The sequence below is a fragment of the Streptomyces sp. NBC_01176 genome (assembly GCF_045039825.1).
Classification (GTDB): domain Bacteria; phylum Actinomycetota; class Actinomycetes; order Streptomycetales; family Streptomycetaceae; genus Streptomyces.
Genome location: NZ_CP108600.1, coordinates 8,159,436 through 8,217,106, shown reverse-complemented (window position 1 = coordinate 8,217,106; position 57,671 = coordinate 8,159,436). Strand labels below are relative to the sequence as shown.

55 protein-coding genes (1 of these 55 only partly in view) are annotated in these 57,671 nt (G+C 69.3%); 48 read left to right on the top strand and 7 right to left on the bottom strand.

Annotation, left to right across the window (positions count from 1 at the left end; all coding sequences use genetic code 11):
* Window positions 1-9 precede the first annotated feature (9 nt).
* From OG199_RS35735 to OG199_RS35585, 31 genes are all read left to right on the top strand, one after another.
* On the top strand, window positions 10-471 hold the full coding sequence (locus OG199_RS35735; RefSeq protein WP_405832950.1) for a DUF6238 family protein: 462 nt from the start codon (window positions 10-12) through the stop codon (window positions 469-471).
* A gap of 22 nt (window positions 472-493) precedes the next feature.
* Window positions 494-2,008, top strand: coding sequence for a VirB4 family type IV secretion system protein (locus OG199_RS35730; RefSeq protein WP_277312382.1), 1,515 nt, complete (start codon window positions 494-496; stop codon window positions 2,006-2,008).
* A 14-nt stretch (window positions 2,009-2,022) separates the two neighbouring features.
* Window positions 2,023-2,592, top strand: coding sequence for a hypothetical protein (locus tag OG199_RS35725; RefSeq protein ID WP_405832948.1), 570 nt, complete (start codon window positions 2,023-2,025; stop codon window positions 2,590-2,592).
* Window positions 2,593-2,704: 112 nt separating this feature from the next.
* Entirely contained in the window at window positions 2,705-2,869 is a 165-nt protein-coding gene (locus OG199_RS35720; RefSeq protein WP_277312380.1) for a hypothetical protein, read from the top strand.
* Window positions 2,859-3,788 carry a hypothetical protein gene (locus OG199_RS35715; protein ID WP_405832946.1) on the top strand — a complete coding sequence of 310 codons (930 nt, stop codon included), beginning with the start codon at window positions 2,859-2,861 and terminating at the stop codon, window positions 3,786-3,788. Before OG199_RS35720 ends, OG199_RS35715 begins: the two co-directional genes overlap by 11 nt.
* Before the next feature lie 29 nt (window positions 3,789-3,817).
* Entirely contained in the window at window positions 3,818-4,579 is a 762-nt protein-coding gene (locus OG199_RS35710; protein ID WP_277312378.1) for a hypothetical protein, read from the top strand.
* 289 nt (window positions 4,580-4,868) lie between these two features.
* On the top strand, window positions 4,869-5,663 hold the full coding sequence (locus tag OG199_RS35705) for a hypothetical protein (protein ID WP_277312377.1): 795 nt from the start codon (window positions 4,869-4,871) through the stop codon (window positions 5,661-5,663).
* 143 nt (window positions 5,664-5,806) lie between these two features.
* Window positions 5,807-6,322, top strand: coding sequence for a hypothetical protein (locus tag OG199_RS35700; RefSeq protein ID WP_277312710.1), 516 nt, complete (start codon window positions 5,807-5,809; stop codon window positions 6,320-6,322).
* Window positions 6,323-6,368: 46 nt separating this feature from the next.
* Window positions 6,369-7,112 (top strand): glycosyltransferase family 2 protein, encoded by a 744-nt coding sequence (locus tag OG199_RS35695; RefSeq protein WP_277312709.1) that lies wholly within the window; start codon window positions 6,369-6,371, stop codon window positions 7,110-7,112.
* Complete coding sequence (locus OG199_RS35690) at window positions 7,105-8,211, top strand: hypothetical protein (RefSeq protein WP_277312376.1); 1,107 nt, start codon at window positions 7,105-7,107, stop codon at window positions 8,209-8,211. The genes OG199_RS35695 and OG199_RS35690 overlap by 8 nt, the downstream gene beginning before the upstream one ends.
* A gap of 38 nt (window positions 8,212-8,249) precedes the next feature.
* Complete coding sequence (locus OG199_RS35685) at window positions 8,250-8,711, top strand: hypothetical protein (RefSeq protein WP_277312375.1); 462 nt, start codon at window positions 8,250-8,252, stop codon at window positions 8,709-8,711.
* Window positions 8,708-9,898, top strand: a complete 1,191-nt coding sequence (locus OG199_RS35680) for a hypothetical protein (protein WP_277312374.1) — start codon at window positions 8,708-8,710, stop codon at window positions 9,896-9,898. The genes OG199_RS35685 and OG199_RS35680 overlap by 4 nt, the downstream gene beginning before the upstream one ends.
* A gap of 17 nt (window positions 9,899-9,915) precedes the next feature.
* Window positions 9,916-11,184: an MFS transporter gene (locus tag OG199_RS35675; RefSeq protein ID WP_326746023.1), complete on the top strand. Its 1,269-nt coding sequence runs from the start codon at window positions 9,916-9,918 to the stop codon at window positions 11,182-11,184.
* Window positions 11,185-11,232: 48 nt separating this feature from the next.
* Window positions 11,233-11,730, top strand: coding sequence for a hypothetical protein (locus tag OG199_RS35670; protein ID WP_277312372.1), 498 nt, complete (start codon window positions 11,233-11,235; stop codon window positions 11,728-11,730).
* 100 nt (window positions 11,731-11,830) lie between these two features.
* Window positions 11,831-12,256 (top strand): hypothetical protein, encoded by a 426-nt coding sequence (locus OG199_RS35665; protein WP_277312371.1) that lies wholly within the window; start codon window positions 11,831-11,833, stop codon window positions 12,254-12,256.
* Window positions 12,253-13,098 (top strand): relaxase/mobilization nuclease, encoded by an 846-nt coding sequence (locus tag OG199_RS35660; RefSeq protein ID WP_277312370.1) that lies wholly within the window; start codon window positions 12,253-12,255, stop codon window positions 13,096-13,098. Before OG199_RS35665 ends, OG199_RS35660 begins: the two co-directional genes overlap by 4 nt.
* A gap of 13 nt (window positions 13,099-13,111) precedes the next feature.
* Window positions 13,112-13,807, top strand: coding sequence for a hypothetical protein (locus tag OG199_RS35655; protein ID WP_326746020.1), 696 nt, complete (start codon window positions 13,112-13,114; stop codon window positions 13,805-13,807).
* A gap of 23 nt (window positions 13,808-13,830) precedes the next feature.
* Entirely contained in the window at window positions 13,831-14,589 is a 759-nt protein-coding gene (locus OG199_RS35650; RefSeq protein ID WP_277312368.1) for a hypothetical protein, read from the top strand.
* Window positions 14,590-14,674: 85 nt separating this feature from the next.
* The gene (locus tag OG199_RS35645; protein WP_277312367.1) at window positions 14,675-15,082 is read left to right on the top strand and encodes a hypothetical protein; all 408 of its coding nucleotides are present in this window, start codon (window positions 14,675-14,677) and stop codon (window positions 15,080-15,082) included.
* A 275-nt stretch (window positions 15,083-15,357) separates the two neighbouring features.
* The gene (locus OG199_RS35640; protein ID WP_277312366.1) at window positions 15,358-15,741 is read left to right on the top strand and encodes a hypothetical protein; all 384 of its coding nucleotides are present in this window, start codon (window positions 15,358-15,360) and stop codon (window positions 15,739-15,741) included.
* Entirely contained in the window at window positions 15,738-16,541 is an 804-nt protein-coding gene (locus OG199_RS35635; protein WP_405832941.1) for a DUF317 domain-containing protein, read from the top strand. Before OG199_RS35640 ends, OG199_RS35635 begins: the two co-directional genes overlap by 4 nt.
* 26 nt (window positions 16,542-16,567) lie before the next feature.
* Entirely contained in the window at window positions 16,568-16,924 is a 357-nt protein-coding gene (locus OG199_RS35630; RefSeq protein WP_405832940.1) for a hypothetical protein, read from the top strand.
* Window positions 16,915-17,736: a DUF317 domain-containing protein gene (locus OG199_RS35625; protein WP_277312365.1), complete on the top strand. Its 822-nt coding sequence runs from the start codon at window positions 16,915-16,917 to the stop codon at window positions 17,734-17,736. The genes OG199_RS35630 and OG199_RS35625 overlap by 10 nt, the downstream gene beginning before the upstream one ends.
* Window positions 17,621-18,322, top strand: coding sequence for a hypothetical protein (locus OG199_RS35620; RefSeq protein WP_277312364.1), 702 nt, complete (start codon window positions 17,621-17,623; stop codon window positions 18,320-18,322). The genes OG199_RS35625 and OG199_RS35620 overlap by 116 nt, the downstream gene beginning before the upstream one ends.
* Before the next feature lie 2 nt (window positions 18,323-18,324).
* Window positions 18,325-19,104 carry a DUF317 domain-containing protein gene (locus tag OG199_RS35615; protein WP_405832938.1) on the top strand — a complete coding sequence of 260 codons (780 nt, stop codon included), beginning with the start codon at window positions 18,325-18,327 and terminating at the stop codon, window positions 19,102-19,104.
* A 33-nt stretch (window positions 19,105-19,137) separates the two neighbouring features.
* Window positions 19,138-20,928, top strand: a complete 1,791-nt coding sequence (locus tag OG199_RS35610) for a type IV secretory system conjugative DNA transfer family protein (RefSeq protein WP_405832936.1) — start codon at window positions 19,138-19,140, stop codon at window positions 20,926-20,928.
* 397 nt (window positions 20,929-21,325) lie between these two features.
* Window positions 21,326-22,123: a tryptophan synthase subunit alpha gene (gene trpA, locus OG199_RS35605; RefSeq protein WP_405834771.1), complete on the top strand. Its 798-nt coding sequence runs from the start codon at window positions 21,326-21,328 to the stop codon at window positions 22,121-22,123.
* Window positions 22,116-22,640, top strand: a complete 525-nt coding sequence (locus OG199_RS35600; RefSeq protein WP_207317661.1) for a hypothetical protein — start codon at window positions 22,116-22,118, stop codon at window positions 22,638-22,640. Before trpA ends, OG199_RS35600 begins: the two co-directional genes overlap by 8 nt.
* Window positions 22,637-23,914, top strand: a complete 1,278-nt coding sequence (locus tag OG199_RS35595) for a DNA cytosine methyltransferase (RefSeq protein ID WP_405832934.1) — start codon at window positions 22,637-22,639, stop codon at window positions 23,912-23,914. The genes OG199_RS35600 and OG199_RS35595 overlap by 4 nt, the downstream gene beginning before the upstream one ends.
* Window positions 23,914-25,032, top strand: a complete 1,119-nt coding sequence (locus OG199_RS35590; RefSeq protein ID WP_207317659.1) for a DnaB-like helicase N-terminal domain-containing protein — start codon at window positions 23,914-23,916, stop codon at window positions 25,030-25,032. The genes OG199_RS35595 and OG199_RS35590 overlap by 1 nt, the downstream gene beginning before the upstream one ends.
* A 66-nt stretch (window positions 25,033-25,098) precedes the next feature.
* Window positions 25,099-26,466: a DUF317 domain-containing protein gene (locus OG199_RS35585; RefSeq protein WP_207317658.1), complete on the top strand. Its 1,368-nt coding sequence runs from the start codon at window positions 25,099-25,101 to the stop codon at window positions 26,464-26,466.
* A 177-nt stretch (window positions 26,467-26,643) separates the two neighbouring features.
* On the opposite strand, the gene OG199_RS35580 is transcribed toward OG199_RS35585, so the two are convergent.
* Entirely contained in the window at window positions 26,644-27,543 is a 900-nt protein-coding gene (locus OG199_RS35580) for a DUF5655 domain-containing protein (protein WP_405832931.1), read from the bottom strand.
* 619 nt (window positions 27,544-28,162) lie between these two features.
* Here OG199_RS35580 and OG199_RS35575 point away from each other — a divergent pair.
* Complete coding sequence (locus tag OG199_RS35575; RefSeq protein ID WP_242643927.1) at window positions 28,163-28,417, top strand: helix-turn-helix domain-containing protein; 255 nt, start codon at window positions 28,163-28,165, stop codon at window positions 28,415-28,417.
* A gap of 429 nt (window positions 28,418-28,846) precedes the next feature.
* Here the strand turns inward: OG199_RS35575 and OG199_RS35570 are convergent, their stop codons facing one another.
* The gene (locus OG199_RS35570; RefSeq protein ID WP_207315892.1) at window positions 28,847-29,116 is read right to left on the bottom strand and encodes a hypothetical protein; all 270 of its coding nucleotides are present in this window, start codon (window positions 29,114-29,116) and stop codon (window positions 28,847-28,849) included.
* Between the two features lie 10 nt (window positions 29,117-29,126).
* On the opposite strand from OG199_RS35570, the gene OG199_RS35565 reads away from it, so the two are divergent.
* Window positions 29,127-29,258, top strand: coding sequence for a hypothetical protein (locus OG199_RS35565; RefSeq protein WP_278186528.1), 132 nt, complete (start codon window positions 29,127-29,129; stop codon window positions 29,256-29,258).
* A gap of 46 nt (window positions 29,259-29,304) precedes the next feature.
* Here the strand turns inward: OG199_RS35565 and OG199_RS35560 are convergent, their stop codons facing one another.
* The 5 genes from OG199_RS35560 to OG199_RS35540 all read right to left on the bottom strand — a co-directional run bounded on the left by OG199_RS35560 (window position 29,305) and on the right by OG199_RS35540 (window position 33,095).
* Window positions 29,305-29,802, bottom strand: a complete 498-nt coding sequence (locus tag OG199_RS35560; RefSeq protein ID WP_207315883.1) for a hypothetical protein — start codon at window positions 29,800-29,802, stop codon at window positions 29,305-29,307.
* Window positions 29,803-29,975: 173 nt separating this feature from the next.
* Window positions 29,976-30,401, bottom strand: coding sequence for an NUDIX hydrolase (locus OG199_RS35555; protein ID WP_242643925.1), 426 nt, complete (start codon window positions 30,399-30,401; stop codon window positions 29,976-29,978).
* An 83-nt stretch (window positions 30,402-30,484) separates the two neighbouring features.
* Window positions 30,485-31,423, bottom strand: coding sequence for an FAD-dependent oxidoreductase (locus OG199_RS35550; RefSeq protein ID WP_207315884.1), 939 nt, complete (start codon window positions 31,421-31,423; stop codon window positions 30,485-30,487).
* A 4-nt stretch (window positions 31,424-31,427) separates the two neighbouring features.
* Window positions 31,428-31,997: an isochorismatase family cysteine hydrolase gene (locus OG199_RS35545; protein WP_207315885.1), complete on the bottom strand. Its 570-nt coding sequence runs from the start codon at window positions 31,995-31,997 to the stop codon at window positions 31,428-31,430.
* A gap of 24 nt (window positions 31,998-32,021) precedes the next feature.
* A complete protein-coding gene (locus tag OG199_RS35540) occupies window positions 32,022-33,095 on the bottom strand; it encodes a DNA-binding transcriptional regulator (protein ID WP_207315886.1) in 1,074 nt (357 codons plus the stop codon).
* Window positions 33,096-33,358: 263 nt separating this feature from the next.
* Here OG199_RS35540 and OG199_RS35535 point away from each other — a divergent pair, with 263 nt between their 5' ends.
* From OG199_RS35535 to OG199_RS35465, 15 genes are all read left to right on the top strand, one after another.
* Window positions 33,359-33,826, top strand: a complete 468-nt coding sequence (locus OG199_RS35535; RefSeq protein ID WP_207315887.1) for an NUDIX domain-containing protein — start codon at window positions 33,359-33,361, stop codon at window positions 33,824-33,826.
* 3 nt (window positions 33,827-33,829) lie between these two features.
* Window positions 33,830-34,477: a hypothetical protein gene (locus OG199_RS35530; protein ID WP_405832928.1), complete on the top strand. Its 648-nt coding sequence runs from the start codon at window positions 33,830-33,832 to the stop codon at window positions 34,475-34,477.
* Complete coding sequence (locus OG199_RS35525; protein WP_405832926.1) at window positions 34,474-36,183, top strand: DUF4254 domain-containing protein; 1,710 nt, start codon at window positions 34,474-34,476, stop codon at window positions 36,181-36,183. Before OG199_RS35530 ends, OG199_RS35525 begins: the two co-directional genes overlap by 4 nt.
* A 135-nt stretch (window positions 36,184-36,318) precedes the next feature.
* Window positions 36,319-36,894, top strand: a complete 576-nt coding sequence (locus OG199_RS35520; protein ID WP_390835291.1) for a phosphoribosyltransferase — start codon at window positions 36,319-36,321, stop codon at window positions 36,892-36,894.
* A complete protein-coding gene (locus OG199_RS35515) occupies window positions 36,891-38,048 on the top strand; it encodes a glycosyltransferase family 9 protein (RefSeq protein ID WP_405832924.1) in 1,158 nt (385 codons plus the stop codon). The genes OG199_RS35520 and OG199_RS35515 overlap by 4 nt, the downstream gene beginning before the upstream one ends.
* Window positions 38,045-39,181: a hypothetical protein gene (locus OG199_RS35510; protein ID WP_405832922.1), complete on the top strand. Its 1,137-nt coding sequence runs from the start codon at window positions 38,045-38,047 to the stop codon at window positions 39,179-39,181. Before OG199_RS35515 ends, OG199_RS35510 begins: the two co-directional genes overlap by 4 nt.
* Window positions 39,166-39,930, top strand: a complete 765-nt coding sequence (locus OG199_RS35505; RefSeq protein WP_207317734.1) for an SDR family NAD(P)-dependent oxidoreductase — start codon at window positions 39,166-39,168, stop codon at window positions 39,928-39,930. The genes OG199_RS35510 and OG199_RS35505 overlap by 16 nt, the downstream gene beginning before the upstream one ends.
* Complete coding sequence (locus OG199_RS35500; protein ID WP_207317733.1) at window positions 39,923-40,513, top strand: histidine phosphatase family protein; 591 nt, start codon at window positions 39,923-39,925, stop codon at window positions 40,511-40,513. Before OG199_RS35505 ends, OG199_RS35500 begins: the two co-directional genes overlap by 8 nt.
* A 257-nt stretch (window positions 40,514-40,770) precedes the next feature.
* Window positions 40,771-42,366 carry a TIGR02677 family protein gene (locus tag OG199_RS35495; protein WP_405832920.1) on the top strand — a complete coding sequence of 532 codons (1,596 nt, stop codon included), beginning with the start codon at window positions 40,771-40,773 and terminating at the stop codon, window positions 42,364-42,366.
* A 71-nt stretch (window positions 42,367-42,437) separates the two neighbouring features.
* On the top strand, window positions 42,438-43,787 hold the full coding sequence (locus tag OG199_RS35490) for a DUF2398 family protein (protein ID WP_242644471.1): 1,350 nt from the start codon (window positions 42,438-42,440) through the stop codon (window positions 43,785-43,787).
* Window positions 43,784-48,103, top strand: coding sequence for a TIGR02680 family protein (locus OG199_RS35485; protein ID WP_405832918.1), 4,320 nt, complete (start codon window positions 43,784-43,786; stop codon window positions 48,101-48,103). The genes OG199_RS35490 and OG199_RS35485 overlap by 4 nt, the downstream gene beginning before the upstream one ends.
* Window positions 48,100-49,380 (top strand): TIGR02679 family protein, encoded by a 1,281-nt coding sequence (locus OG199_RS35480; protein ID WP_207317730.1) that lies wholly within the window; start codon window positions 48,100-48,102, stop codon window positions 49,378-49,380. Before OG199_RS35485 ends, OG199_RS35480 begins: the two co-directional genes overlap by 4 nt.
* Window positions 49,381-49,667: 287 nt before the next feature.
* Complete coding sequence (locus OG199_RS35475; RefSeq protein WP_207317729.1) at window positions 49,668-50,804, top strand: serine/threonine-protein kinase; 1,137 nt, start codon at window positions 49,668-49,670, stop codon at window positions 50,802-50,804.
* A 95-nt stretch (window positions 50,805-50,899) separates the two neighbouring features.
* Entirely contained in the window at window positions 50,900-53,986 is a 3,087-nt protein-coding gene (locus OG199_RS35470) for an SNF2-related protein (RefSeq protein WP_405832916.1), read from the top strand.
* A protein-coding gene (locus tag OG199_RS35465) for a hypothetical protein (protein ID WP_405832914.1) crosses the window boundary here: on the top strand, window positions 53,983-57,671 show its 5' portion. Its footprint extends 1,807 nt past the window's final position; only the first 3,689 of its 5,496 coding nucleotides appear in the window; it begins with the start codon at window positions 53,983-53,985; its stop codon lies beyond the right edge, outside the window. The genes OG199_RS35470 and OG199_RS35465 overlap by 4 nt, the downstream gene beginning before the upstream one ends.

Here is a 57,671-nt window from a genome sequence, read left to right as displayed (position 1 = left end):
CCACAGCCCTTGACCTCTCGCACACCTCCGGACGACGCGCACCCCTACCTTCGCGCCGCCAGCGCCGGAGTACGCCACCACACCCGGGCCCTTGCACCGACGGACGCGCACCCACCCCTCCCGGCGGACCGCCTGCACCTCGACGTGCTGCACGCCCACCTCACCGCCCTGCACCAGCTCCTGGACCGGCTCGCCGACAACACCCGGCCACCTCACCCCGCCGCCGGCCGCCACCTCACCACCGCGCACACCCGCCTCTGGCAGGCCACCAGCGAGGTCCACTCCGCCTTCCACCTGCTGCCCAACAACACAGCAGCAGAAGCCGAGCCGAGCGCATGCCATCCAGAGCGGCTGCCCGAGGGACCGCCCGTACTCACAATCTGCCAGCGCCACCTCGCCGCCGGACACATCATCCGCCGCAAGACCACCCCCACCGACCTCCGCCCGCACACCACGGCCTGCGTGCGATGAGCCGCAGAAACGAGGGCCACCGATGAGCCACCGGCCCGCCCGTCGCGCACGCCGCGCGTCCGCCAGCCCGCTGTTCACCCCCCATGGCACCGACCGCGCCAGCCGCAAGGTCGCCCGTCGCCAGCTCGCCGAGGCCACCGCCAAGGCCCGCGCAGAAGCCAGCGCCCACCAGCCCGAGAGCACATCCGCCGAGCACGAGATGCCCGCCGCGCTCTACCCACCGAGCGGACGTCCCGGACCCGCCTCCGCGCGTAACAACCGGCTGAAGCTGCCCGCCCACCGCATGACGACGGCCGTGGCCGCCGGCGCGTACCCCTTCCTGGCCGAAGGCGGACTCGGCGCCGAGGGCATCTACATCGGGCGCGACGTCCACGCAGAAGCGTCCTTCGTCTTCGACCCGTTCGCCCTGTACGGCAAGGTCGAGGGATTCACCAACCCGAACCTCTTGCTCGCCGGGGTGATCGGCCAGGGCAAGAGCGCGCTCGCCAAGAGCTTCGCCCTGCGTTCGGTGGCCTTCGGATACCGCGTCTACGTGCCGTGCGACCCGAAGGGCGAGTGGACGCCGGTGGCGGAAGCCCTCGGCGGCCGGTCCGTCGCGCTCGGCCCCGGATTGCCCGGACGGCTGAACCCCCTGGACGCGGCCCCGCGCCCGGAGAGCGTCTCCGAGGCCGACTGGGTCGGCGAGATCCGCAAACGGCGCCTGCTCCTGCTCAGTTCCCTGGCCCGGACCGTCCTGGGCCGGGACCTGATGCCCATGGAGCACACCGCCCTGGACGTCGCCCTGGACGCCGTTGTCACCCGCGCCGTCGACACGGGCCGCACCCCGCTGCTCGGCGATGTCGCCGCCACCCTCAACAACCCGAGTGCGCTCGACGAGGCCGCCGGGATGATGTCGGGCCAACTCGGCGACGCCGCGCGCGACCTGGCCCACGCCATGCGACGCCTCGTCCACGGTGACCTGGCCGGCATGTTCGACGCCCCCTCCACCGTCGCCTTCGACCCGAACGCGCCGATGCTCACCATCGACCTCTCCCGGCTCGGCGGCTCCGGCGACGACACCGCCCTCGTCCTGGCGATGACCTGCGCCTCCGCCTGGATGGAATCCGCACTCTCCGATCCGAACGGCGGCCGGCGCTGGATCGTGTACGACGAGGCGTGGCGGTTGATGCGGCACGTCGGCCTGCTGCAGCGCATGCAGGCCCAGTGGAAGCTCTCCCGCGGCCTCGGCATCTCGAACCTCATGGTGATCCACCGGCTGTCCGACTTGCTCACCGCCGGCGACGCCGGATCGCAGGGCCGGGCTCTGGCCGAGGGCCTCCTCGCCGACTGCAGCACCCGGATCATCTACCGCCAGGAGACCGACCAGCTCCACGCCGCGGCCTCCCTGCTCGGCCTGACCTCCGTCGAGATGGATGCCATCGCGCACCTCAACCGAGGGCGTGGCCTGTGGAAAGTCGCCGGACGATCTTTCATCGTGCAGCACCTTCTGCACAGCCACGAGCTGGCGCTCTTCGACACCGACGCCCGCATGCACTGAACAGCAAGAGGCCGGTGAAACCCGACACCCAACGCGAATTGATACCGCGCGACGACGCTGTCCACCTTATCGGCGCGCTCAGCGCGATGAAGGGCAAACTGCTCGATGCCGCCCAGCAGTGGGAACTGCTGGACGAGAGCGGCCACGTCCCGGCCACGCCCTCCTACACCGCGCTGCTCCAGCACGCCGCCGACGCGCAGGACCTCTCCCGCGACGTCCTCCGGCTGACTGCCGACTGCGCCCGGAGCCCGCACAGCACGACCCGCGCCGGCAGTGCCGTCCTGGCCCATCTCGCCACGGCGGCCTCCATGTCGAGCGACGCAGCACCGCACTTCACCGAGACTGCGGAGAGCGCCCTGTCCCTGCCACGGTCCTCCCACCCGACCGACCGGCACTACCTCAAGAACCGCATGGTCATCGATCACGCGTCGGCGCGAGCGTTCTTGCGGCGCACGTCGGAATCTCTCCGCGACGCGGCCAAGGAACTCGACGACCACCTCGGCTTCCACCGCTTCCTCTCGACGCTCACCCCCCGGGAAACCCCGGCGCCCCCGCCGCCCAAGCCGAGCGGTCGCCACCGCTAGCCCACCTCGAAGAACCGTCACCAGTTCAAGGAGTCCCCTGAACCGCCCCGCTCATCTCAGCGAAGCCGACTGGGCCGAGTACCAGCGCTGCCAGGCCGAGCACGATGGCCTCATGGCGCAGGTCGCCGAACGCGAAGCCCAGATGGAACACGACCTGATCGCCTCCTACGACGAGTACGAATTCGACTTCACCCCGGTTCCGGAGCCTTGCCCGGCCCACCGGACACCACCGCCGCACCGCACGCCCGTCTCCCGCAGGAGGAGCCGTGGGCGCTGACGACGAAAACATCCGTGCCGGCGACCGCACGGCTCCACTCGCTCCGCTTCCCGACCATCGCAATGTGGCCACCCCGTGGTGGCAGGAGCTGTGGCGCCGCCACGCGCACATCACCACGCCACTGCGGCAGCGTGGGCTGGAGTGCGACATCGAGTTCGGCCTCAGCGCGTACATCGTGCCCGTATCGCTCCCCGACGAAAGCTACTTGATCATCAGTCCGCCGCAGGAGCCCTCCTCCGACCGCCCATTGGGGCATCCGGAGGGCTGGATCGCGACGCGTGAGCACCCGGACGACCAGGCGCTGTTCGAGGTCGTCTACGACTCGGCTCCCTCTGCTGACCCTGATGCTCCCCAGCGGCCCGAAGCTCGCCACGGCGGCAGCGCCGAGCCTCTGATCGAGGCGATCGACTATCGCCTCAGCCAGCTCGGGCTGCTGCCGAATCCCGCCACATCGACCGGAGACCGGAGCGCGCTCCCTGCTACGCCGATACTCCACGCGCCCGAGGCCCCGGACGTCCCCGACTCCGCCGGCCGCGCCTCCGTCTACGTCTACGGCGACGCGCTCCGCGCTCTGACCGACCGGCTCAACGGAGCCGAGTCGCATGCGGAGGCCGCTGCCTTCCTGCACCAGATCCTGGAGCCCTGCCACGGCCTGCTGGCACAGCTCGGGGAGTTCTTCGAAGCGGCCGGGGAGAAGGCCAAGGAAGCCGAGGAGGACGACGGCTTCGACCTGTCCTACGACCTCGCTGACGCCGCCGCCGTGATCCGCAACCTCGGAGAGGTGCTGCACGTGGCCGAGGACCGGATGCGGGCACTGACCCCGCTCCTGCCGGCCCTGCGGCTCACGTCCGCCCCGGTGCGTCCGCCGTCCCTTCCCCCGCGAGCCCTCCCGCCGGCACAGCCGCGGCACACGCGCTGACGCCGGACCACCTCCTCCTTCCAGGACACATGGCCTCACCCCGTACCGACCTGTCCGCCTTCGCTGCCGGTCTAGCCGACCATCTGCCCGGCACCTGGACCAGCGAGTATCAGCGCCACGCGCAGTACGCGGACCAGTTCCCCCGCACCGAGCAGCTCTGGGACGCCGGCCACGTCGACTACGTCGTCAGCCAGTACATCCTCACCCACGACGCCGTGCTCGACCAGCGGTTGTACGTGGCCGACCGGCCCCTCTACCCGCACCAGTTCGTCGTCGCCCCGCTCGCGCCCGACGGTCCGCACATCAAGCCCCACCACTTCGACGCGGTCGAGGAACCCAACGGCAGCGCCGTTCCCAAGGACCCTGCACGGGCCGCGGCACACGTCGCCCGGCGGGTGCTGCCCCGCTACGAACAGGCCCTGCAAGAGGTCCTCGACAACACGGTGGCCCAGCCCGACCCCCCGCACCGGCCCGGCCCGCCGCAGGTCGACCAGGTCCTCACCCTGACCCTGTACAGCGACGGAGCCCTCGGCGCGCCGTACGAGAGCGTGCCGGTCGATGCCCGCATGACGCTGTACGCCCACGGATTCCAGTACCACCCGCACCAATCGGCGTTCCTCCTGCCCACCGCGTACGGGGACAGCGGTCGTGCCCTTCGCATCCACAGCGTTGTCCAGCAGCTCACGGCCAAGGGCATCGGCGTGAACCTGCGCCACTCGGCGCCCACCACCAGCGCCGCCCTTCCGCCGGCGTCACCGAAGACCGCACCAACGACCAGCCGCACGCGCTGATCCCCTTCCGTAGATTCTTGGAGCCTCCATCCGCAACGCTCGCCCCACCCTGCCGCTGATCGTCGGCACTGCCTGCCTCGCTCTGGCCCTCAACGGCTGCGCCGACGAAGGCGGCACCGCCCACGCCCAGCAGACGCCCCGCGCCAGCACCGCCCCGAAGCCCGCCCCGGGTCTCAGCGCCGCCCAGGCCCGCGACGTCATCACGCACTACTCGGAGATCAACAACGAGGCCAACGCCGACCGTAACCGGCGCCTGCTCGACACGGTCGAGGACGGCCCGCTGTACGCGATGTCCGTCTCGGACTACACCGAGACCGAAGGTCTTCCCGCGGCCGACCGCAAGCCGTACAAGCCGTGGTCCTACGACTCCGCGAACGCCAAGCTGTACATCCCGCGCCTGGCTGCCGGGCAGGACCGCTGGTTCGCCGCCGCGCTCTCGGACCGGAAGGGCAAGGCCCCCTCGCGCCTGGGCGTGTTCGCCGAACGGCCCCAGCACAAGCGCTGGGAGCTGGTGTCCGTCGTCGACCTCGACGGCCAGAACCTGCCCGACATCGCCCTCGACCGGGACGCGTACGCCACGGCCGTCGCCGCGAACGGCGACAAGCAGCTGGCAGCCGGCGCCGACCTGCTGCGCACAGGCGTGATCGACAACTTCGCCACCGGAGGCGCGAACACCGGGACGAAGGTCTTCGCGCCGACCACGGCGAGCAAGCAGCAGATCGAGGTCCACGACAAGACCGGCACCCGCTACGGGAGACAGGGCACCACCGTCTTCGCCGGCACCGCCAACCGCTACAAGGACGCCTACGCCCTCAAGACCACCGACGGCGGCGCGTTGGTCCTCTTCTCCCACACGCACACCCAGACCGACGCCGTCGCGCACTCCGGCCTGCAGATCAACCCCGGCAAGGATGACCGAGCCTGGCTCCACGACGTGCCCCGCACCTCCATCACATACCCGTTCGTGTGCAACGACGCCGCCAGCGTCCCCGCGAAGGCCGAGCCGTCGCGCCTGATCGGCTACACCTGCGCCCGCACCGACGCCTCCGGCCCCCCGGTCGCCTCCTGGTCGGACCGCGCGTAAACGCGTCCCCCTCCCACGCGCCACACACCACCTTGATGGCCGCCGAACGCCCCGATGCGGAGAAGTCCCTGTCCACACGTTCCTTCATCGCCCGCCCCGCCGACGGCACGGGGTACAGCGGCATCCACGTCCAGCTCGACGGCGTGCCCAGCCACCACCTGCCCCTGCTCCTGGCCGCCTACCAGTACAAGTTCGGACGCGACGTGGAGGCCATGTCCCGTCACCTCATCGACGACGTCGCCGTTGGCTGGGACGAGCTGGGCACCGATCTTCTCGACGGTGCCCCGCCCGCGCTCGTCGCAGCGCTGACCGGCGGCGAGCAGTGGCCCAGCCGCACGCTCGACCACCTGGTCACCCCCGACGGCTCCCCGCCGGTACGTATGACGGTCACCGACGAGACCGCCGACGCGCAGGACATGCAGTGGGGATACGTCCTACACCAGCAGGGAATCGAGGTGATCAGCCTCCTCCACGAGGACATCGGACCAGTCGTGGACTGGGCCACCGACCCGCGCACCGCCTTCAGCGACCACCCGGCAGCCTGGTCCTCCCTCGCCCCCGCGCCGGCCATCCGGACATCGCGCAGCACGCCGCCCCAGAGCGCTCCCGCCGTATCCCCGGCGAAGGCCGGCGCTCCGCGCCCCGCCACGCGCCGCTAGTTCCCCTCGCTTCCCGGAGCCTTCCCTGCCCCCGCACACCACCCCCCTGATCACCGTGGTCATCGCCAGCCGCCTGCGCGAAGACCGGCTCGACTACCTGACCGCCATGCACGCCAGCCTCACCCGGCAGTCCGTGGGTTGGGAGGCCATAATCGCGCTCGACGGTGCCTCACCCGATCGTCTGCCTGCCCCGCTCGCGCAGGACCCCCGCGTCCGCACCCTTGCTCTGCCCCGCCCGGTCGGCGCCGCCTGCGCCCGGAATCTGGCCCTCGCGCAGGTTCGAACCCGGTATACGAACTGGGCGGACGACGATGACGAGTTCACCGACGACGCCATGTCCGTACGGCTGAACACCCTGGAATCGACCGGGGTCGGCTGGTGTGCGGGCTGGAGCGAAGACCAGTACCAAGACGGCTCGACCACCTTGTGGCGCTGCCCCACCCCGCCCGGCCGCCACGAGGCCGGAGACGTGTGGACCTACTGGAAGTCCCCGGCGGACACCATCCCCATCGGGCCGACCACGATCCTCGCCCGCACCGACCTCGTGCGCGCCGCACCGATGGGCGGGCTCGTCCAGGGCGAGGACTACTGCGCGGCCCTCGGCGTGACCGCTCTCGCGTCCGGAATCCTGCTGCCGACCCCTGTGTACAAATATCGCAAATGGGGCGGTCAGATGACGGCCCAGATGGCATACGACCAGTTGGAAGCGGCGGCTAGAGAGCATGCCTGGCAGTACGGCCGCAGCCTGCGCTCCGTCCTGCGCAGCGGCGAGGACCTGGTCCATGGCTGAGGCGCAGATCATCCTGTCGCACAGCCGGGATTCGGGCATCGTCGCCATCGCCTCGGGCGAACAGTACCCGTGGGCACACACCGCCCTCGCGGAGAGCGGCTTTCGGCGGGATGACGACGGCGTCTACCACCTGCCCGCGGACGGCAACCAGACCACCGTGGTCGACCTGGTCAAGTGCGCGAAACGGCACCGCACCAGCGTGCACACCAGCAGCCGGCGCTTCATCGGCGACGCCGCCCGCGACCTCGCGCGCCAACTGCCCGGCCAGTGGACCACGTCGGTCGAGATCTACTCCCACCCCGCCTGGCAGGAAGACCTCGTGCCCTGGATCTGGGACAGCGGCGTACTCGGCCGCGCCCTCCAGAGCGAGCGGATTCCCTACGCCGCCACGCTCACCGACACGGTGCACGGCACCACGCTGCTGTTCGTCGAACGCCCCGGCCGTCAACTCGACTACCTGGTAGGCGCCTTCGCCCCGGAAGGGCTCGAAGAGGGCTACGGCGATCCGCACGGGCCGCGCAGCATCGTCCTGCCGCCGTTCGCCGGACGGGCGGCCCAGGCCGTCGCCGACCGGTACCTACCCTCCTACGAGCAGGCCGTCCACGCCCGCCGGACCTCGGCCATCGCCGCCGTGCTCGGGGGTATCCGCTCCGAACACGACACATGGCAGGCCATGGTCGCCTCCGGCCGCTACAGCGACGCCACCCCGCTGAGCGCCGCCGCCCTCGGCGCCGCGACCGAGGAATTCCTCGACCACTCCTGGCGCCGATTCCTCACCGTCGTCGACCACGCCCCGACGCTCATCGACCGATGCCGTCCCGCCAGCAGCCCGTGGCCCGACGACGCCGCGACGCTCTCCCGCCTGGCCGACGCCGTCACCAATGCCGAGACCCTGCTCGACGAGGTGGTCCACGGTGGTCCTGTGCCGTCGCAGGAGCGCAATGCCCGCGCGTGGCCGGCCATCGAGACCTGGCTCACCGACGGTGAGACCTTCCTGCGCCAGGCCCGCGTGAGCGCACCCCACCGCCGCCCAGCCCTCCCCGTCTCTGCGCCGGCACGCCCCCTTACCGCGGCCCGTCCCACGCACCTCAGCCACTGACCGCTCCACCCCGACAACGTGAGGAGAACCCCACCCCCTTGCTACCCGGCACCCACTTCACCTTTGGCGACCACGAGGAACACGGCTTCGTCGCCTCCTTCACCTCCTCCCTGCCCGCGCACCTCGCCCACTGGTACCTGGAGCGCGAGCAGTTCGAGCCCATCCCCGATCAACCCGGGCTGTACCGGCTCAGCGAGCCCGAGCGGGACGGTCCCCGCCGGACCCGTCAGGCCGTCCACGATCTTCGCCGCCAGGGCTTCACTGTGCAGGCCGACATTCGCCTCGACCCGGCCGTTTCCGCCAGCCCACCACGGCCGGTCCGGGCGAACGGACTGATGAAGCGCCGCAGCCGTCTCGCCGAGGCCGCCGCCGGCCGAACGACTCAGCGTCGCGCGACACCGCCCACCACCTCCGCGCCAGCCGCCCGGCCGATCCCGCCGAAGCCCACCTACGCACCGACCGTCCACCTGACCGCCTCAGGCGGCGGACGGTCCCGATGACCCCCGCAAGCCCCCCGACCCCCGACGGCCCCCGGCCGGTGAAGCCCGAACTCGCCAACGCGGCGCGCGACTTCCGGCTGCGGATGGCGGTCATCGACCGCGAGACCGAAACCGCCCTCGACATGACACGCGACCGCTACGGCCGCACCGTCCACGCAAGCGCCGCAGCAGCCGCACGAGCGCAGCGCGACAAGTCGGCGGTCGAGGCGTACACCACGCACCTCGCCCCGCACGCCGACGCTCTGCTCGATGCCGCCCGCCGTGCCCTCGACGAGCTGCCGCCTGCCCGGCACCTGGCCGGGTGGCGGACCGTGCTGGACGGCCTGGCCGCTTCCGCCACCGAAATCCGCCGGGCCCTCGACCGGCCGGCCGCCCCCGGCTCCCCGGCCGAACGCGCGCAGCACTCGGCCCTGTGGCAGCACCTCACCGCATGGGCGGATCACAGCTTCATCGCCAGCAACCTCGCCGACCAGAGCGATGGCCAGCACCACAAGGCTCCGCTGACCGAAGAGGAACAGCGGATGTGGACCGAGATGGCCCAGGCCGCGCAGAGGCGCGGCAAGCTGGAGCTGACCGAGTCGTGGTACGCCGCCGACGGGCAGCCGATCACCCTCGCCCACCTGGTCGAAGACGACGACTCGACGCTTGTCGCGCTGCGAGGCGACCCGGACGCACCGGGCTGGCAGGTGATCGGGCACTACGCCCACGAATACGAGGCAGGGAAAGTCCTGCCTGCCCCAGTCCCGCCCGGTGTGCTGCGCGCCGATGTCTCCGGGTTCAACCGGCCCGAGCCCACCCCCGAGATCTCGCTGCAGGAACTCACCCGGGACGTCGTCGAGGCCCAGCACGCCGGTGACGCGTCCAACGCGCTCCTCAGCGCCACTCAGCGCGGTTACGACGCAGGGCCGATGGTCCGTCTCCAGGAACTCCTGGAAACAAGCAGTCAGTTCGCCAGTGCGCTGGAGACCGTGCAGGGCCGCCAGGTCGCCGCCCGCCTCTCGGCGCTCGGCCGGCAGATCGAGTTCCTCACCCGCGAAGTCGAAGAAGCGGCCGAGGACCTCGGCGCGACCGTCGCCGTCCTGCCGCCGCACCGCACCCCCGTGCTGCGCGTCCGCCCGCGCCCCGCCGTGGACACAACACCACCCACGCCGCCGCCCCGCGCGAGCACGCCCGTCCGCCACCGCTAAGCCAGAGAAAGCACCCGTTGTCCCTGACCGCACCCCCTGCCCCGGCACCGCGCATCACCTACGGCGCGGTGCTGGGCAGCCCGTACGTCGCCCGCCTCCTCGGCGGCACCCTCACTGGCCGACTCCCCAATGGCATGGCGCCCGTCGCCATCCTGCTGTGGGCCACCGCGAGCGGCAGCAGCATCGCCTTCGGCGGGCTGCTCAGCGCCCTGTACGGGCTGTCGTCCGCGCTGGCCCAGCCGGTCAAGGGACTCCTCATGGACCGCCACGGCCAGAGCGCGGTGTACCTTCCGGCCGCCCTGCTCAACTCGGCCCTCCTGGTGGCCCTGCCCCTGGCCGAACCGTACGGCGGACCGGGCCTCACCTCGGCCATCGTCGTCGGCGGCGGTCTGACCACGCCTCCGCTGGAGGCCGGGCTGCGGGTGCTGTGGCCGAGCGTGCTGCCCGACCCCCGTCTTCGGCACGCCGCGCTCGCGCTCGACACCGGCACGCAGGGCCTGCTGTACATCGTCGGCCCCCTGCTCGTGGCCGCGCTCGCCTCCGCGTACAACCCCGCCGTCGCGCTCACCGTCACCGCCGCCCTCGGCCTGGCCGGCACCGCCGCGGTCGCCCTCGCGCCGCCATCGCGGCGCTGGCGGCCCGAACGGTTCGAGGGCCAGGACGCTGCCCAGGCACAGCAGTTGGCCACTCCCGCCGTGTTGCTGCTGTTCGTCTCCCTCACCGGCATCGGGTTCGCTATCGGAGCCATGAACGTGTGGTCCATCGCCATGGCCGAGCACCACCACCAGGACATGCTCTCGGGCATCATCCCTGCCGCGTTCTCCACCGGCAGCTTCCTCGGCGGCCTCATCTACGGAAGTCGCACCTGGCAGGGCACCACCACCAGGCGACTGATCATCGCCACAGCCTCGTTCCTGGCCGGGTGGCTCCCACTCTTTGCCCTTCCGGGCCCGTATGCGGCCATCGCCGCGGTCACCGTGCCCGGTGCGTTCCTGACCATCGTCGTCGCCTGCGCCTACGTCACCACCGACGCCCTCACTCCGGCGGGCCGCACCAGCGAGGCGTACGCGTGGCTGATCCTCGCGATCGGCGCCGGGCAGTCCGCCGGCACCGCCCTGGCCGGACGCCTCGCAGAGCAGGCTCTCGCCAGCGCTGCGCTCCCCGCCGTCGGCGCGGCCTTCGCTCTCACCGTCCTTCTCGCCGCGCGCCGACGTCTCGGCCCCACCGGTCAGCGGCAGCGCGGCCGGCATCGCCGCCCGCTCCGAGGCCGGCACAAGACGCCCTGATCAGAGCGCAACACCCCTACTTTTCGACCCTTTTGAGGAGATCCATTTATGGCCGTCCGTACGCAGTGGACCGTGGAGCACGCCTGCTCCCACCAGGTGGTTCATGACCTGTCCAACCGTCCTGCCGACAAGCGGGCCGGATTCGCCCGCTGGCTCGCGGCGAAGGACTGCAGCGACTGCTGGAAGGCGGCACGCGACGCCGATACCGAGTCCAAGGAGGAGTGGCTCGCAGCCAAGCGCGCCGCCGAGCAAGAGGCGGCCGTCGCGTGGGCGACGCAGTTCGACATGCCGCAGTTGGAAGGCCCGGAGAGGGCCCTGGACTGGGGCGAGCGCTCCCGCCACCAGCTGGTGGCGGCCGCGCACACCGCGCTGGTCGTGGAGGGGGCCTGGGACGAGTCGGACTGGGCGGAGCTGGAAGAAAAGGCCCGCGCCATCACCCGCGCCGGGTGGTGGATCGACCAGCGCGACGCCGAGGGCACTGACCTGCTCGAACTCCTCGACGCAGCCACCGAGGCGGACCGCGGGACGGAGAACCCGTTCCACTGATCGCGGCGGAACATAGCCGGGAAACGCCGGTTAGCCAAACCGGCGTTCCTCCGGACCATTGTTCCTCCCACCCCGCCACCGATTGCGTGGAAGGAACCGCATGTCCCAGCCCCCGCCCACCTCGGCGTTCGCGCCGACGCCCGACCCGCTCACCCCCGACCGGGACATCACGCACCAGCACTTCCAGGCCGGTGACACCGTCGTCGTCCTGAAGGGGGTGGCCGGCGGTGAACTGTGGGGAGACGCGATGCGCGTCGTCGCCCCGTCCTGGCACACCCCGACCGACGAGGACGGATGGCGGCTGCGGGATACGACCGGCGGAGCCCAGTCCTACGTCACCGGCCACCCCCGCTACCTCGTGCACCTCTCGCGCCGCTGCCCGGACTGCCTGATCTACCTGCGAGCCATGGAGGACGCACTGCTGCCGCGGTACGCCGACCGCAACGAGCTGATCGACTGCGGCTGGTACACCACCACCGCCCTCAACCATCTCGTACACATCGCCGACATCCGGGGCGGCCGGTGATTCCCCGCCTCCATGAACGGACCCATAGGCCGCACGACTCGCTCGCCGAGGTGCTGGGGCGGCCGGTCTCGCCGAACGAGGGACTGACGGAGTACACGGTCGTCGCTCACTGGCCGGGCCTGGATTACTTCACCCTGGACGACGAGCAGAAGATCTGGACGTCCGTCCAGTGGGCTGAGCACCTCGAAGACCCCTATCTGGAGCATCCGTTCGCCGCCAGCCCGGAGGATGACCGGCGGGCGATCCTCCACCTCGACGTCCGGCTTCACCCGGACGACCGGGAGCTGACCGGCCCCGAGTGGGCCGAAACCGCCCACCGGCTCGCGCGGGCCGCCGGTATCGAGATTCCCGGCAAGGAGCACAGCTGCCGGTGGATTGCCGTTCAGGCACAGCCCGGACGCATCGATTTGATCGCCAACCTGATCCACCTCGACGGCGCGTGGCACGCCCCGCCCGCGGACATCCTGCGGCGCCTCTCGGACGAGGCGTGCCGCATCGAGCAGGACCTCCACCTGATCCCCGTCCGCACCGGCCCCACGGCGCGGCCCTCCATCCGCCCGGCGCCCACGGCATCTGCCCAGCTCGCGAGCATCCTCACACAGCTCGCCGACGAGCAGATCGGTCCGCTGGCCACGGTCCGCGGACTGGTCGAGCACACCGCGCACCGACTCGCCCGCCAGCCCGGCGCCGCCGGCACCGACACGGCGCACCGCCTGGAGCTGATCGCCCGACGCCTCCACGCCGTCCAGCAGGACCTGGACACCACCGCAGCCCACCTGGTACAGCCCCGGGTCGCCACCGTGCCGCCCGCCGCCCGGCACACCGCCCACCGATCGCCGTAGGAGAAACGTCTCGTTGCCCCGTACCGACCGCTTCCTGGACATCCGCCGCGACCCGCATTCCGACGAACTCCTCGCCCGCGGCGGTGACTCCGAGGCACACAGCGTCCTGCAGCGCGCAGGCTTCATCGCTGTCGTCCGCGTCCACGAGACTTACCACCGCGCCCCCACCGGCCTCACCGAGGACGACGAGTCCCGTCTCGCCACCGACGCCGTCGCCCGCCTCCGGGTCGCCGGGTATCACGTCGACTGCGACGAGGACTTCGACACCGACGCCCGTCCGGACAGTTACCTGCCGCTGGGCTCCTCCGTCGCCCATATCGCCGAGCGGATCCGCGAGGCCACCACCACGGAGGAGGCGGCCGACGCCCTGACCGACCTGACCGCCGCCCACGACGGCGTCCTCGCCGCGCTGGACGAAGTCCTCACTGCCACCGCTGACTTCCACGACGGGCTCGGCCAGGCAGCCGACCCCTACATCGCACGGCGGTTGCGCTACCTCGCCGACGAGCACCTTCGCGTCATCCGCACCGACCTCGCCGACACCCGCAACACGCTCGCCGACCGGCACGCCCCGCACCCCGGCCGCATCACCTGCAGCGGGGAGGTCCCCGCCACCGAACGCGAGCGCTCCGCCGTGTGTGCCTGCCCGCCCCCGCCACGCACGCTCCCGGCCCCACCGCCCCCGGTGGCCGCCGGACTGCGCCGCTGACTCCCACCTCGCCCAAGGACACCATGCACGACCACGACACCTCCGAGCGCCTCGCCTCGTACGCCGACGTCCTCGCCGGCGAACTCCCCGACAACTGGTCCAGCTCCCACCTCCCGCCGGACGCCAAGGACGATCTCGCTGAACTCGCCGACCGGATCTGGGATCTGGACCTGGTCGCCGCCTCCCTCGCCGAGCACCCGCTCCAGCAGGCCGCCGTCCTGAGCCGCCCGGACGGCGCCCAGCTCGTCGTCCTTAACCGGCATGACGAGCGCGACGGCTTCCTCATCGCCGCCGTCGCCCCGCGTGCCCTGCCCGACGAGGCGTACCGCGCCGTCCCCGAGCCCAACGGCATTGCCCTGGCGGACGACCCGTTCCTGAGCGCCGAGCAGGTCGCCGGCGACCTGCTCGCTCGCTACGACAGCGCGCTCGCCCAGGTCCGGCACAACGCCCTGGGCGGCATCCAGCCCTCCCAGCCGGACCGGGTCGTCCTGACCTGGCAGCCGGACGGCAGCGTCGCCACTGCCCCCGCCGATGACTGTGCCGGCGCCGTCCTCGAAGCGCACGGCTTCATTCAGGACCCGCAGAGCGGCATCTACCGCCTGGGCGGCGACGACACCCAGGCCCAGGCCCGCGCCCTGCGCGAGATCGGCCCGCAGCTCGCCCCGCTCGGCATCGGCACCGCCCTCCAGCACCCCGCGGGCCGGACCGCGCCCACCTCCGCCCCAGCTTCCATGCCGCCGGCCCCGACCGGCACCCGCACGCCGGCCACCCGGGCTCGATGAAACAGACGGAGCCCGGCATCTGGGTGCTGGAGTACGTCACACCATCACCAAGGCCCCCAACGCCGTTGACCCCGAAGAGAGGCCCATGGCCAATTTGGCCGACGAGTACGGCACGGACGTCGAGATCTACATCAAGGCCCTGACGACCACCATCCACGCCGACACCCCCACCGGCGCCCCCGCCAGACTCCACGCCCTGCTGGAACAGCTCGGCCTGGAACGCCACGAATACCCCACGGGCGGGCCGCACTACATCTGGCACACCGTGCCCGAACACGTCGGTGCCGACGAGCAGAAGCGCCTGGCGACACGCGCCATCCCCGCCCTGCTCCTGGCCGGGTACGAGGTCAACGGCACGCCCGACGTCTTCGACGAAGCCACCTACCGGCAGGCCGTGCGCGACCTCCGCACCCGTGCCGCCCGCCCTGCCGCGCAGCAGCCGGCACCGGCCAGCTCCCCCTCACGCCCCGCACCTGCCCGCCGCACCCCGTAAGACGCCCGGGCGGCCCCGGCACGACGCCGGGGCCGCCCACCGCACCGCTCGATCCCCGGAGAAACCCGTAGCAGCCCGCACTCCCCCACCGATCAGCAACCGGCTCAAACCCCGACTCGCGACAGCCCTGTTCCGCCGCTACCTGCGCGCCTGCATCCCGACCAGCCCCGACCACGCCTCCCCGCTGGCCGGCGCCCGCCCGGAGGCCATCCTTACCGAGACGCAGCGCGTCGGCCACCGCCACCACCACTGACCGTCCACCGACCCGGAGGAGCATGTCCCACCCCGCCCCCTACCCGGTGAGACTGGCCGACGAGATCACCCGCCAGCTCGGCCAACTCGCCGACCACCTCTCCCAGCTCCCCCCGCCCCAGGCCGCGCAGGTCATCGCCCGCGTCCTCGACCCGGACACCGGAGTCCTCGGCGGCGTCACCCACCTCGTCGCCACCGGCAGCGTGTTCGCCAAGGACCAAGCAGAGCGAGGCGCCCTCCCCGCAGAGGTGTGGCTCGCTCTGGGCCGCGCCTCGAACGAACTGCACGACATCACCCTCGACCTGGACGAACACCAAGACACCCTGAAGCACGTCGGCACCCAGCCCGCCGCCACTGCGGCGAAGCCCCCGGCACCCGCACCGCTCGTCGTCCGGCGGCGCCGATGAAGAAGAAGCAGTGGCAGGGCTGGGGGCCCGGCGAGCAAGCCGAGCAGCACTACCTCGTCCAGCCCCGTGCCCTGGCCGGCGGCGGCGACGTCCGGCACGTCTCAGAATTCCTGCGCGCCTCGGGATGGCGGGACAAGTCCAAGTCGGGCGGCCCTTTGTTCATGGAGAGCCCGGACCGCACCGTCCGTGTCGCCTACGACCCCTACGTCCTCCCCGGCGGGTGGACCATCCACGGCAAAGCGAACGGCCCCAACGGCGAGTGGTCGGCGCACCTGGGCCGGCAGACCCCGGTGGAGATCGTCGCCGGCCTGACCGACGCCCTCACCCGTCCCCGCGAGGCCCACGCCCCCAACGTCTGGGCGCCGTTGCAGGAGCAGAACTGGCACACGCGTTTCGAGGGCGAGCACTACATGGCGACCAGCCCCGACGGCACCGCGTGGATGCAGTACCACCAGGGCAACGACGGCTCGGCGATGTGGTGGACCGGAGCAAAGGACAAGCAGGGCAACGGCTGGACGGCCAACTTCACGCCGAACACGCCGATGCACCTGGTGCAAGCCTTCTCCACCGAACTCGCCGGCCCCGAACCCGTGATGCGCCCGCGCGGACGCGTTCCGCACAGCGCGCAGATCCGTACCTGGTCGGTCTCCGTCAAGCCCTCCCAACTCAGTGCGTTGCAGCAGGCCCGGATCACGGCCGCCCGCGCCGCCACCTGGGCCCGCAACAGCACCCGAAGCACCCGGCCGCGCACCAGCGTCCGTCCCTACACCCCGGCCGGCGGCGCCCGGACCCGCCGCTGACCCGCCGCCCCGTTCCAAGGAGCCCGATGCCCGCACTCACCCCGGACACCATCCGCACACTGACCGAAACACTGTCGGACCTCACCGACTACCTGCGCGAGAACCCCGACCCCGTGGAGGCCCTCGCCCTCGTCGAGCCCCTTCTCGACGAGTACACGGGCCTGCCTGTCCAGCTCGCCGACACGCTGCGTGCCCTCGCCCGTGCCGTGCAGGACCACCCGGACGTCCCGCGCACCGCCCAGGGCGACCTTCTGATCACCGAGTTGCGCACGGCCGCGTGGGAGCAGGCCGACCAGCACACTCTCCACTACGTCCTGGACGACCTCCGCGACCTGTACGGCAGCGCCGTCGCGAGCGAGCCGGGGTGCTGCTGGTGCCGCTGAGCGAACGGCAGCTCGCCGCGTTCGCCGACAAGTACGCCGGGCAGATCCCGTTCGACACCAGCCCCCGTCACCTCGCCGGGGCCGGAGATGCCCGCCATGTGACCCACGGTCTGGCCGCTGCCGGATGGAGCGCCGTCTCCGACCCGTTGAGCGCCGAGATCGTCCTGCGCAGCCCCGACCACCGGTACTGCCTCCAGTTCGACCCGCAGTCCCGCACCTCGGCGTGGTGGCGGCTGCGGGCGGAGCCCACCGACAACGGGCCTGGCTGGTACGCCGAGTTCGGTGAACTCGTGCCCGCCGAGGTCCTCGCCGGCTTCACGGACGCCCTCATCGTTCCGCCCCCGCAGCCGACGGGCCCGTGGCAGCCGGTGACTTCGGCGGGGTGGCACCGCGACTCAGACGGCACAGCGCGCTCGCCGGACTCCATGTGTCACATCGAACTGCGCCCGTTGAGCGAATTCCGCGACCGGCCGTCCTGGCACGTCGAGACCCGCGAGCCCGGCCACGGAGAGTTTTCCGGCCCGCGCATCTGGCACGCCTACTTCGACGAGCACACCCCCGCCCACCTGGTCGGATCGTTCCTCACCGCACTGGCCGACCGAGGCCCGCTGCAGCGCGGCATGTACGACCGCACCGGCCACTACAGCGCCGTGCAGGAGCCCAGCCCTCTGCGCCCACAGCAGGTGGTCGACGCCCATGCCACGCGCCTCAAGTCCCTCCGCGCGCAGGCACGCTCCGCCCGCCGGCAGCAGACGAAACCCGCGACGACCCCGGCGAACGTCGGCACCGCGCAGCCGGCCGCTCGCCGCTGAACCGACAGGAATCCACCTCATCTCCACCGACCACCGCGCACACCGCGACTTCCTCCGTCACCTCGACGACTATCTGAGCGACAGCAAGAAGGTCCTCGACGCCTGGGACGTCTACTCCGACGAGCACACCGACCTCGACGGCTGGCCCCACGACGACCACGCCTACGGCATGCGCGCGAGCCAGCGCGACGCCGACACCCTCACGGCGTTCGAGCCGCTCCGCTACGGCGCCCGTCACCTGCTGGCCACGGCCGAGACGCAGCTGGCCCAGCTGCCGGAGAACACGGTGCAGAGCCGCTGGGTCTACCAGTTGGGCGTTCTGCACGCCGCCCTCGGCCGGCTCGACGAACTGCACGAGGAGTGGCTGGAGATCCGAGACGCTCTCCCGGCCACCGCCAAGCCCGGCACCGCCGACTTCGACGACGCCCTCGCCGAGCATCACGCCAAATCGTGGAGCTACCTCGACGACTGGGCCACCCACGGCAAGGCGCTCCGGGAAATCAACTCCGCTGCTCGCAAGGCCCGTTCGCCTCTGGCCCCTATACCGGTCCCCGCGCCCGTCCGGCGATCTGCGGCACGGAAGTGAGCATGCCCCCGACTCCCGAGACCGTCGAGGTCGACTTCATCGCCCCGCGTCACCTGGCCGGCGGCGGTGATCCCGCCTGGATCACCGTCCCCCTCCATCGTGCTTGCGGCTGGAGTCACGGCAACGACCCCCTGATGCCGCGCGTCCTGCTCTCCAGTCCCGACCAGAAGGCCCTCCTGCGCCTGGAGCCCGACCCCGATGGACAGTGGTGGACGTTGAGCCACGCTGCGGAGCCGGACCGGCTCGCCTGGTATGCGAGCTTCGGCGCCCGCACGCCCGTCGAACTCATCGCCGCCGCCACCGACGCCCTCACCGACCCAGCCCCGCCGGCGGGCGCGCCCTCCGATCCGTTCGAGCCGCTTCGACAGATCGGCTGGTCGCCCGCCCCCGCGGACAACGGCCTCGTGTCGCCCGACGGCACCGCGTACCTCCAGCGGCTGGGCAGCGCGGAAGAACCGGGCGCCTGGTTCGTCACCGCCACGCTCGGCCCGGACCGGCCGGTGTGGCAGGCCCGCTTCGGCGTGCACACTCCCGCCCGCCTGGTCACCGCGTTCACCGCTGCGCTCGCCGATCCGAAGCCCCTACCGCGCATCGACAGCGGGCGCAGTCTCCCGACCCGCGACCCGAACGTCGTCACCCGTAGGACCACGGACGTGCTCGCCGTGTACGTCGCCGGCGCGCTCGAAGAACGAGTCCACTCCCTCGCTGCCCGGCACGCCGCCCCGCCGACGAGTCCGGTCCCCTCGCGACAGCCGCCGGCCATGAACAACCGCAGCCGCTGATCCACCCCGTCCCCGCCCGGAAGCACGTAGCCCTTGCCCCCTTCCTCCTCCAACAGCAACACCGACGGGTACGACCTCGTCCTGCGCCTCCTCCTCGGCGTGCTCGCCGTCGTCGTCCCCCTGTCCCACCTCGCCTGGCTGTCCGGCAACATCACCGCCTACCTCACCGGCGCCACCTGGGCCCTCTACCAGCCGACCGCCGCCTTGCTCCACCCCGAGCAGGTCTGGCCCGAAGCAGGAGAAACCTCCCTGCTCCTCGGCGCCCGCATCGTCCCCGTTGTCCTGCTCCTGGCCCTCGGTGTGGGGGCGGGCGTCCTGTGGGCCCGGCACAAGAACCGAAGCGGCGGCCGGAAGAAGATCACCGACATGGCCAAGGCCCGGGACATCGAGCCGCTGATGGCCAAGGCGATCACCGACAAAGCCCGCTCTTTGCGCCCAAGCCTGAAGGACACCAAACGCATCGACGCGAAGGACACCGGCATCCTCCTCGGCAACCTGCAGGGCAGCCGCCACGAGGTACGGATGGGGTTCGAGGACGTCGCCGTCGCGATCATGGCGCCCCGGTCCGGCAAGACGACCTCGCTCGCCATCCCCTCCATGCTCAGCGCGCCCGGCCCGGTTCTGCTGACATCGAACAAGGCCGCCGGAGACGCATTCACCACTGCCTACGAGGCCCGGGCGGAGGCGGGGGCGGTGTGGACCATGGACCCGCAGCAGATCGCCCACGCCGCCCGCGAGATGTGGTGGAACCCTCTCGCCAGCGCGACCACCCTGGACGGGGCGAACCGGCTCGCCGGGCATTTCCTCGCCGCCTCGGTGGACGCCTCCCAGCAGGGCGACTTCTGGTCGAAGGCCGGCAGCAACATCCTGTCCCAGTTGCTGCTGGCCGCGGCGCTCGACGAGCGGCCGATCACCGACATCATGCAGTGGCTCGCCTTTCCCGCCGACCGCACTCCGCTCGATATTCTCCGCGACCATGATTTCGCCGCCGTCGCCGCTCAGCTCAAAGGAACCGTCGAGGGGCCACCGGAAACACGCGATGGAATCTACGAAACAGCTCGGCAGTACGCCTCCGCGCTCTTGAATTCAGAAATAGCCGCCTGGGTGACACCGCAGAAGGACGTCCGGGAATTTCGACCGGAGCAATTCGTCACCTCCACTGACACGCTTTTCCTGCTCAGCAAGGACGGTGGCGGCGGCGCCTCGGCGCTGATCGCGGCCTGCGCGGACTCCGTGATGCGTGCCGCAACCGCGCAGGCCGAACGCGCAGGCGGACGCCTTGATCCGCCCATGCTCGCGATCCTCGACGAGGCCGCGAATGTTTGCAAGATTTCAGACCTCCCGGATTTGTATTCGCACCTCGGAAGTCGCGGGATCATCCCCATTACCATTTTGCAGTCCTACCGCCAGGGCCAAAAAGTTTGGGGGGACGCGGGCATGGATGCCATGTGGTCTGCCTCGACGGTAAAGGTCATCGGCAGCGGCATCGACGATCCCGATTTCGCAGACAAGTTGAGCCGGTTGATCGGCGACCACGACGTCGAGACCACGTCCACTTCGCACTCCGAGTCCGGCAAGTCGACCTCGGTATCGATGCGGCAGGAGCGGATCCTGCCCGCCGACGCGATCCGCGCCCTCCCCAAGGGCACCGCGCTCTGCTTCGCCACCGGCATGCGGGCCGCCATGCTCGACCTGCGCCCGTGGTACCTGGAGCCCGGAGCAGAGGAGTTGTCCGCGGCGTCCGCCCGCGCGTCGAAGGCGATCACCGCCCGCGCCGTGGCGAAGCACGCGCCGACGCAGTCCGACTTCGGGAAGGCCGTGTGAGCGACGTCCGGCTGCACCTGGTACCGGTCCGCTCACGTGAGGCCAAGGACTTCGTGCGCACCTGGCACCGCCACCACCCGCCGCCCGCCGCCCGCCAGACAGATCTTCGCCGTCGGAGCCGCCGACGAGACCGGCACACTGCGCGCCGTGTCCATTTGTCGGCCGGCCGACTGCCCGTCACCTCGACGATCGTCAGCTTCAGCGTTCGCCAGCAGGCGGCAGGCGGCAGGCGGCAGGCGGCAGGCGAGTCAACCACCGCTCGCGAGGCGGAACCGGCACGGTCTTCCCCCAAGCACTGCGCGCTCACCTCTTCGGCCTCCCCGCAGACTCAACCCCCCACCGGCCGTACGCCACCACTGATCCCGGCGACAGGACTACCGCCGAGAAAGGCACCACCCTGACCACCCACGACGCCCTCCACACTCTTCTCACCCAACCCGCATGCTCACTAGCTGCGTTCGTCCCCGCAGGCATGCACACGGCAGCCGCAGAACATCGTCACCTCGACGCACTCGCCCGCGCCGGGTGCGCACTGTTCGAGATCGGGCTGGCACACCACACCGCCGTCCTCGACGGCCCCGTCATCCAGAGCGCGTACTGCCGCGCCCTGATGCGCGGCAGCGTCCTCGACCGCACCCTCCGCGCGGTCGAACATGCCGCCGGCCTCCGGCCGACCGTCGTCATGACCTACTGGGAACCCGTCAGCCGCCACGGTCCCGAACACCTGGCACGCCTGTTCGCCGAGGCCGGCGCGACCGGAGTGATGGTCGTCGACCTGCCCACCCACCAGGCGGCCCGCTGGCAGGCCGCCGCGCAGAGCACGGGCCTTCGCACCCCACGCCTCGTCCCGCGTCACACCACCGACACGGACCTCGCCCATGTGGTGGCCGGGGCATCGGGGTGGCTCTACGCGCCCGCCAGCAGCGCTCCCACCGGCTACCAGGGCCCGCTGGACATCCCGGCCCTCTCCGGCTTCACCCACCGTCTGCGCGCCGCGAGCCCGCTGCCCGTGGTCTCCGGGGTGGGGATCTCCACCCCCGCCCTCGCAGCGCGCGTCGCCCCGCTGGTGGACGCCGTCGTCATCGGCACCCCCATCGTTCGCGCCCTGGCCACCGCCCCCGACCAAGCCCCCGTCCTGGCCGCCGAGTTCGCCCAGGCCCTGCGCCCGACCACCCCCACGGAGGACCGTGTCTGATCGTCCCACGCCGGTCGAGACCCTCGACCGGATCACCGCCGACGCGCTGACCCTGCGCACGGCCCTACGCACCAACGCCACCAACCACACGCACGCTCTGACTGAGCGGATCGCCGAGGCCCAAGCCCTCGCAGGCACCGCCCTGCAGCTGTTCCGCGACCTCGCACAGCTCACGCCGCAGACCGCATCGGCTGATCTTCAAATCCTTGACCGAGTCGCGCAGATCACCAAGGCCGCCCAAGACGCGGGCGCCGAACTGACCGCCGCTCTCGCCCGCGCCCTGGAGAACCAGCTCCGCCGAGACGATGTCTCGTCAGGACCGGTCGTACTCATCGGCCCCTCACCCCAGCAGTTCATCGAGTCGGCCACCAACCTCCTCGACCGCATCCCCACCCTCTACCGCCGCATATACCGCGACCAGGTGGCTTTCCCGGATACCCGCATGTGCTGCTCGCCTCGGGCGTGCCACAGGGGTACCGACGCGCTGGCGCAGGACGACCTTGGGCTGGCCACGTGATACTCGATCTCTTCGCGGGGCCGGGCGGCTGGAGCAGGGCACTGGGCGTCCGCGACGTCGGTCTGGAATGGGACGAGTGGGCCTGCAGGACCCGTTCTGCCGCCGGGCAGTTGACGGTACGGACCGACGTGGCGATGTATCCGACGTGGCCCTTCCTCGGTCGTACCCGCGGGCTGATCGCCTCCCCGCCGTGCCAGGCGTGGAGCATGGCCGGCAAGCGCCTCGGCCTGGTGGACCAGCCGCTGGTGCACGCGGCGGTCGAGGATCTGGCCGCCGGACGTGACACCCGCGAGCGCCTCCTCGCCGCGTGCCGGGACGAGCGCTCCCTGCTCGCAGCCGAGCCCATGCGCTACCTGCACGCCCTGAACACGGTCGGCGAGCCCGACTGGGTCGCCATGGAGGAGGTGCCGGACGTCCTGCCTCTGTGGAAGCAGTACGCGGCCGTCCTGCGCGGATGGGGGTTCTCCGTCTGGTACGGGATCGTCAACGCCGCCGACTTCGGCGTTCCGCAGACCAGGAGGCGGGCGATCCTCCTCGCCTCCCGGGTCCGCACGGCACAGCCTCCCACTCCCACGCACTCCCAAGCCGCCGAGCCGGAATCACTGTTCGGGCCGGGCCGCGCCCGCTGGGTCAGCATGGCCGAGGCACTGGGATGGGGCGCGACCGACCGGCCCGTTCCCACCGTCTGTGCCGGCGGCGGACCCGGCGGCGGACCCGAACCGTTTCCGTCGGGCTCCCGCAAGACACTCTCCGACGCCCGGGAGCGCGGCACCTGGATGCCCCGGCCGGACGGCGTTGTCCTGCAGTCCCGCCGCGAAGGAGCTGGCTGGAAGGCACGGCACGGCACACGCGAGAACCGGGCCGCCGACGCTCCAGCTCCGACGTTCACCGCCGAGGCGCACCGCTGGTCCTGGTCCCTGCGCAGTAACAACCAGGCCAACGCCACTGTCCGGCCGCTGTCCGAGCCAGCAGGCACGCTGTTCTTCGGCCACCGGGCGAACGAGTGCACCTGGGTCGCCGAACCGGCCTCGGCTCCGACCAAGGACACGGACGAGAAGGACACGGACGCGCCGGCGGTGCCGGAGCCGATCCGGATCACCGCCCGCGAGGCCGGCCTCCTGCAGACCTTCCCCGCCGACTACCCCTGGGCCGGTAACAAGGGCCAGCAGTTCTCGCAGATCGGCAACGCCGTACCCCCGCTGCTCGCCGGCCACCTCCTCGCCCCGCACCTCGGCGTCACCCTCGACCCCGACGACTTCGCCCTCGCCGCCTGATGCCCCACGCACCCGAACCCGACGAAGACGACCTCGACGCCATCGCACCGCCGCAGCCGGTGTTCCACGTCGAGCAGGCCCTCCTCGGCGCCCTCCTCCTCGACCCGCACCGCCTCGGCGACGTGACCGGCATCGCTGCCGACTCCTTCTCCACCGCCGCGCACGCCGCCCTGTTCGCCGCGATCAGCACCCTGCCGCCGCCCGACCCCACCGAGCACGCGAAGGACACCAAATGGCTCAACCGCGTGCTCGCCACGGGACGTGGGCAGGCGCGCGGGCTGACCGCCTCGTACCTGCACACCCTCGTCCAGGTCTGCCCCTGGCCCCGCCACGCACCGGCCTACGCGCGGATGGTCGAGGCCGAACACGCCCGCCACCGTCTGCAGACGGCCGCCGAACGCCTCGTCCAGACCGTCCACGATGCCTCCCTCCCGCACCCCGTCCAGACGGTGCTCGCCGAGGCCGACACACTCGCCGCGGTCGTGGACGACATCACGAGCCGCTTCCCTCCGCGCGCCGGCGTCCTGCCCCGCACCCCGGCACCGCCGCCAGCCATCGCGCCCGACCACACCGAGGCGGTCGAGGAGGAGCAGCTGCTGCTCGCGACCGCCACCGCCCACCCCGCCGACATCCACTCCATCCGGTGGCTGCTCCCCGACGACCTCACCCTGCCGCTGCACGCCGGCCTGTGGCAGTGCCTGACCACCCTCGCCCACCGCCGCGAGCCCATCGACCCCGTCACCGTCTTGTGGGAGGCCCAGCAACGCGGTCTGCTGGACGACGGAAGCGAACCGCGCGATGTGCTCCGCCTGCTGGCCGAACCGGCTGGCTCCGTAGAGCACTGGGGCGAGCGCGCCCTGCAGCGTTCCCTCCTGGCCACCGCCGACCACACCGGCCGCCGCATCGAGGCGTACGCCGGCGACCCGGCGAACACCCCGTTCCAACTCGTCGTCGGCGCCCGCCGATCTCTCGCCGACATCGGCGCCGTGCGCACCCGCTGGCAGCACGCCACCGGAACGGTCCCGCCGCAGCGACCGCGCCCGGCGCCTACCACCCGCGCTGGCCCCCCGACCACCACGGCCGCGCACACCGCCCGCGCTGCGCGAGCAACCCGATAACACCCTGCATACGCCGGTGGCCGGCCCCGAACGTCCGGCCACCGGCAGAAGAGACGACACCCCAACGTGACTCCCCCCATCGACGCCCACGTCCGCCTCGACACCCACCCCACTCACCCCAGCGCCGTGACCGCCGTCCTGACCGGCACCCAGGCCCGCATCGCTCTCATGGGTCTGGAGGCAGCCGACTGGACCGTCGTCGCCGAGAACGTCCTGGTCCTGGTCCGCATCGACCATGAGGAGCCCTACAGGGCCCAGGACGCAGCCAAACATCTGTCCGCCGAAGGCATCACCGTCGAGATCACCCCTCGACTCCGAGAGGCCATGGACGAGGAATGGACTTGGGCCAACTACCCGATGCCCTGGTGCACCCGCAGCGAAATCCGCGAGGTCTCCAACGAGGCCCAGAAGATTCACGACGACATCCGCCACGGCCAGCTCCTCATCCACGCCCACGCCCACGACGGCCACACCACCGTCGCGGTCGGCACCTACCTCGGCCGCAACGGCAAGTCCGTCTACCTCCACGGCGAAGACCACCTGCGCCAGGTCGCCGACACCTTCGACTCACCCGCCCAGGCCCTACTCGCCTTCGAGAAGGTCCACGCCGCCGACATGCGCCCCGGCGCGGCGCCCCTGACCGACACCGAACGCGCCGCCGCCGAAGCCCGCGCCACCTTCGACCTCACCGCAGCCAAGCCCGAATTGTCCGGCCCGGAGTCGGAGACCGTTCCGGCCTACCTGGCCGATGCCGGCGACCACGACGCCCTGCTCGACGCCTTCCTGGATGCACACGGCGATTGGGAGAAGTGGCGGACCTGGTCGGATGACACGACCCACGCTATTCACGAGTCGCAGACCCTGCGTATCGAGCGCGTCCACGAAACCCTCGCCCACGAGACCGCGTGGACCGTAGCCGCCTACGAGACACCCGTCTCCGACCGCATGTGGGTCCTCACCGCGACCGGCGCCACCCCAGCCCCAGTGCTGCAGGAGCTGCTGACCCACCTCGCCGACGGCGACAGCTGGGACACAGCCATCGGCGCACCCGTGGACGAGAAGACGGTCACCGCAGCCACCCAGCCGCTCTCCGACGCCGGATGGAAGCACACCGTGGACGGGCGATGGATCCGCTGGACATCCCCCGACGGTGACGCAGGCGTCCAGTTCGACGCCTTCACCGCACAGCACCCGAGTCAGAACCCGGCCACCTGGACCGTCTGGGCCGGCCCCGGTCCGGACCGTCCCACCTGGGCCATCACCGCGTCCCCGCACACCCCGAGTTCGCTGCTGGCCGATCTCTCCGAGACCCTCGCCCACGAGACCGGCACGCGCCAGGCCCAGCCGGGCCGCGAGCACAGGACCCGCCTCGCCACCAGTGCGCCAGCCGCTCCGGCGGTCGCGGCCGGCCGAACCGCCAGCCGTTCACGCTGATCATCGGCGCACACGAGCGGGGCGACATAGCGCGGGATCGCCGGTTGGCCAAACTGGCGATCCGCGCACCATAGATAGTCCACCGCCACCCCCCGCCCGCACGTCGAAAGGCACCCACCCACGACCGCACATACGGTACGAAGCGCAGCCCGCCAAGTCGGCGGCAGCGACATCCGATCACGCCGCCGCGTAGCTGGCCCGGAACAGATCCCGCGCCCGCTCCACGTCCCTCGGCGTACGGAGCTGTACCTCCAGATCACCCGTCCCGTGGTGACCGAGACCGGACACGTCACGGGTGAAACCCGGAACGAGGTCGACGTCCTGCGGGTCGACCTTCAGGTAGACCAGCAGCTTGCTCCGCTGCGGCGGACACAGGCAGGCGAAGTTCCGCAGCCGCTGATACGCCCGGTACTGCTTGCGCTCCACACGGTTAACACCGTCCCCGAGCCCGAGCAGCGCCTCGTCGACCGCGCTCGCCAGCTCCACCATCGACGTGCCCTGAACGTCGGCTGCCGCCCGCCGCGCGACCGCTTGTCGACGCGCCCGACGGGCTACCCGCATCCCGCCGCTCACCGACGCCACGGTCTCAAGCCCGAGCAGGTCGCTGCCGAAGAGTCGGTAGCGGACCAGGTCGATCGACCTCCGGTGCTCGCGTACGGCGTGCACGTCGTAGCGTGTGAAGTCGCCGGCGATACAGATCAGGCGCGGTCCGCTCCACAGCACCTGGGACGCGGCCGTAGCCCCGAGCCGGTCGCGGACCAGGTGCTCGAACTCGGCCCGGTGGTCCATCAGCCACGAGAGGTAGAACAAGCCCTGGTGGATGACGCCGGGGTCGACGCCGCGCTTGGTCTCGACGATGACCGGCGACCCGTTCTCGTCCAGCCCGAGCAAGTCGATTCGGCCCCCGTGGACCGGCCCGGTGCTGTACTCGCTCGCCAGGAACCGAACGCCCAGCAGTGTCTCCATGTGTGCCTCGACGAGGCCCTGCACATCTGCCTCGACCTCAGCAAGACGCGGCGTGACCTCGGTCACGCCGCTTTTCGTTGTGTCCGTACGAAACAACTTCAAGCCGACCACCCCCGTTATCGCATCGGAGATCAACAACGTCGGGTGGGTCGAGATTTGTTTCCGCAGCGGCCGTTAAGCCTGTGAAGAGCGTGTGCTGAACGGCCGAGCAACGGGGTCAGTGGACCCCGGTGCACGAACAGACGCCCCTCCGTGCCCGCGCGTTCCGTCGGCATCCAGCACGAATCCAGCACGGTACGGATATGAGGGGTGATGACAGGTGACGAGAGGTCAGAAAATCCAGCACCTATCCAGCACGGTAAAAATCTAGGAGTCTGACCCCGAAGAGTCAGACCCCATTTGACCTGCGTGTTTGCCAGATCAGCGAAGTGGCGTTAAGTCACCGGCTAGACATTGAAGCGGAACTCCATCACCACGACCGAAACGGCCCACCCCCACGAGGAAGCGACTGCGGCCTCGGCGCGACGTCCGAATCATCTGAGAGCTGGGCAACATAGCCCGAGAACGCCGGTTAGCCAAACCGGCCTTCCTGCGCACCATGGATACCTCGACGTCGCTTCGAGCAGCCAACCTGCTTTCTCGTCGACGGAGAGCCCTCGCGTCCATACAGATCGCCCCGTTCGCCGCGTCAGGAACGCGTAACCACCCCAGGAGTCACCGCGTGAGCCCAATGATCACCAATGCGCATGCCGGGAATGCCGCATACAGCCCCATGCGCATCCGTGCCACCTGGAGTGGCACCAGCAGCGTGGCAGATGCCTCCAAAGCCTTCGGGCTCTCCCGCGCGAAAGGCTACGACCTCGTCCGTCAGGGACAGTTCCCGTGCCGCGTGCTCCAGATAGGCCGTGGAACGCGCGTAGTCACCGCCTCGCTGCTCCGCGTGCTCGAAAGCGGAGAGCCTGAGTACAACCGGGCCGACGCCTGATGCTCCCCCGCCCTCACTTGAAGAAGCCCCAGCCCGAGCACGGCGGACCTCCGTCCAGCGCTGACTGGCCACCATCAGCCGGCCCATCGCCTGGCTACGCACCCTCCTAGCACCGTCCTTCGCCCATGCGCCGCAGGAACCCAACCTTGCCGTGCCGACCATGGCACCCGGGGACACACACCACCGCAGCCCCTGGAGGGCACCCGGCAACCCGGCTGATCTCCTCACTCGGGCTGCCCCCGTGTCGTACTCCTTCGGGCGCTGCCGGATCTCAGCGCGAACTCTTCTTAGTCACCTGGAGAAGGCGGATCACCGGTTGACGAAGCCGGCAATCCCCGACCGTCGATAGTCCACCGCCGCGGCCCTTCGACACTGGCCGTATCGCCGACCTCCGTCGACGTCACCGAGGTCGGCGTAGCGGCGCCCCACTCAAGGCGGCAGCGAGAGCCGCCGGCCATCCTCGATGACCAACAGCCGCCAGCTGTACACGTCGTTGATATTCAGCAGAGCGAGCGGCGCAAGATAGCGCGGGATCGCCGGTTGGACAAACCGGCGATCCTGCCCATCGTTGAGCATCCACCCCTCGGCAGCGAGGTCCTGGTCGAAGCCGACCAGGACGGTCAGCTCGGCGGTGATCTGGTCGGTGAGTTCCAGCGCGCGCAGGGTGTGGGGCCCGGGCGAGGCGAAGACCGACGCCAAGGACGCCGCGGTGATCGCGGACGCGGCCCGCACCCTCAAGGAAGCCGCCGTCCGCCGCGAGCTAGGCACCGCCCACAGGCCCGTCCTCGTCCCGATCACCCGCATCCAGCACACCTCGCCCCCCGCCGCTGAGGGCGAATAAAAGGGCGCGAAGCGCGCTGAACTCCCTCCCCGCTCTTATCTCTATTTCAGCCCTGCGCGCGGGCCTTCAGCCAGCGTTCGGCGACAGCCGCGTTCATCGTGTAGAAGAACTCCGACTTGAGCTCCGGCTCGCTGCTGAGCGCGTCCACCCATGTCATCGGCCAGTTGCGGCGCTTGTAGTGCTTGCGCACGGTACGCGTGAAGGCCGCGAGGTTGCCCTGCAGGCTCTTCTTCTCCATGTCTAGGTGTTGTGCAAGCGAGGTGTAGCTCACCCGCGTGTCGGGCTGCTTCGCCAGAATGTCGAGGACACGGGTGATCGTCTGCACCGAACTCAGCGGCTCGATCATCAGTCGGCGAAAGTCCTCCACGGTCCATTCGACCACCGGGAGCGGATCGCCGGCCGACAGACCCATCGGCGGAACCGTGGAGACGGGTGGAGTAGCGGCCGTTGCCCCGGTCAACTCAGCGAGGTAGGCGTACACCTGCGTGACGTACTGGCTCGGTACAGGCACTGAGATGAACTGCGGCTGAGTTTCCTGCGTCATGGGCCCTCCCCGGGTGCGTCCCCCGGTCCCGTCGACTGGTGACAGGGCCGACCCTGACACACCGACAGTCGCCACGTCTAGCGGTTACTGTCATCCACTTCCCTGAAATGTAGAAATGAGTCCAATCTACTGTCAGCTGTCAACTGTAAGCCGCACATGGGGTAGTGGGGCGGTCATCGTTGGAGCGCCGTATCCAGATGCTGCTGGACCGGTCCGAAGAGGCCGTACGGTACGTACTGCGGGATCTCGCCGTGCCTCACCCATGCAAGTTCGGCCAGTTCTTCGACGCTCGCGACAAACGCCTCGCCGCCCATGGGCCGGCACGCGATGTAGTGGATCTCCTGGCCCGTCATGGGGTGAATCCGCTGCCTCAGCACGCTGATCGGCGCCACCAAGAGCCCGGTCTCCTCCCGGGTCTCACGTACTGCGGCTTCTTCAGAGGTCTCGTCGGGCTCGATCTTCCCTGCTGGGAACTGCCATGAGAGGGCTCCTTCCGCGATGCGTCGCCGTACGAGCAGGACGTGCCAGTCCTGGACGACGATGGCGGCTGCGACTGCCCTCTGGGCACTAATCGGCACCGTGATTTCCTTCCGGTCCAAAACGCCATCGGCACCACATCGCGGTGCTGGGTCGAGCCCTGTTCCGGCGTTCGGCTCAGTGTCGGGCTGTTCTGACGGGTGTCTCAGTTCGTGATGGGGAGGTCTCGCGCCGCGTAGTAGGCGTGCAGCGCGGCCTCGCTGCCGGAGCCCAAGGCGGTCATGATCCGCTGGAAGCGTGCGGAGCGCAGGTCTCCGGCCACGATGACACGGGAATGCTGATCGGTCGGTGGGCAGTAGCCGTCGGCGCCTCGGGCAAGGTCGCCGGGTGGGGCAGCGGGCGTGTTCCCGATGCTGAGGTAGGCGGTATCTGCGGTGACCGTGTGCCGTGCGCCGTCCTGACTCACCGCGTCCGCGGTTACCGCGCCCCTTTCGGAGGGGGCCAGGGTCAGGTGCTCGACGGGCAGGAGCGTGACGCGGGCGTCGTCGCGGATCTCCTCGATCTTGTACGCGTCGGCCTCCGGGTAAGCCACAAGCAGGCGGGTGTCGGTGGTCGGGTGTGCGCGGAGGAAGGTGCCGATCGGGCGGTCGCCGCCGAGGATGAGGAGGGTGCGGCCTTCTGCGTCCTCTACATCGGCCTGCCAGAGCGGGGACAGCGTGAGGCCGCTGGGGGCGGTGATCCAGGAGACGTCGCGGGGCTGTATCGGACCGACGCCAGTGGCTACGACCGCGTGCGGGGCGGTCAGGCGAGTACCGGTGTCCAGGGTGACGGTGACGTGGTCGTCGTCGGCGTGGAGTTCGACCACGTGGCTGCCGAGTTCCAGGCGGCACAGCTCCGTGCTCTTCAGCTCTGTGGTGATGGAGTCGGCGAGCGCGGGGCCGCTGGTGTAGCCACCGAGTACGTTGTTCAGGGCCGGAATGCGGTAGAGGTTGCGGCACAGGTCGTCCGGCTCGATCAGGACCGAGCGCATGCCGACGCTGGCGGCCATGCGGGCGGCGGCGCAGCCGGCCGGTCCGCCTCCGATGATGATCAGGTCGGTGTCGTGTGCTGCGGGCGAACCGGTGCGGGGCGGTGTGTCGGCCATGGGGTTATTCCAGCACCGGGGTCCCTGCGTACGCAGTGAGTTGTCCCACCACGTGCTCGGTGGTGACGAGTTGGCTGGTTCCGATCAGGCGTCGGGCGACGACAAGGCCGGCGTCGTGGACGTCCGGGCCGGCGTCGGTAGCGCAGGCGTCGTGGACGATCCAGGGCGCGTAGCCGCGTTCGAAGGCATCGGCGGCGGATTTCAGAACGCAGCTCTCGGTGGCAATCCCGCAGAAGGCCAGGTCGGTCCAGCCTGCTTGGCGGATCAGTTCGGTGGCGTCGGGGGTGAAGAGCGTGTACCCGGTCTTGTCGATGACCGTGCGCGAGTTGTCGGCGGCCTCGGTGAGTTCGGGGACGATGTCGGTCTCGGGTGGTTCCTGGAGCTGGTGCCATTGGAAGAAGCGCTCGTAGGAGCTGCCGGGGTAGTTGAAGTAGCGGGTGAAGATCACGGGTCGGCCTGCGGCGGACCATTGGGCGACCAGGTCGGAGACCGCTGGCACAGCGTGGCGGCTGTGGTGGTTCACGAATCCGTTCTGCATGTCGACCACGACCAGCGCGGCGCTGCCGATATCCATGTGCGTTTCTCCTGCCTACTGTCCTCAGCCGACGCTCTCGCGTAGAGCGTCCTGTGCGGCGCGCAGCCGTTCGGCCAGCCCGCTGGTCTTCATGATGGCCTCTCGCATCAGGAGATGCTGAGCTGTCTCTTGGGCGCGGGCCGCCGTGAGCCGGGAGCACGCGGCGCGCAGGAAACGCCAGCCGTACTGCTCCGGCATGGAGGGGTCCTGCCCGTCCTCGATCATCTGTTGGATCTGTCGGGTGAAGCACCACAGGGCCTGGACAGTGAGTTCGCAGGTGACCAGTTCGTCGACGGTGAGGCTGCGCTCGTGGGAGTGGGACGCATAGGCAACGCCGGACCAGCCCGCGTAGCCCGTGGAGACTCCCCGTACGCCGAAGGAAACGATCTCCGGGTGGTCGACGCCGGTGGCGAGGAGCGACTCCTCGACTGAGCCGTCCAACGGCGCGGGACCGCCAAGGGCGCCGCGGTCGACCAGAACCGAGGGCGTGGACAGGAGGCGCAGGACGGTGTCGTAGGTGCTGCCGGTCCAGGGGCTGGAGGTGAGCCAGTACAGGGAGAGGACGTACTCGGGATTGGGGACGCCAGAATGATCTCCGCCCAGGAGGTCGCGGACTTTGTCCCGCGCCCAGGGGAGGTCAGAGGCGTACGAGCGGTAGCGCCACACGGCAAGTTCGGTGAGCGATGCCGGCTCGTGCGGTTGCACGAGATGGAACACAGCTACGCCGCACGCGAAGACGTACAGAACACACTTCTGCGCGTCGGGGTGCTCCACACGTGCAGCCGAGGACTCCAGCCAATCTGTGCCCGCACTCGGTGTCATGTGTGCGCAGATTCGGCGGGCGCGCTCGACGCCGATGAAGACCGGCAGGAACTTGTGGGAGTGCACTTCGATCACGCCGACGACGGGTGCGGTGCCGCTATTCGATCCGAAGGCTGCGGCGAACCGCGTCTTCGCGTCGTCCGATGCACGGCTGAGTGCCGTGTCGAGGACAGCCTGCGACTCGGCACGAGGCAGGTAACCGGCCCCGCCGCCTTCCCAGTTCGACACGGTCCGGTCGCTGACACCCAAGTACGCGGCGAAATCCCGAAGGCTCATGCGCAGGGCGTCGCGTAACAGCCGCGCCTCGCGCCCGGACCATCGCTGCACCGTGACCACCGTCGTGCCCCCGTCCGCAGTCCGATGAAACGTCGAAACACTCAGCGTAGCCAGGCAAGTGCGGCAGTGGTGCGGCATTGCTGCAGCGCTCCTACCTCACTCCCTGGGCCCGGTCTGCACCATGCTGAGTCCACCGAGCCGGGGAGCACCAAGCGGCGCTCCGCCCGTTCTCTCCTATACCGCGTTCAGAAGGAGCCAACGGAATGACCGACATCGTCAAGCGCAACGCCCGCGCCATCCTCCTCGACGGCGACGAGCTGGTCCTGATCAAGCGCACCAAGCCGGGCAGGGATCCGTACTGGGTCTCGGTAGGTGGCGGGGTCGAGGAGAGCGACGCAACCATCGAGGCGGCCCTGCACCGCGAGGTGTTCGAGGAACTCGGAGGCAAGATGGAGCGCGCCGAGCTCGTCCATCTGATTACCGACCAATTGGAAGACGGCATCGGCGTCCAGCACATCTTCGCCGCCCGTCTGGGGTCGATGGACCTGTCCGCCCGTACGGGCACGGAGTTCGCCAAGCCGGAGCGGGGCGGGTACGAGGTGGTCCAGGTGCCATTCACCGCCGAGGCCGTCCGTGAGCTGAACCTGATGCCCCCGGAGCTGGCCGACTTCATCGCCGCGAACACGCACGCGATCGTCTCCGTCCTCGACACCCCGATCCGCGAGGCGTGAGCGATGACGCGGGCCCCGGACTTCATCAGCCTCAACGGCCCTGACAACGTGGGCAAGACGACCCACCTCGTGCGGCTGGCCGAGCGGTGGGACGGCTGCCAGCCGCTGGGCGCCGTCCACGAACACGACCCCGAGCCGTGGGCGCGGATGGCGGGCGGCGACTACGCCCGATGGTGGTTCGAGACGTCCACGACCGTCGAGCTGACCGAGATGCTGCTGGCCGGCCACGCCAAGCGGGCCGCCGCCCGCCAGGCCGGGCGTACGGGCCTGCTCGACCGGGGCCTACCCATGCTCCTCGCCGTGTCCACCGCGACCTGCGTAGTCAAGGACGGGCTGACGGTGAGTCAAGCACTCAAGACCGTGACGAGCATTGCTGGTTCACGGGCAGGAGCGTCAGAGATCTCCATTCTGCTGGTCCCATCCCTAGACGCCGAGCGCAGCTACGCCATCGCCAGCGCACGCGAGGGCCGTCCCTGGACCGGGATCTACCCGGAGTACCAGAGAACGCTGCACGCGGTCCTCCTTCACCAGGTCGGCCACGGCGCCTACACCGACGTCGTGGACTGTGAGGGCCGCTCCCTGGACGACGTGCACCACGACGTACGCGATCACCTCGGTCTCACCCGAATCACTGACGGGAGTCCCCGATGACCCAGAACTCCCCGCCTCTGGTCCTGCCCGCGGGCCTGGCCCGAACCCTGGCCGCCCTCCAGGACAAGGACCAGCGCCGTTTGGACGACACCATCACTCGGCTCCACACCGTCAACGGACGCCTGTGGGACACCGAGGACCGGGTGCGTGGCACGTTACTGTCCGCCGCTCAGGTCGCTGACTGCAATCGGGAGATCGACCAACTCAACGCTGAACGCAACATGCTCGCCGAGCGGGCCGACGAGGTCCTCGGCACGCTGGCGGACGCGGGCTGCGCCGACGCGCCGCTGCATACCGAGACGCTCGCCTCCGTCGTCGACCGCCTGTCGGTACTGACGCTGCGGATCTGGCACAGCGAGCAGACTGCATCCAGGGATGAGCTGGCCCGCCGTCGCGTGCCGGCCCTCCATGGTCAGCGAGAAGAGCTGCGCGCCGCCCTCGACTCGCTGGTCACCGACGTCGTCGCCGGGCGACGACGACTTCCCGTACCGGCCCGGTTCAAGCTGTACGGCCGAGACGACGTCGCCCCCGCCGAGGTCAAGCCGAGCCGACGCCTGGACCGGGTTCTGGCATTCGGCGGGCTGAGTGAGTGCGGCAAGAGCACAAGCGCCGAGTTCGTCCGACGCATGTGCGGTGCCCAGCGCCTCAAGATCGGCTTCCTGTTGCGTCAGGCAGCCCACCGGGAGGGACTCGCGGACCCATACGCCCTATCAGCCCGGCGTCAGGCCGAACTGCTGCTCGGCGAACTGAACCGCTTCGCAGAGGCGCACGTCGACACGCGGCTGTTCACCATCGAGTCCGTGCACGACGACGCCTCGATCGCCGAACTCAAGCAACTCATGAGCGACAGGCTCCAGATCGTCTACCTGGATGCCTCATTCGCCGTCCGCGTGGAGCGGTCCGGTACGCCGGCCCCGACCGTCGCCGCGAAGGACGAGATCAAGATGAGCCGTGGCGCCCACCAGGTCGCCGCGCTCGCCGACCACGTGATCGACAACTCCGGCAGCATCGCTGCCCTGCGCGCCCGGCTTCGGCGCATCGCCGCCCCACCCGCCTCTGCGACGCTGCGCGTGGCCACCCCGTACGGGCTGGGCCTGCCGGCCGCTGTCGCCTCGGCGACGGCCGACTTCACCGACGCGGTACGGGCGTACGGCGCCGGCGTACGGCTTGCCGCCCTGACCGGCAGCCCTGGCGAGGGCACCTGGATCGCCGGCTGGTCCGACCTGGACCTGCTCGTGGTCGCTGAACACGAGGTCACCGACCGGGTCCACGAGGCCGTGAGCCAGTACCGGAGCGCCCTGAACGGTGCGGCCTCCCTCGGCCCCACCCTCGTCACCCCCGGCGAGCTGACCGCCCGGCGCCTCACTCCCCGCCTGGCCTTCGCCCTGTACCAGCTCCAGCAGGGCCAACCCGCCCTGCACGCCGCGCCCAACACCGAACTGCCGACCATCACACGCGACGAGCTCGCCCTGGCCGCCGTCCGTGAACTCCCCCAGGTCATCCTCACCATGCGCCGCCTGCGTGCCGAGGCTGGGCCGCACACCCTGCGGCAGCTCTACAAGCACCTCGTACTGGCCTGCCGCCTTCTCCTGCGCGAGCACGACCAGTGGGAGTCGGGGCCCAACCGGATCCTCTCCGCAGCCTCCCAGATGCCGGGTCTAACCGCTGCCTCCGTGCCCTCCCTGGCCGAAATCTCCAGCGCCTAGCGCGACCGCGACACCGAGCCCGTCCTCAAGCCCGTCACCGCGGCCGTCGACCAGCTCCTCGCCTGGTACGCCTCCCAGCTCGCCGCCTGAACAACCTCGCCGATTTCTTCTCCGCCATCCGACAGGAGCTTCGTCATGCCCGAAACCGTCGCCGTGCAGCCCTTCTCGGCCCGGATCGTCGAACGCCTGAGCGTCGGTGCGACCAGCCGCCGCGAGCGCGTCATCCACTCCCTGGACGGCCTTGAGGAGCCGGTCCACCCCGACACCCTGGCCACCACCGGAGCCTGCCTGTGGCGACGCCTTCAGCAGCAGGTGCCGGACGGGCTCGAGGCAGTGGACTACCTCCTCGGCCTGGATGCCGGCGGCATCCTGCCGACCGTCTCCCTCGCCGGCGCCGCCCACCTGCCGTACAAGATCGCCTGGAAACTGCACCTCCCTCTCGACGGCGCGGTCCGCTTCAGCGAACCCCACGCGATGCGCACCGACGTATTCGCGTACGGCATCACACCCGGACAGCGGATGGTCCTGGTGGACGACGAGATCACGACCGGCCGGACCCTGGCCGACCTCACCTGCCGGCTCCGCGAGGCCGGCGCGGTCCCGCTGGCTGCGGTCTGTCTGGTGGAGGACACCACGCGCGGGGCCCGCGACCTGCTCACCGGCCTCGATCTGCCACTCGTCTCCCTCACCACGATCGAGGGCACGGCGTGACCGCGGTCGCTTCGGCGAGGATCCGGTTCCACCCCGGCTCACAGGTCATCCCCGCCGGGGCCGTCCACACCACTCCGCTCGGATACGACCGGGACAGCCTCCCCGTGGGCGCCCCGCTTCCATTTCCCGCCTCCGCCGAGCTCGTCGACCGCCTGATCGGGTGCAGCGAGATAGAGGTGGCCTTCGAGGGGAAGCTCGGCGACACCCTCCTCGGCCTCTCGGCGGTCCGCGCCCTCGTCGACTGGCTGCGCGCGCGTTCGGTTCGCGTGGCCGTTCGGGCGGGAGGCCCGTACGCGGGGCTGATCGCCCGCACCGGCCTGATCACCCAATCACCCGTCACCGCGCCCAGCGGCTGGCGTGCCGTGATCGGCGACCGCCCTGGGGTCGAGGCACGCGCTTCGGAGGCTGCGGTGAGCCTGGTCCTCGATCCGGCCGCCCCACCCTGCTGGTCGAGCGACGGCCGCGCCCACCCGAGCCTGCCCGCCCGCCACTACCTGGCGCTTGAACGCCGCCTCGGTATCCGGCTGCCCGGCGCCGCGCCGTTCGCGCCCCTCCTTGCAACCGGACCGAACGAACTCGTGGAAGAACTGGCCTCGGTGGGATGGCTGAACGGCCTCACCATCGCCGCCATCACCGCCACCAGCTGGCCGGAGCGCAAGGACTACACCGCCCAGCGGTACGTCGCCCTCGCCGAGCAAATCGCCGAGGCGCAGCAGTCACAGGCCCGGCTCCTACTCATCGGCGGTGCCCAGGACGGCGGCCTCAAGATCTCTGCGGAGCCACCGAGGCGTCACGTTCAGGTCCTGCACCTCGACGGAGTGCCGGCCGACGACTTGACGGACCTCTTCCCTCGCTGCCATCTGATCGTCGGCAACGACACCGGCCTCACTCACCTCGCCGCTCTGGCACGCGGCAGCGGAGACGACGGCCCGCCGGTCGTCGGCCTGTACGCACGTCACAGTCACAGCAAATGGCGCACCGGCCTGCCTCACCACCACGCCGTCGCCACCGACCAGTCCGACCGCATGCACCAGGGCGACCTCTGCCCCGTCCGCGACGCCATAGCCCCGGACACGGACGTCCACATGGACACCTTCCCGCCCGCCTCCCTGGCCCGAGTCTGCCTCGACCTGCTGAACGAGGTAGGGCGATGACCGTCCAGCCTCGCCTGCGGATCGGTCGCTTACGACGCTTCACCCGCAACCTGCTCTGCCCCATCGACCTCCTCGGCCGCCCCCTGCTCCTGAAGTACACCCGCAACCCGGCCGAAGCCCGCCAGGAGATCCGCGGACACGCCCGCCTGGCCCGGCACTACCGCGTCCCCGCCCTCCACGCCCACCACCGCGTACCCGGCGGACACCTCCTCGCGTACGAACGCCTCCCCGGCGGAACGGATCAAGGACTCCTACTCGACCTCCTCAACACGGACGAGCCGAGCAGCGACCTTCACAACTACATGGACCGGCTCACCACCACGTACCGCGAGGTCATCCTCACGACCGCGCGGCCGACCGATCCGACCCGTGTTGTCCGCAAGCTGTACTGGGACCGCGCAGCGCCCGGCGGGCGGCTCGACACGTACTACGCCGGGAAGGACTTCCTGGTCGCCGACGGCCTCATCGACACCCCCCTGTCGCGCCTCGGCACGTACACCTTGAGCATCAACGGCCGTCGGCACCACATGGACTGGGCCGCCACCCTCCGCTGGCTACGCACCCGCTTCGCCACTCCGGAACCGATCTGGGCGGCCCTCACCCAGGGCGACCCCACCGACGTCAACCTCGCCCACCCACTCGCCTGGTTCGACTACGACACCGCAGGGATGAACAGCATCCTGGGCGAGTTCGCCAACTTCCTCTGGTACGCCTCCGCCCTCGGCGGCTGGCTCGTACCGACCTACAACCCGGCCGCCTTCGCCGACCACCCCGCGGCCTTCGATCGCGTACCGGCCAACACACCCGAGGTTCGGCGGGCGGGCGTTGACCGCACCACGAGCACCATTCACATCGATTACACCCCGCGCCTCGCAGCTCCCCGACGAGCCGCCGTGACCGCGTACTTGGACCGGCTCGTACGGCCGGTCGCGGACCGCCTCTGGTCCGGTGCGGACCTGGCGAACCTTCTTCGCCCCTACCTGGCCATGCGCATTCTCGGCGTCTACGACCTGGCCGACCTGGTCCCCGAGGACCGGCTGGTCCTTCTCGTCCGGCTCGCTGAGGCCATGAGCCCCGTCTTCGACCCCGCCGCCTACTTCTGCCCATTGGAGTCGCCATGTCAGGCCCCCTGAACGGCCGCACCGCCCTGGTCACCGGAGCCACTGGCGGTATCGGATCGGCCATCGCCCTCCGCCTCGCCGACGACGGAGCCGCCGTGCTGCTCGCCCACCTCGACGACGACGATCGGGCCGCAGCCGAGCTTGCCGCCCAGATCACCGGAAGGGGCGGTACTGCCATCCTTCTGGAAGCTGACCTCCGGGACTCCGATTCCGTACGCGCTCTCTGCCACCAGGCCCACGACCAGCGCGGCCCCGTCGGCATCCTCGTCAGCGCCGCCGGTGCCTACCCGCGCCGACCGTGGACGGAGACGACGCTCGCCCACTGGGACGACACGCTGGCCACCAACCTGACCAGCCACTACCTCCTCGCCCACGAGCTGACCTCCGCTATGACCACCGTCGGCTGGGGCCGGATCATCACGATCGGATCCGTCCTCGCCACGGCGGGCCGCCACGACCTCGCCGGCTATATCAGTGCGAAGGCTGGCCTCGAAGGACTCACCCGCGCCCTCGCCCGCGAGCTCGGCCCCGTCGGCATCACCGCGAACTGCGTCGCCCCCGGCTCCATCCGCGTCCCCGCCGAGGACACGGTCGTCGACGACCCGGAGGCCATGACCGCCCGGCAGCTCGCCCGCCAATGCGTCCAGCGCCGGGGCCTCCCGGACGACGTCGCCGCAGCCGTCGCCTTCCTCGCCACAGACGACGCCGGCTTCATCACCGGCCAGACCCTGCGCGTCGACGGAGGCTGGATCCTTGGCTGACATCTGGCTCATGCGCCACGGCGCCTACGAAGGCCACCACTCCGGCTACCACGCCCCGCACGAGGCCACCCTCACCGTGGACGGTCGCGACGGAGTACGCCGCTCCCTGCCCCTCGCCGACGGCATCACCGCCATCGTCACCAGCCCAATCCCCCGCGCCCGACAGACCGCGTCCCTCATCTCGCACCTCACGGGCCTGCCGATCGTCGCCACCTCCGGCCTCCTCGCCGAATGGCGCGCCCCGAGCATCGTCCTCGGCCGCACCGCCGAGACCTATCCGCCGGCCTACCGGGCCTGGCGCGCCCGTCGGCTCACCAACCCCTCCCTGCGCTGCGAAGACGGCGAAAGTCTCACCGACCTTCACGCCCGCGCCAGCTATTGCGCCCAGCTTCTACACCGAACCGCCCAGAGGCACGGCCCCCTCCTGGTCGTCTCCCACAAGCTCCTTCTCGGCGTTCTCACTCGCCTCCATGAGGGGCCGACCGTGTTTGCGGCTGCAGCAGCTAGCCCCTGGCCGTTCGCCGAGCGGCGTCTCTTCCCCACCCACGATCAAACCCAGCAACACCCATCAGCCCGCCGGTAGCCCGGCCCTTGGGCACCCGAGGGCCAAGGGCATCACTTGTGACCCGCCATACGCTGGCCCCTGGAAACGGCCTGGCATGTCGCCGACCAGCGGTGCCCCTGCACCTTCCATAAAGGCGAATCCGTCTCCTGGAGGAACCCAGAGGCCCCGACAGAAAAAGAGACACCCACGGACAGCGCTGCGGCAAACAGCTGGGAAACCCAGCCTCTCTCCCGGCCCCAGAGAGATTGTCAGTGCTACCTGCCAGGGTATGGGCAATGCGAGGCGAGATGAGGGCGGCTTTGGTGTTCCAGCGAGATGAGTCGGGAATCTCCGAGTCATTCGATCTTGATTCATTGACGGTGGGCGACCGCCTACGACTGTTCAGCTTCACCCAGCGTGATGACCACTTGGCATATTTGTGGGTGCTGCGGGCAATGAACGTGCTGCGGGCCGTACACCAGCTGCAGGTCCATCCCGACGACGTGGCGAGCGCGCTCAGCGAGCTCGCGAAAGCCCATGACGAGGTGCCGTCCGCCGCGGACTTGAACCTGCGGGCCATGCTCGACAACCTCTCCGGGGACAATGAGCAGGTCCTCTACCGGGTGGAGGACGCGGCGCGGTGCGGCAATTTGGCCGCATACCGAAACCGGCAGTCGGTCTACCAGTTCACGGAGATCGGTTACCGCGTCTACTGCGCCGTGGAGGAGGTCATCGGCTCCCGTGTGCAGGACGCCAACCTGTCACGGCTGGTCTTCGCCGACATCCTGGCGGACTTCAAGGCGCTGGCGGCCGCGAACCGGGAAGGCGACCGGGACGAGGTGTACCGCAAGCTCGCCCGTCTCGACAGCGTGTTGGAGGACATGACGCAGCGGGCGGCGCGTTTCTATCTGACCCTCAACGATGTGGCGCGTACGACGGATATCTCCCCGGAGACGTTCCTGCGCTACAAGCATGCGTTGCTGGCGCACATGAGTGAGTTCACGGCTGAGCTGGAACGCTACGCGCCCCGGCTGGCCGAGGTCGTGTACGAGGTGGAAGACAGTGGGGTGGAGACCCTGTTGGAGCGGGCCGCCGCAGTGGATGAGCGGCCCATGATGCGTCCGGCCGCGCGGCTTGAGGACTGGCGGCGGCGCTGGATGGGGCTGCGCCAGTGGTTCTTGGCGGAAGGTGCTGGGGAGACCAAGGCCGCCCAGCTGCAAGGCGCTACCCGCACCGCCATCTCCGGGGTCATCGCTCTGCTGCGGCAGGTGACGGAGTCGCGTCGAGGCGGGGTGAGCCGGACCACCCAGTTGCGGCATCTCGCCGCCTGGGCGGCCGGGGCGCCTGATGAGCAGGCGGCGAACGCTCTGGTGTCCGCTGCTTTCGACCTGCGCTCGGTGCGGCATCTGTCGGGCGCGCATGACGACGATGACCAGATCTCGCCGCGAACGACGTGGTGGGATGCGCCCGGGGTGGAGGTCAGCATCAGCTTGTTCCGGCATGGCAAGCGGCCGGCGCCGGGCGGCCCGCAGCCGGTCCGTACGAGCCGTGGTGCCCATGCCCGGCTGCGTGAGCAGCAGTTGGCGGATCGGGCGGCGGACCGGGAGGCCGCCACGGATCTTCTGGACCATGGGCCCCACGATCGAGTACTGAACGCGGCGGAGACGCGCGCTGTGCTCAAGCTGCTGACCCGTGCCCTGCAGGCGCGGACGATCGTGGCGGGCCGACTGCGTTCGGGGACCGGCAGCAGCGACGTCCTGACGTTGCGCCTGGTCCCGCGCGAGCGCGGCAGCCAGCTGCGGACCGAGACCGGCACGCTGCACCTGCCTGGCTTCACTCTGGAGATCAAGCCCCATGGTGCGATGCGTCGGCGCCGATCGGAGATGTCCTGATGCCCGCCCATCGCGTAGCCGCAACTGTGGAGCCTGCGGACCTTGGCTCGTACCAGCAAGCGGCCCGGCTCATGCTGCTGCACGGCGTCGTCAACGAGAGCTACCCGCGGGCCAAGGCCCTTGCGCTGGTGCTGCAGTGGGCCGACGAATTGGCCAAAGATTTCCGGGACCTGTTCGGCTACTCCTTGCAGACCAGCGCCCGTCACGCACGGCTGTTGCGGCGGCTGGATGCCTTCGATACCAGCCAGGCGTTCCTGACGGTGAAGAGCAAGAAGCCGTTCGACCGGCGACGGCTGGCCTACCTCTGTCTGATCCTGGCGTGCCTGCACCGGTCTCGGGTCGAGATCAACCTCGCCGATCTCGTCAAACTTCTCGCGCCCTCCGCCAATGCGATCGAGTACCTGGGATTCGATGCGACCGCGCCGGGTCACAAGGACGCGGTCGTTGACGTGGTGGACTGGCTGGTCGACCGCGGTGCGCTGCGGATCTCCGACGGGTCCATGGAGGACTGGGCCCGTGACCACGACCGTGGGGACGCGCTGTTCGACATCGACCACGACACCTGCGCGGCGCTGTTCCGGCCGAACAAGCCCCTGCAGCACCTGGTCAGCGCTGCTGGCCTGCTGGACACGCCGACCGCCGGCACCGGACGGGACCCCCGTCGGCGACTCGCTGCCCAGCGAGCCCGGCGGTTGCTGATCGAGTACCCGGTGGTCTACTTCGGCGACACCGACGCGGAGACGGCTATAGCGCTGCGCCAGCCCACCCTGGCCGAGGACATCGCACGGCTGACCGGGTTGCCTGTCGAACGCCGGGCCGAGGGGATCATGCTCGTCGACACCACTGGGCACTTCACCGACAAGCGGTTCCCCGGCCGTGGCGGAGCGGTCAACCGCACCGCCGGGCTGATGCTCGCGAAGATCGCGGACCTGCGGGAGGACCCGGACCGAGCCAGCAGTCTCCAGTACCTTCTGCCCGCCGATCCGGGAGAGGAACACGCGGACCTGCTGAGCCGTATCGATATGGCCCTGCCGCAGGCCGGCACGCTCGAAGCCCTGGCTCACGCCCCCCACGCGGACACCGTGCAATACGCGGACGAGGCCGATCCCGACGCCACGGAGCATGAGGACCAGACGGGCTTGCCTTTCGTGGAACACGGCACGCTGGAGCAGATGATCAACGAACTCTATGAAGAGTTCGGCCCCTCCTCCTTCACCAACAAATGGCAGGCCGATCCCGGCGGGCTGCTGGCAGAGGCGATCGCGCTCCTGGCGGACCTGTGCCTTGCCCATATCGTCCCCGGCGGAGTCCTGGTGCGGCCTGCAGCAGGCCGCTACCGCAACATCACCGCCGTCCTGCCACGTCCCGCGCTCGACGGCCAGTTCGCACTCGACTTCCCCACAGAGGAAACTTCTCGATGACGCTCATCCCTCACTCCCGCACCGCTGACCAGCCGGAGGTTCGCTTCAAGCCCACGCGCGCCGGGGTGATCGGCCTCTGGGACTACACCGACGAGGAGTTCGTCTTCGCCGACGGCCGCCTGGTCCTGCGCGGGCACAACGGCTCCGGCAAGACCAAGGCCCTCGAAGTGCTGTTCCCCCTCGTACTGGACGGTGTCCTTGACGCGCGGCGTCTTGATCCGTTCAGCGGCGAGGAGCGGACCATGAAGTCGAACCTGCTCTACAAAGAGCAGGAGTCCGCTTACGGCTATGTATGGATGGAGTTCGCCCGCACCGGACCCGATGATGAGGTCCTCGAAGCCGTCACCGTGGGGATCGGCATGCGGGTGACCAAGCCCATGTCCACGCCGGCCCGCTTCTTCTTCGTCACCGAGGGCAGGGTCGGTATCGACTTCGGCCTGCTGGATGCCGCCTCGCGCCCGCTGCGGGAGAACGCCCTGAAGAAGCTGCTGGGCGAAGGGGCCACCTACGCCACGGCGGAGGCATACCGTGAGGCGATCGATGACCGGCTGTTCGGGCTGGGCCGCGAGCGCTACAACCAGCTGGTCAATCTTCTCCTCCAACTGCGGCGCCCGCTGCTGGCCAAGGACCTCGACCCGGTCAAGGTGTCCGACACCCTCACCGCCGGACTGCGCCCCGTCGATGATGCCCTCGTCCTCCAAGCTGCCCGCGACTTCGAGAACCTCGCCGAGATCCAGGCGCTTCTCAACGCCCTTATGGGTGCAGATACCGCAGTCCGGAACTTCCTGCGTGAATACACCAGTTACCTGCGCGCCCATGCCCGTGACCGCATCGACCAGGTCTCCGGACGCATCCAGGACACGGCCACCCAATGCGAGACGATCATGGAAGCGGCGGTCGCCCGCCGCACCGCTGAACAGCAACTGACCGCGGCACAGCAGGAGCGGGATACCGGCGAACGCCGGTGCAACGAGATCGACGCCCGCCTGACCGAGTACAAGAACCACGACGCCATCAAGAAACAGGACGGGCTCAAGGAGCTGCGCGAGCGCGTACGCACCGAGCGCCTGGGTATCGCCGGCAGCGAACGCCACCTCAACCGGGCCCAGGAGAGCTTGGCCACTCTCAAGCGGGAGGCGGACCGCGCCCTCCAACGACACGATGAACTGCGCAAAGCTGCCTCCCGGCACACCCACGGCCTCATGGAAGCGGCGCGCCGTTGCGGCATCCTCCACGACGACGACACGCTGGATCTCGGTGCTGAGCTGGACACGCACATCGCGGGTCGGGTTGCCGCGCGTCGCAGCGAACTGCAGGACGTACAAGACCTGCTCGGCGCCTTCGAGGACGCCGCGAAGGACCAAGAACGCGAGCAGGAACACTGTGACGCGGCGAGCGGCGAGCTGGCTGAGACCGAGCGGCAGTCCGCCGCAACGGCCGAGAAGCTCACGACCGCCCGCGTCGAGACCGGCCGGGAGTTGGACGACTTCATCGGCCGCTGGAGCGGCAGCGACGACACCGCGGTACTGGTCGCCGCCGACGGCAACGTGCTGCGCGCGGCCATCGACGCCGTGGAGGAACCCGAAGCGGCCCCGCTGCCGGAGGTCTTCCATACCCTCGCCGACCGACGCCGCACCAGCGCACTGACCCGCGTCGAAACGTTGAAGCGGCAGCACAGCGACATTGCGGACGCCCTGCGAACCAGGCAGGCCGAGCGCGACACCGTGGCAGCCGAGGGCGACGATGCACCCCCCTCCAGTGACCTGCGCCCTGCCAGCCGCGATGAGCGGCCGGGCGCTCCGCTGTGGCAGCTCGTACGGTTCGCCGATCACATCTCCGACGGCCACGCGGCTGCGGTGGAAGGCGCCCTGTATGCGGCCGGCCTGCTCACCGCATGGCTGCACCCCGACGCTGCACTGACCGACCAGTCACTGCACGACAAGGTCGCCGACGCCTATCTGCGCCCGCTGCCTCCTGCTCAGCGACCCACCGGACGCACCCTGGCCGATGTCCTGCTCGTCGAAGATCAGCAGCACGTCAGCTCTGCTGCCGTCCAGGCTGTCCTGGCCTCCATCGCCGTCATGGACGACGCCCCGGCAGCAGACGATGCGCTGTCTGCCCCCTCGGTGACCACGGGGTCGCACTTCTGCCTCGGCGTCCAGGTCGGTGCGCATCCCAAGGCACAGCCGGAGTACATCGGGGCCACCGCGCGGGCCGCCCGCCGCCGCGAACGGCTGGAACGCCTCGAAGAATCCATCGCCGTCCTGGAAGCTGAGCGCGCCGGCATCGAGGAACAGCAGCGGTACGCGCACGAAGCGTTCGACGACTTCGACCGCGCCAGGCGTGAGCTCCCCCGCACGCAGGCGATCACCGAAGCCGTGCGTGAGGTGGCGGTAGTGGCGGAGAAGGTCGCCGGAGCCCGCCGCCGCCTCACCGAAGCACGCAAGCGACTCGACGGGGCGATCGCCCGGGCCCATGAGAAGAACCGCCAGCTTCGGCATGCCGCCACGGCCGCGCGGCTGCCCACGCATCGGGAGGAACTGGACAACGTCACCCAGGCCGTCGACGATTTCGCCGACGCCGGCAGAGCGCTCTCCTCCTGCCGTGAGCAGACCGGTGCCGCCGAGCGCGACATCGCCGGCCGCAAGGAGATCATCGAAGAGCAGACCGAGTCCTGCACAGAGCAGGCCGAGGCGCTGCAGGCGCGCAAGGACGAGTTCGCCGTTCAGGAGGAGCGTCTGCGGACCCAGGAGGCAACGCTCGAAGCCCCTCTGCAGGAGATTCTCCAGCAGATCGCGGAGTCCGAGGAACAGCTCGCGGAGGCAGAGACGACATACGGCCGTGCGAAGAAGGATGCGGAAGAGCAGCGAGACCGGCTTCTGAAGGCCGACCATGCCCTGGAGTTCGGCCGTGCAGCACTGGCCACGGCCGTGGCCGAGCAGGTGCGCACCACACTCACGCTGGAGCCGTACGCCCGGCCCGACCTTCTCGGCCTGCTCGAAGCAAACGCCGACACCATCTGGCTACCGCACGACATGTGGCCGAGCGCCGAGCAGGCAGTCCAAGCCCTCATGGACAGCCTCACCTCGCCCGAAACCTCCCGCACGGGCACGGAGGCCGCCCAAAGCGTCGTCCCGGCATCCGTCGTCTCACTGATCACCGCGCTCGACGAGGCGACCCGTGGTCGCCCGATCACCGCGAGCCTCCTGAAGACCGTCACGACAAAGATCTCCACCGCCATCACCACGCTGGAGGCGGCCCTGCTGGAATCCGACCAGGGCTACCTCTTCGAGTGGGAACCGGCCGGCGACATCATCCTGGCCCGGGTCACCGACAGCGAAGGACCCGCCCCCGTAGCGGACTTCGGACGCCGTCTGGCCGAACAGCTCGCCGACCAGAGTGTGCTCTTGGAAGACAAGGAACGCACCGTCCTGGAGGACGGGCTCCTGACCGGCCTGGCCCAGCAGATCCACGACCGCACCATCGCCGCCCGCGACCTGGTCAAAAGCATGGACGCCGATACCCGGGCCAAGCCGATGTCCTCCGGCGCGACGGTTGGCATCAACTGGGTTGTCTCCGACGCCCTCACCGACTCCCAGCAGGCCGTCAACAGGCTGCTCGACAAGGACGCCTCCGGCCTGGGCCCCGCCGGGCTGGCCGAACTCCGCTCCCACCTGCGCAGCCAGATCCGCGCCAAGGCCGCTGCCGACAAGAAGCGCAGCTACCAGCAGGTGATCGCCGAGGTCCTGGACTACCGCGCCTGGCGCAGGTTCGAACTCCGCCTGTTCCGGCAGGGCATGAGCCCGGAGGAGAAGAAGAAGGGGGAGGTCCTCACCAAGGCCAAGCACAGCGTGATGTCCGGCGGTGAGAAGTCCGCCTCCATCCACCTGCCGCTCTTCGCAGCCGCCCACGCCCAGTACAGCTCCGCATACCCCACCTGCCCGCGGCTGATCGCGCTGGACGAGGCATTCGCCGGCATCGACGAGAAGTACCGCCCCGACCTTCTCGCCCTCACGGCCAAGTTCGACCTCGACCTCTTCATGACCGGCTACGACCTGTGGATCACCTACCCCGAGGTGCCGCAGATCTCGCACTACGACATGAAGCACGACGAGGCATCCCACACCGTCTCCGCCATGCTGCTCGTCTGGGACGGCGAACAGATCCTCGACGACCTCGAATACCCAGGATCCGACGACCTGGCCGCCGAACTCCTCGGCTTCACGCCCCGTCGCCACGTCCCCGCGCAGGCAGGACTGCTCGGTGACATCCCCGACGACGAGCCGACGAGCGACGACGCCGAGGAATCAGCATGACCAAGGCAGCAGAGACATTCGAGCGATACCGGGGCCCTGAGTTCCGCCGGCTCCTGGCCGCTGCCCGGCGCTCGCTCGAGCGCAACGGCGGCGAGATCGAGGGCTCCATCGGCCTGACCAACCCGAGCACAGCCGAACGCAACGCAGTCATCGGCATCACCGGCACCTACCGCTCGCCCGACATCCGCCGCATCACCATCCCCCTCGCGGCGCTGGAGGAGAGCATCCGCAACGTCGCGGGCATGTCACTCCGCGATGTCCTGGAACGGATCGGCCCAGAGCTGCGCTTCCGCGCCGATGAGCGGACCACACTCGAACAAGCCCGGCAGAGAATCCTGGCCGAGGGCGAGACCAGCCCGCTGCACACCGAGCACCCCTGGTATCAGCAATGGCTGGCCAGCCTCGCATCCGACGGCACGATCACTGGCCTGATCAACAAGGAGGACACTCACCTCCTCAGCCAGGCTGTCCGCGTCCTGGAATTCCTCTACAACCGACCCAGCGGATCGCCCCCGGTCATGCTGCCCTCACTGGCCGACGCCACCACAGGAGACACCAAAGCCCTCAACCCCGGCCGCGGCTCTCTGCCGACCCTGGTCCTGCGGGCCCTGGCCATGGCACGCGGAATCCCGCTCGGATCAGGAGCCGAGGCCCGGCGCGAGCTGTGGGACACCTTCGACGTCATCGTCGACGACCTCGCCAGCCGCGTCCTCGTCCTCAACCTCCCCGCGACCGGACAAGGGCTGGGCCAGTGGCTTACCGACGCCGCCCGCTACGGCACCCCTTTCCACATCACGCTCCACCAGCTCATCACTCTGCCGATCACCGTGAACCTGCCAACGGTGTACGTCTGTGAGAACCCCGCCGTACTGCGCCGCGCCGCTGGCGAACTTGGCGCGAGCAGCCCACCACTGATCTGCGCAGAAGGCCGCCCCTCAACCGCCTTCCACCGCCTTGCCCGGCTCATCGTCGACAACGGCGGTCTACTGCGGTACCACGGCGACTTCGACTGGCCCGGCATCGCGATGACCAATGCATTGCTTACCCGCTACGGCGCCGAGCCATGGCGCATGAGTAGCGCGGACTATCTCAACGGCGTCCGTGCCGACATCGACCATGTCCCGCTCGACGGCAAGCCCCAGGACACGTTGTGGGACCCGAAACTCGCCGAGACCATGGCAAGGGAGAAACTCGCCGTCTACGAGGAAGCCGTCGCCGACAGCCTTCTGAAGGACTGGGCCCCTGCCGCTCACCGCCCTACGGAAGTATCTGGATAGCCGGGCCTGTCCTACCACCTGCATGGCTCCAGAGCTGCAGCAGGCGGATCCGGGTGCCAATCTCATGAAGCCGATCAAGCTCCTGGGCATGAGCATGTAAAACGCCGATTTCAAGCCAACGTCCAGTGCTCGGGGTCACACAGTCCGTGAGAGGCCGGATCATGGTCACCTCTCTCTTCTCATGACCGCTGGGATGGGCTGGTTCCCGAGAGTGCTCGGAGACCAGGCAAACTAGCGGCGTAAGTGACCCAAGCACATGCTGACGTGGAAAGGCGTGGACTGAGCTCATGACCGGGAGCCCCACTCAGATTGGCCGCTATACCGTGGCTCGGGAGCTCGGCTCCGGCGGCATGGGCGAGGTATATCTCGCGTACTCCCCCGCGGGCTCCCCTGTAGCTGTGAAGGTCATTCGCACCGACAAGTTGGACCCGGTCACGCGAGCGCGCTTCGAGAAGGAAGCTCTGATCGCTCGCACAGTGATCGGCACCAACCGGGTGGCGCGGTTCCTGGATGCCGATCCGTTCGCGGATCGTCCGTGGCTGGCGATGGAGTATGTGGCTGGCCGGACCCTGCTGGACTGCGTGGATAGTGACGGCGCGCTGCCGCTGCCGTTGGTGGCCAGCCTCGGAGCGCTCCTTGCCGAAGGGCTGAGTGCCGTACACGATGCGGGACTGCTACACCGGGACCTGAAGCCTCAGAACGTCATGCTGGGCAGCGAAGGCCCCATAATCATCGACTTCGGACTCAGTGCGTTCATGGACGCTGCCAAGGACACGCTGTCGCACAGCGGGATGATCATCGGGACCGTCCGCTGCATGCCCCCGGAGCAGGCGAGCGGGCATCCGCAGGTGACGCCGGCGGCGGATGTGTACGCGCTGGGCACGGTCCTCCTATACGCCGCGGCTCGGCACTATCCGTACGACGGACACCAGTGGGAAGCCGTCGCCATGCAGGTCTCGAACCCGGAGATCGGCCCGGATCTGAGCGGTGTGCCTGAAGGCTTCAAGGAGCTGCTCGCGGCGATGCTCGCACACACGCCGGAAGGCCGGCCCAGTCTGGCCGAGGTGGCGGATGCCTGCGCGGATCTCATGAAGGCAGCGGGCAGGACGCCGGCCGACGCGCGACTCGCCCTCATCGACCGCACGACAGCAGCTGGCGGGAACACTCCCACGCCGGAACCGTCCTCTGCATCGATCGAGAAGCTGATCGATGAGCAGGCCGCGATCGTGGACTCGCACAACCTCGTCGGCCCGCTCGACATTCGGCCTGTGCCTGAGGAGCCGGAAGCCGACGAAGAACTCGTGCCTGAGTTGCCCACGGCACCTGTGAGGCCAAAAGCTCGCACTTCGCGGGAGCGGCCTGTGGCATCCAAGCGGGTGGCGGGCGAACTACGGGAGCAGTACGCGGTGAATTCCACCCTCTGACGGCCCGAGGCCGTAATACCTGGTGGGAAACTTGCTGAAACGGGTCGAGTGGCCGACTGATCTGCTGGCGGCAGACCCGGAAGAAATTCAGCGGCATGAGTGCCGCTGGTGAAGGATCGGAGCAGACGTTGAGCGTCGAGGCGGGAGTCACGGGCGGCCAGAGCGATGCGATATGGGATGCCTGGGAGCCCGACGAGCCCTCGCCCGAGCAACAGCCTCCGTCCACGTCCGGGTACGCCGCCGGAGCGCAGGTAGAGATCCGCGACGAGCTATGGCTGGTGCGCAAGTGCAGGTCCACGGACCGCGACGGGTGGATGGTCGAGGTCACCGGCATCTCTTCGTTCGTCCGTGGGGTCGAGGCCGTGTTCTACGACAAGCTCGATCTTGTAAGCGTGCTCGACCCACGCGAGACGCGACTGGTCGCGGACGACTCTTCGAACCATCGGAGAGCCCGCCTGTTCCTTGAGGCGATCATGCGGAAGACGTTCCTGCCGCAGACCGAGCACGGGCTGGCGCTGGCGGACAACTTCCTCATGGACCAGCAGGTCCACCAGCTGCGGCCTGCCGAGCTCGCGCTGTCGATGAAGAATCCTCGGCCGCGGATCCTAATCGCGGACGTGGTGGGTCTGGGCAAGACCCTGGAGATCGGGGTTCTCCTTGCCGAGCTCATCCGGCGCGGTCGAGGCGAGAAGATCTTGGTCGTGACTCCGCAGCATGTGCTGGAGCAGTTCCAGCGTGAGCTGTGGACCCGGTTCGCGATCCCGCTGGTGCGGCTGGACTCGACGGGGATCCAGCGGGTGCAGCAGGACATCCCCGCCGGCCGCAACCCGTTCGCGTACTTCAAGCGGGCGATCATCTCCGTGGACACGCTGAAGAGCGACGTCTACGCCCACCACCTGGAGCACACCGAGTGGGACGCCGTCGTCATCGACGAATCCCACAACCTCGTCAACCAGGGGACGAAGAACAACGCGCTCGCCCGGCTACTGGCGAAGAAGACCGACGCCCTGGTCCTGGCCTCGGCCACGCCGCACAACGGCGACGCCTCTTCATTCGCCGAGCTGGTCAAGATGCTGGACGAGGCCGCAATCGCCAACCCGAACCGGTATGAGGTCAAGGACCTCGACCACCTCTACATTCGGCGTACGAAGACCACGGCGGAGGTACGCGAATCCCTCAAGGGTGCCTGGGCGGACCGAGGCCCCTCCCAGCCGCTGCGAGCGCCGGCCGGTGAAAAGGAGCTCGCCGTCTTCCGTGAGCTGGCCACGCGCTGGATTCCAGGTGACCCCGACCAGCCTTCGGTCAGCAGGCACCAACTCGTGCCGTATCAGCTGCTGAAGTCGTTTCTGTCCTCGCACCGGGCCCTACGAGAGTCGATCAAGACGCGGATCGCGACGCTGGACAAGCCACCCGTCGAAAAGTCGGCCGACAAGAAGAAGCAGACCCGGCCGGTCGATCCGAAGGTCCGCGAGGCGGAGGTCAAGCGGGAGCGTGCGGCTCTGGTGGAGTTGCAGCAGCTGAACGAGCAGATCGAAGACTCCGACTCGGCGAAACTCACCGCGCTCCTGGCTGAACTGCGCGAGATGGGTGTCGGGCCTGGCTCGGACACCCGGGTCGTGGTGTTCTCCGAGCGCATCCCTACCCTGAAGTGGCTGGCCGAGACCGTACCGGCTGCGCTCGGCTTTCCGAGCGGGACCAGCCCGGATGAGAGCAAGCCGTGGCTGGGCTTCGGCGGCGCGGTGCAGGTCATGCACGGCGAGGCCAACAGCGACGAAGAGCAGCGGGCCATCGTGGAGAAGTTCGGGCTGCGCGACGATCCGGTGCGCATCCTGTTCACCGGCGACGTTGCCTCCGAAGGCGTCAACCTGCACCAGCAGTGCCACCTGCTCGTGCACTACGACCTGCCGTGGTCACTGATCCGTATCGAGCAGCGCAACGGCCGTATCGACCGTTACGGCCAGGCGTACCCGCCACAATTCCGGGCACTGGTCCTGACCAGCGACATCCCATGGCGCACAGATGAGACCAGCGGGCAGCCGCGCACCCTCGACGACCGGCTGGTGGGCGAGAAGCTCCTAGGGCGCGAGGAAGAAGCCCACAAGATCGAGGGCTCAGCCGAGGCCGTCACCGGCCTGTACCGGGCCAAGGAGGAGGAGAACCGCCTCACCCAGGACCTGATCGCCGGCCGTACCGTCGAGGAGTCGATCAAGCAGTCCCAGCAGGGCGGTGCCGCCTTCCTGGCCGGGCTACTCGGTCAGGTCGGTGCGGTCCCCGAACACCCCGAAGTACCGCGCGCGGTGGTACCGACGCTCTTCCGCTCCACCGCCGACTACTTCGACGAGGCACTGCGGCAAGTCTGCCACCCCAACCCCGAGGACCAGCTGTCCCTGCGGCGCGACGATGACGGCACCATCGCCTTCGAGCCCCCGCGCGATCTGCTCTACCGGCTCAAGGCGTTGCCCAAGTCGTACCTGGACGAGCAGCGGATCATGCCCCGTAAGACCGAACCGGGCCGACTGCGCGTCACCTTCTCCAAGGACCTCGCCGATGCGCGTCTGAAAGCGGCCCGGGAGACCTCCAAGTCCCAGTGGCCCAACGTCTCTTACGTCACGGACGTCCACCCGGTCCTTGACTGGCTGACCGACAAGGTCCTCGTCGAGATCGGCCGCCACCAGGCTCCGGTGCTCGCCGCCGCCGTTGACCGTCCCACCTTCCTGGTGCAGGGCATCTACTCCAATGGCCAGGGCCGACCGACCATCGTGGAGTGGATGGCAGTCTCCGGGTTGCCCGAGGAGCCGAACACGGTGGAGCTGACCGAAGAGGCCCTGGAGCGTTACGGAGTCGGCCCGAGCATGCCCGGCCGCGCCACTCCCCGGGATCTGCCTGGTCTGACCGCTCTGGTCCCCGACGCGATCGATGAGGCCAAGAGGCACCTCGGCACGCTTGAGGAGCATTACCGCCAGCGCATCGAGAAGACCCTCGCCCCCTACCGCAAGCGCGTCACCCACTGGAAGCAGGACGCCCTCTCCGCCGGTCTGCGCCCGGACAAGCAGGGAGTCGGTCGGGCCGCGAGTGACCGGATGCGCCTGGTCAAGTCCCTGGAAACGAAGGGCGAGCCGATGCTGCGGCTGCTGGCTGTCCTGGAACCGCACGCCGCCGCCGAAGGAGGCACTGCACGATGAGTACCGAGTTCGACTCCTTCGTCAATCGCGGCGAGTACCTGTCCGCGTACTACTTTGCCGAACAGCTCGGTGCCGACCTCAAGAAGGGGCTGTTCGCCACCTGGACGCTGCGTGAGGGCGACGAGAACGACCCACGCAAGACCCCTCGCGAACAGGTACGCGCCCTGCGCTCCATGTACCTCGCCGAAGACGTACGCGCCTACTTCGCCGATGCGGCCGAACGCGATGCTGGTGACGATGCGCGACTCCATACGCACAACAACCCTGAGTGGGCCAAGCGGCTCGCTGAGTGGCACCAGACCGTGCTGCGCGCCCTCGGATACGACGCCACCCCAAATGAACTCACCGTGCACCGCGCCGGACGCGAGCACACCCTGCCCGTCGCCTACCACGGCTACGGCATCATCGCGCTCGACTGCGGCTGGGCCGCCGACAACGACACCGCCCTGGGTGCCGACGGCTCCGGACGCCTCCTGTCGCCCCTGCGCGTCAGCGCGAGCGAGAGTTACGAGACGGGCGCGGATCTGGCCTCCTGGCTCTTCGAAAGCGAGCTGGACGAGCCCGGCGGCGCTCACCCCCGGTTCGTTCTACTGCTTATCGGCGGTGTGATCCTGCTCGCCGACCGCCAGTCCTGGCGCGAAGGCCGCTACCTCGCAGTGAACCTCGATGCCGCCCTGGAACGCAACGACCGCGCCCAACAGGGTGAACTGGCTACCATTGCAGCCCTGTTCAGTCTGGACATGCTCCGCCCCGGTGACAACGACCAGAGCCGGGCGATCGATGGCCTACTCAAGTCGTCCAGTACCAATGCGGTCGGCGTGTCCAACGAACTGCGCTATGGACTACAGCGCTCGGTTGAAGTCATCGCCAACGAAGTCCTCAGCCGAATGGCCGAGCCGAAGAACAATGTCGCACCGGCCGACATCGAGAACCCGAAGATCCGCTTCGCCCGGGAACTCACCCGCGAATCCCTGCGCTACCTCTATCGGATCCTCTTCCTCCTGTACGCCGAGGCTCGCCCCGAACTCGGCATCCTCCCCGCGGACGACGGCAGCTACGAGGCCGGCTACTCCATGGCCCGCCTGCGCGAACTTGTCGAGCGGGACGAGGAACTCGTCGATGAGGAAGCCAAGAACGGTTTCCACCTCTTCCAGTCCCTGGACGTGCTGTTCAACAAGGTCAACTTCGGCCACCGTCCGTACGGCAGCGAGCCCGACGACGACCAACCCGGGGACGACGAAGAGACTCGCGAGGCCAAGGCCGCACGCCGCAGCGAAGACCGCGGTCTTCGCTTCGAGCCCCTGCGCAGCGAACTCTTCGAGCCCACCGCCATCCGCCTCATCGGCTCCCGCATCCTGGACCCGACCAGCGACGAGGACAACGACCCGCACTGGCTCGACCTGCGCCTGCGAAACTCCGCCCTCCACGAAGTGCTGCGCCTGCTCACCATGAAGAAGGGCAAGCGCGGGGAACGTGGCGGATTCATTTCCTACCGCAACCTGGGCATCAATCAACTCGGCGCCGTATATGAGGGTCTGATGTCGTACACCGGCATCATCGCCGAGGAAGAGCTGTGCGAGGTCGCCAAGGGCGGCGACCCGGAGAAGGGATCCTGGCTCATCCCCTCGCACAAGCAAGACCAGTACCCCGACACGACCCTCATCCACTACAGCGAGGACGACGCCCGCAAGGGGCTGCGCGGCGTCAAGAAGTACGACAAGGGCTCCTTCGTCTACCGGCTCGCCGGCCGCGACCGCGAGACCTCCGCCTCGTACTACACCCCCGAGTCGCTCACCCAGGTCACTGTCGAGCTCACTCTGAAAAACCGGCTCGACCAGGAACGTGACGCCGACGGCAACATCATCAAGACCCGCGCGTCCGAGCTCCTCAAGTACAAGATCTGCGAGCCGGCACTCGGCTCCGGGTCCTTCCTCAACGAGGCCATCAACCAAGTCGCCGACGAATACCTACGCCGCCGCCAGGACGAACTCGGCATTCCCATCCCCACCGCCGACGCGCTCACCGAGAAGCAGAAGGCCAGGGCCTACATCGCCCTACACAACACCTACGGCGTCGACCTCAATGCCACCGGCGTCGAACTCGCTGAGGTGTCCCTGTGGTTGAACACCATGCACCCCGGCATGCGAGCCCCCTGGTTCGGGCTCCACCTGCGCCGAGGCAACTCCCTCATCGGCGCACGTCGAGCCGTCTATACGGGTGAGGAGGTCGCTTCACCAGCCAAAGCATGGCTGAAGAACAAGGGCGCTCTGGCACCGACTCCGCTGGCATTCCTTAAGGACGGCCAACTCCAACCACTGCCCCATGACGCGGTACACCAGTTCTTGCTTCCCAGTCCAGGATGGGCTGCGGTCGCGGGCTCGAAAGAGGCCAAGCAGCTGGCCGAGGAGCACGTCAAGCAGCTGGCCGAGTGGAAGAAGGGCCTTCTCCAACGCCCCAAGCGCAGCACCGCCCACCTCAACAAGGACGGCAGCCCAAAACTTCACCCCACGACCAAGCTACCGAAGGCGGAAGCGCCGTCACAGTTCACACGGTTGCGGGACGCCGCCCGCCGAGCCGAGTTCCTGTGGTCGCTCGTCGTCAAGCGCATGGAACTCTCCGAACAAGAGATCGCGCGCAGGATCGATGTCTGGCAGGCCGACCCGACGGATCCCGAGTACGCCTTCCTCCACCACCCTGATCAGGCCGTCCCCAAGGAGAAGGTTCTGGAAGACCTCTTCAACTCTGCCGACACCCCTTATTGGCGGTTGAAGAAGGTCATGGACGCCTGGTGCGCCCTGTGGTTTTGGCCCGTCGGTAAAGCCGGCCTACTGGATGGCACGGATGGCGACTACGCGGTCCGCACCGTGGTGAGCAGCGACAGCCTGAGCGAGCTACTGGGTCAAGTGCCTCTTACCGGCGAAGAGCTCAAGGAACAGGTGGCTCCCGAACCGTTGGCTGCCCCGACACCGAAGGCCGAGCCACGCTTCGTCGAAGCGACGGCACTTTTCGCGCTTGGCGCCGAGCAGACCTCCTTCGAAGATCTCGTACTGACCGCCGACGACGAAGCGATCATCGAGACCAAAGAGATCGGACCGAAGGCAGCGAAGCAGGTCGGCGCAAAGCCAAAGGGACCGATGCGCCGCCCGGTCATCCCACTCAAGGAGCTGGACGACTGGCTGGACTTCTTGGAATCCATGCTTGGAAGAGCCGACGTACCTGACGGAACTTTCCTCGACAACTTCAAAACCCTGGCAGATCTCAAAACGTACGAAGAGGCGCTCCCCGGCTTCATGGGAATGGACACCGGAAACCCGGAGGACGTCTTTCCATGGCTGCGCATTACTCGGGACATTGCCGAGGAGCAGGGATTTCTTCACTGGGAGTTGGAGTTCGCTCTCGTATTCGCTCGCAGCGGCGGCTTCGATCTCCAGGTGGGCAATCCCCCCTGGGTGCGCCCTGACTGGGATGAGGCAAGCGTCCTCGCCGAGCACGAACCTTGGTTTGAGTTGGCGGACAGGCCGTCAGCAATCGAGCAGAGCAAACGGCGATCCATTGCACTGAATCAGCGAAGGACGTTCGATTATTACATTCATGAGCGCGAGAAGGTAAGCGGCTGCTCCTCGTTTTACGGGCATGAGACCACCTATCCCTTGCTCGTAGGAACTCGCCCAGATCTTTATCGGGC

Excerpts from the sequence above, each read along its gene's own strand:
- OG199_RS35730 (WP_277312382.1), top strand. The coding sequence starts at position 494 with ATGAGCCACCGGCCCGCCCGTCGCGCACGCCGCGCGTCCGCCAGCCCG.
- OG199_RS35720 (WP_277312380.1), top strand. The coding sequence starts at position 2,705 with ATGGCGCAGGTCGCCGAACGCGAAGCCCAGATGGAACACGACCTGATC.
- OG199_RS35710 (WP_277312378.1), top strand. The coding sequence starts at position 3,818 with ATGGCCTCACCCCGTACCGACCTGTCCGCCTTCGCTGCCGGTCTAGCC.
- OG199_RS35705 (WP_277312377.1), top strand. The coding sequence starts at position 4,869 with ATGTCCGTCTCGGACTACACCGAGACCGAAGGTCTTCCCGCGGCCGAC.
- OG199_RS35690 (WP_277312376.1), top strand. The coding sequence starts at position 7,105 with ATGGCTGAGGCGCAGATCATCCTGTCGCACAGCCGGGATTCGGGCATC.
- OG199_RS35680 (WP_277312374.1), top strand. The coding sequence starts at position 8,708 with ATGACCCCCGCAAGCCCCCCGACCCCCGACGGCCCCCGGCCGGTGAAG.
- OG199_RS35670 (WP_277312372.1), top strand. The coding sequence starts at position 11,233 with ATGGCCGTCCGTACGCAGTGGACCGTGGAGCACGCCTGCTCCCACCAG.
- OG199_RS35665 (WP_277312371.1), top strand. The coding sequence starts at position 11,831 with ATGTCCCAGCCCCCGCCCACCTCGGCGTTCGCGCCGACGCCCGACCCG.
- OG199_RS35650 (WP_277312368.1), top strand. The coding sequence starts at position 13,831 with ATGCACGACCACGACACCTCCGAGCGCCTCGCCTCGTACGCCGACGTC.
- OG199_RS35645 (WP_277312367.1), top strand. The coding sequence starts at position 14,675 with ATGGCCAATTTGGCCGACGAGTACGGCACGGACGTCGAGATCTACATC.
- OG199_RS35640 (WP_277312366.1), top strand. The coding sequence starts at position 15,358 with ATGTCCCACCCCGCCCCCTACCCGGTGAGACTGGCCGACGAGATCACC.
- OG199_RS35635 (WP_405832941.1), top strand. The coding sequence starts at position 15,738 with ATGAAGAAGAAGCAGTGGCAGGGCTGGGGGCCCGGCGAGCAAGCCGAG.
- OG199_RS35630 (WP_405832940.1), top strand. The coding sequence starts at position 16,568 with ATGCCCGCACTCACCCCGGACACCATCCGCACACTGACCGAAACACTG.
- OG199_RS35620 (WP_277312364.1), top strand. The coding sequence starts at position 17,621 with ATGCCACGCGCCTCAAGTCCCTCCGCGCGCAGGCACGCTCCGCCCGCC.
- OG199_RS35615 (WP_405832938.1), top strand. The coding sequence starts at position 18,325 with ATGCCCCCGACTCCCGAGACCGTCGAGGTCGACTTCATCGCCCCGCGT.
- OG199_RS35590 (WP_207317659.1), top strand. The coding sequence starts at position 23,914 with ATGCCCCACGCACCCGAACCCGACGAAGACGACCTCGACGCCATCGCA.
- OG199_RS35575 (WP_242643927.1), top strand. The coding sequence starts at position 28,163 with ATGATCACCAATGCGCATGCCGGGAATGCCGCATACAGCCCCATGCGC.
- OG199_RS35560 (WP_207315883.1), bottom strand. The coding sequence starts at position 29,802 with ATGACGCAGGAAACTCAGCCGCAGTTCATCTCAGTGCCTGTACCGAGC.
- OG199_RS35550 (WP_207315884.1), bottom strand. The coding sequence starts at position 31,423 with ATGGCCGACACACCGCCCCGCACCGGTTCGCCCGCAGCACACGACACC.
- OG199_RS35545 (WP_207315885.1), bottom strand. The coding sequence starts at position 31,997 with ATGGATATCGGCAGCGCCGCGCTGGTCGTGGTCGACATGCAGAACGGA.
- OG199_RS35540 (WP_207315886.1), bottom strand. The coding sequence starts at position 33,095 with ATGAGCCTTCGGGATTTCGCCGCGTACTTGGGTGTCAGCGACCGGACC.
- OG199_RS35535 (WP_207315887.1), top strand. The coding sequence starts at position 33,359 with ATGACCGACATCGTCAAGCGCAACGCCCGCGCCATCCTCCTCGACGGC.
- OG199_RS35530 (WP_405832928.1), top strand. The coding sequence starts at position 33,830 with ATGACGCGGGCCCCGGACTTCATCAGCCTCAACGGCCCTGACAACGTG.
- OG199_RS35525 (WP_405832926.1), top strand. The coding sequence starts at position 34,474 with ATGACCCAGAACTCCCCGCCTCTGGTCCTGCCCGCGGGCCTGGCCCGA.
- OG199_RS35520 (WP_390835291.1), top strand. The coding sequence starts at position 36,319 with ATGCCCGAAACCGTCGCCGTGCAGCCCTTCTCGGCCCGGATCGTCGAA.
- OG199_RS35510 (WP_405832922.1), top strand. The coding sequence starts at position 38,045 with ATGACCGTCCAGCCTCGCCTGCGGATCGGTCGCTTACGACGCTTCACC.
- OG199_RS35505 (WP_207317734.1), top strand. The coding sequence starts at position 39,166 with ATGTCAGGCCCCCTGAACGGCCGCACCGCCCTGGTCACCGGAGCCACT.
- OG199_RS35495 (WP_405832920.1), top strand. The coding sequence starts at position 40,771 with ATGCGAGGCGAGATGAGGGCGGCTTTGGTGTTCCAGCGAGATGAGTCG.
- OG199_RS35490 (WP_242644471.1), top strand. The coding sequence starts at position 42,438 with ATGCTGCTGCACGGCGTCGTCAACGAGAGCTACCCGCGGGCCAAGGCC.
- OG199_RS35485 (WP_405832918.1), top strand. The coding sequence starts at position 43,784 with ATGACGCTCATCCCTCACTCCCGCACCGCTGACCAGCCGGAGGTTCGC.
- OG199_RS35480 (WP_207317730.1), top strand. The coding sequence starts at position 48,100 with ATGACCAAGGCAGCAGAGACATTCGAGCGATACCGGGGCCCTGAGTTC.
- OG199_RS35475 (WP_207317729.1), top strand. The coding sequence starts at position 49,668 with ATGACCGGGAGCCCCACTCAGATTGGCCGCTATACCGTGGCTCGGGAG.
- OG199_RS35470 (WP_405832916.1), top strand. The coding sequence starts at position 50,900 with ATGAGTGCCGCTGGTGAAGGATCGGAGCAGACGTTGAGCGTCGAGGCG.